General features: G+C 45.5%; 59 protein-coding genes, 2 tRNA genes and 2 rRNA genes. 1 reads left to right on the forward strand and 62 read right to left on the reverse strand.

The annotated features are described in order from the left end of the window. The 48 genes from HWY38_RS00005 to metG form a co-directional block, all read right to left on the reverse strand. A 16S ribosomal RNA gene (locus HWY38_RS00005) occupies window positions 1–157 on the reverse strand; the annotation flags it as partial. A gap of 328 nt (window positions 158–485) precedes the next feature. Further along, on the reverse strand, window positions 486–1,985 hold the full coding sequence (gene lysS, locus HWY38_RS00010) for a lysine--tRNA ligase (RefSeq protein WP_014416740.1): 1,500 nt from the start codon (window positions 1,983–1,985) through the stop codon (window positions 486–488). Window positions 1,986–2,074: 89 nt separating this feature from the next. Then, window positions 2,075–3,076 carry a tRNA dihydrouridine synthase DusB gene (gene dusB, locus HWY38_RS00015; RefSeq protein WP_007409948.1) on the reverse strand — a complete coding sequence of 334 codons (1,002 nt, stop codon included), beginning with the start codon at window positions 3,074–3,076 and terminating at the stop codon, window positions 2,075–2,077. A 24-nt stretch (window positions 3,077–3,100) separates the two neighbouring features. Then, complete coding sequence (locus tag HWY38_RS00020; protein ID WP_003150668.1) at window positions 3,101–3,310, reverse strand: helix-turn-helix domain-containing protein; 210 nt, start codon at window positions 3,308–3,310, stop codon at window positions 3,101–3,103. Next, entirely contained in the window at window positions 3,262–3,765 is a 504-nt protein-coding gene (gene folK / locus HWY38_RS00025; protein ID WP_224181020.1) for a 2-amino-4-hydroxy-6-hydroxymethyldihydropteridine diphosphokinase, read from the reverse strand. Before folK ends, HWY38_RS00020 begins: the two co-directional genes overlap by 49 nt. Further along, window positions 3,762–4,124 (reverse strand): dihydroneopterin aldolase, encoded by a 363-nt coding sequence (gene folB, locus HWY38_RS00030; RefSeq protein ID WP_224181021.1) that lies wholly within the window; start codon window positions 4,122–4,124, stop codon window positions 3,762–3,764. Before folB ends, folK begins: the two co-directional genes overlap by 4 nt. Continuing rightward, a complete protein-coding gene (gene folP / locus HWY38_RS00035; RefSeq protein WP_224181022.1) occupies window positions 4,117–4,974 on the reverse strand; it encodes a dihydropteroate synthase in 858 nt (285 codons plus the stop codon). The genes folB and folP overlap by 8 nt, the downstream gene beginning before the upstream one ends. After that, window positions 4,955–5,839, reverse strand: coding sequence for an aminodeoxychorismate lyase (gene pabC, locus HWY38_RS00040; RefSeq protein WP_224181023.1), 885 nt, complete (start codon window positions 5,837–5,839; stop codon window positions 4,955–4,957). Before pabC ends, folP begins: the two co-directional genes overlap by 20 nt. Continuing rightward, a complete protein-coding gene (gene pabA / locus HWY38_RS00045) occupies window positions 5,836–6,423 on the reverse strand; it encodes an aminodeoxychorismate/anthranilate synthase component II (protein WP_007409944.1) in 588 nt (195 codons plus the stop codon). The genes pabC and pabA overlap by 4 nt, the downstream gene beginning before the upstream one ends. A 6-nt stretch (window positions 6,424–6,429) precedes the next feature. After that, a complete protein-coding gene (gene pabB / locus HWY38_RS00050) occupies window positions 6,430–7,848 on the reverse strand; it encodes an aminodeoxychorismate synthase, component I (protein ID WP_224181035.1) in 1,419 nt (472 codons plus the stop codon). 167 nt (window positions 7,849–8,015) lie between these two features. After that, on the reverse strand, window positions 8,016–8,942 hold the full coding sequence (gene cysK, locus HWY38_RS00055; protein ID WP_007615206.1) for a cysteine synthase A: 927 nt from the start codon (window positions 8,940–8,942) through the stop codon (window positions 8,016–8,018). Window positions 8,943–9,017: 75 nt separating this feature from the next. Next, window positions 9,018–9,908, reverse strand: a complete 891-nt coding sequence (locus HWY38_RS00060) for a peptidyl-prolyl cis-trans isomerase (RefSeq protein ID WP_038463567.1) — start codon at window positions 9,906–9,908, stop codon at window positions 9,018–9,020. 45 nt (window positions 9,909–9,953) lie between these two features. Then, window positions 9,954–10,829, reverse strand: a complete 876-nt coding sequence (gene hslO / locus HWY38_RS00065; protein WP_004264606.1) for an Hsp33 family molecular chaperone HslO — start codon at window positions 10,827–10,829, stop codon at window positions 9,954–9,956. A 10-nt stretch (window positions 10,830–10,839) separates the two neighbouring features. Continuing rightward, entirely contained in the window at window positions 10,840–11,616 is a 777-nt protein-coding gene (locus tag HWY38_RS00070; RefSeq protein WP_044803028.1) for a type III pantothenate kinase, read from the reverse strand. A 148-nt stretch (window positions 11,617–11,764) separates the two neighbouring features. Then, window positions 11,765–13,684: an ATP-dependent zinc metalloprotease FtsH gene (gene ftsH / locus HWY38_RS00075; protein ID WP_007615201.1), complete on the reverse strand. Its 1,920-nt coding sequence runs from the start codon at window positions 13,682–13,684 to the stop codon at window positions 11,765–11,767. A gap of 97 nt (window positions 13,685–13,781) precedes the next feature. Further along, complete coding sequence (gene hpt, locus HWY38_RS00080; protein WP_004264611.1) at window positions 13,782–14,321, reverse strand: hypoxanthine phosphoribosyltransferase; 540 nt, start codon at window positions 14,319–14,321, stop codon at window positions 13,782–13,784. Continuing rightward, on the reverse strand, window positions 14,318–15,736 hold the full coding sequence (gene tilS / locus HWY38_RS00085; RefSeq protein WP_224181024.1) for a tRNA lysidine(34) synthetase TilS: 1,419 nt from the start codon (window positions 15,734–15,736) through the stop codon (window positions 14,318–14,320). Before tilS ends, hpt begins: the two co-directional genes overlap by 4 nt. Before the next feature lie 104 nt (window positions 15,737–15,840). Further along, window positions 15,841–16,842 carry a protein kinase domain-containing protein gene (locus HWY38_RS00090; RefSeq protein ID WP_224181025.1) on the reverse strand — a complete coding sequence of 334 codons (1,002 nt, stop codon included), beginning with the start codon at window positions 16,840–16,842 and terminating at the stop codon, window positions 15,841–15,843. After that, window positions 16,808–17,545, reverse strand: a complete 738-nt coding sequence (locus HWY38_RS00095) for a VWA domain-containing protein (RefSeq protein ID WP_004264624.1) — start codon at window positions 17,543–17,545, stop codon at window positions 16,808–16,810. The genes HWY38_RS00090 and HWY38_RS00095 overlap by 35 nt, the downstream gene beginning before the upstream one ends. A 67-nt stretch (window positions 17,546–17,612) precedes the next feature. Then, window positions 17,613–20,102, reverse strand: a complete 2,490-nt coding sequence (gene spoIIE, locus HWY38_RS00100) for a stage II sporulation protein E (RefSeq protein ID WP_007409936.1) — start codon at window positions 20,100–20,102, stop codon at window positions 17,613–17,615. Window positions 20,103–20,311: 209 nt separating this feature from the next. Beyond that, window positions 20,312–20,383 (reverse strand) — tRNA-Glu (locus HWY38_RS00105). Window positions 20,384–20,392: 9 nt separating this feature from the next. After that, window positions 20,393–20,469: transfer RNA gene (locus HWY38_RS00110), tRNA-Met, on the reverse strand. Window positions 20,470–20,626: 157 nt separating this feature from the next. Continuing rightward, window positions 20,627–21,013: a S1 domain-containing RNA-binding protein gene (locus HWY38_RS00115; protein WP_004264630.1), complete on the reverse strand. Its 387-nt coding sequence runs from the start codon at window positions 21,011–21,013 to the stop codon at window positions 20,627–20,629. A gap of 80 nt (window positions 21,014–21,093) precedes the next feature. Beyond that, the gene (gene divIC, locus HWY38_RS00120; RefSeq protein ID WP_014416730.1) at window positions 21,094–21,471 is read right to left on the reverse strand and encodes a cell division protein DivIC; all 378 of its coding nucleotides are present in this window, start codon (window positions 21,469–21,471) and stop codon (window positions 21,094–21,096) included. A 17-nt stretch (window positions 21,472–21,488) separates the two neighbouring features. Continuing rightward, a complete protein-coding gene (gene yabQ, locus HWY38_RS00125) occupies window positions 21,489–22,124 on the reverse strand; it encodes a spore cortex biosynthesis protein YabQ (RefSeq protein WP_224181026.1) in 636 nt (211 codons plus the stop codon). Further along, window positions 22,121–22,423, reverse strand: a complete 303-nt coding sequence (yabP, locus tag HWY38_RS00130) for a sporulation protein YabP (protein ID WP_004264638.1) — start codon at window positions 22,421–22,423, stop codon at window positions 22,121–22,123. Before yabP ends, yabQ begins: the two co-directional genes overlap by 4 nt. A 78-nt stretch (window positions 22,424–22,501) precedes the next feature. After that, on the reverse strand, window positions 22,502–22,762 hold the full coding sequence (locus HWY38_RS00135; RefSeq protein WP_007409934.1) for an RNA-binding S4 domain-containing protein: 261 nt from the start codon (window positions 22,760–22,762) through the stop codon (window positions 22,502–22,504). A gap of 1 nt (window position 22,763) precedes the next feature. Continuing rightward, a complete protein-coding gene (mazG, locus tag HWY38_RS00140; protein WP_224181027.1) occupies window positions 22,764–24,239 on the reverse strand; it encodes a nucleoside triphosphate pyrophosphohydrolase in 1,476 nt (491 codons plus the stop codon). After that, window positions 24,229–25,809 (reverse strand): polysaccharide biosynthesis protein, encoded by a 1,581-nt coding sequence (locus tag HWY38_RS00145; RefSeq protein ID WP_224181028.1) that lies wholly within the window; start codon window positions 25,807–25,809, stop codon window positions 24,229–24,231. The genes mazG and HWY38_RS00145 overlap by 11 nt, the downstream gene beginning before the upstream one ends. Window positions 25,810–25,977: 168 nt before the next feature. Beyond that, the gene (spoVT, locus tag HWY38_RS00150) at window positions 25,978–26,514 is read right to left on the reverse strand and encodes a stage V sporulation protein T (protein WP_004264646.1); all 537 of its coding nucleotides are present in this window, start codon (window positions 26,512–26,514) and stop codon (window positions 25,978–25,980) included. A 136-nt stretch (window positions 26,515–26,650) separates the two neighbouring features. Further along, a complete protein-coding gene (gene mfd, locus HWY38_RS00155; RefSeq protein WP_224181029.1) occupies window positions 26,651–30,184 on the reverse strand; it encodes a transcription-repair coupling factor in 3,534 nt (1,177 codons plus the stop codon). Window positions 30,185–30,253: 69 nt separating this feature from the next. Then, window positions 30,254–30,484: an anti-sigma-F factor Fin family protein gene (locus tag HWY38_RS00160; protein WP_004264650.1), complete on the reverse strand. Its 231-nt coding sequence runs from the start codon at window positions 30,482–30,484 to the stop codon at window positions 30,254–30,256. 61 nt (window positions 30,485–30,545) lie between these two features. After that, window positions 30,546–31,112 carry an aminoacyl-tRNA hydrolase gene (gene pth, locus HWY38_RS00165; RefSeq protein WP_004264652.1) on the reverse strand — a complete coding sequence of 189 codons (567 nt, stop codon included), beginning with the start codon at window positions 31,110–31,112 and terminating at the stop codon, window positions 30,546–30,548. A gap of 84 nt (window positions 31,113–31,196) precedes the next feature. After that, window positions 31,197–31,805 carry a 50S ribosomal protein L25/general stress protein Ctc gene (locus HWY38_RS00170; RefSeq protein ID WP_224181030.1) on the reverse strand — a complete coding sequence of 203 codons (609 nt, stop codon included), beginning with the start codon at window positions 31,803–31,805 and terminating at the stop codon, window positions 31,197–31,199. A gap of 84 nt (window positions 31,806–31,889) precedes the next feature. Next, entirely contained in the window at window positions 31,890–32,843 is a 954-nt protein-coding gene (locus HWY38_RS00175) for a ribose-phosphate diphosphokinase (protein WP_004264656.1), read from the reverse strand. Window positions 32,844–32,864: 21 nt separating this feature from the next. Next, on the reverse strand, window positions 32,865–34,235 hold the full coding sequence (gene glmU, locus HWY38_RS00180) for a bifunctional UDP-N-acetylglucosamine diphosphorylase/glucosamine-1-phosphate N-acetyltransferase GlmU (protein WP_004264658.1): 1,371 nt from the start codon (window positions 34,233–34,235) through the stop codon (window positions 32,865–32,867). A gap of 191 nt (window positions 34,236–34,426) precedes the next feature. After that, complete coding sequence (spoVG, locus tag HWY38_RS00185) at window positions 34,427–34,720, reverse strand: septation regulator SpoVG (protein WP_004264660.1); 294 nt, start codon at window positions 34,718–34,720, stop codon at window positions 34,427–34,429. Window positions 34,721–34,915: 195 nt separating this feature from the next. Then, window positions 34,916–35,296 (reverse strand): 2-iminobutanoate/2-iminopropanoate deaminase, encoded by a 381-nt coding sequence (ridA, locus tag HWY38_RS00190; protein ID WP_004264663.1) that lies wholly within the window; start codon window positions 35,294–35,296, stop codon window positions 34,916–34,918. Then, the gene (gene purR, locus HWY38_RS00195) at window positions 35,293–36,150 is read right to left on the reverse strand and encodes a pur operon repressor (protein WP_004264666.1); all 858 of its coding nucleotides are present in this window, start codon (window positions 36,148–36,150) and stop codon (window positions 35,293–35,295) included. The genes ridA and purR overlap by 4 nt, the downstream gene beginning before the upstream one ends. 55 nt (window positions 36,151–36,205) lie before the next feature. Continuing rightward, complete coding sequence (ispE, locus tag HWY38_RS00200) at window positions 36,206–37,075, reverse strand: 4-(cytidine 5'-diphospho)-2-C-methyl-D-erythritol kinase (RefSeq protein ID WP_007409927.1); 870 nt, start codon at window positions 37,073–37,075, stop codon at window positions 36,206–36,208. Between the two features lie 143 nt (window positions 37,076–37,218). After that, window positions 37,219–37,407: a small, acid-soluble spore protein, alpha/beta type gene (locus tag HWY38_RS00205; RefSeq protein ID WP_011996172.1), complete on the reverse strand. Its 189-nt coding sequence runs from the start codon at window positions 37,405–37,407 to the stop codon at window positions 37,219–37,221. 162 nt (window positions 37,408–37,569) lie between these two features. After that, window positions 37,570–37,830, reverse strand: coding sequence for a biofilm formation stimulator Veg (gene veg, locus HWY38_RS00210; RefSeq protein WP_003218330.1), 261 nt, complete (start codon window positions 37,828–37,830; stop codon window positions 37,570–37,572). 211 nt (window positions 37,831–38,041) lie between these two features. Then, window positions 38,042–38,917: a sporulation peptidase YabG gene (yabG, locus tag HWY38_RS00215; protein WP_004264691.1), complete on the reverse strand. Its 876-nt coding sequence runs from the start codon at window positions 38,915–38,917 to the stop codon at window positions 38,042–38,044. Between the two features lie 169 nt (window positions 38,918–39,086). Next, on the reverse strand, window positions 39,087–39,968 hold the full coding sequence (gene rsmA / locus HWY38_RS00220; RefSeq protein ID WP_004264694.1) for a 16S rRNA (adenine(1518)-N(6)/adenine(1519)-N(6))-dimethyltransferase RsmA: 882 nt from the start codon (window positions 39,966–39,968) through the stop codon (window positions 39,087–39,089). Then, window positions 39,958–40,521 (reverse strand): ribonuclease M5, encoded by a 564-nt coding sequence (rnmV, locus tag HWY38_RS00225; protein WP_004264696.1) that lies wholly within the window; start codon window positions 40,519–40,521, stop codon window positions 39,958–39,960. The genes rsmA and rnmV overlap by 11 nt, the downstream gene beginning before the upstream one ends. 134 nt (window positions 40,522–40,655) lie before the next feature. Further along, window positions 40,656–41,981, reverse strand: a complete 1,326-nt coding sequence (locus tag HWY38_RS00230) for a G5 and 3D domain-containing protein (protein WP_224181031.1) — start codon at window positions 41,979–41,981, stop codon at window positions 40,656–40,658. A gap of 134 nt (window positions 41,982–42,115) precedes the next feature. Continuing rightward, entirely contained in the window at window positions 42,116–42,883 is a 768-nt protein-coding gene (locus tag HWY38_RS00235) for a TatD family hydrolase (protein WP_029326250.1), read from the reverse strand. A gap of 76 nt (window positions 42,884–42,959) precedes the next feature. Continuing rightward, window positions 42,960–44,951, reverse strand: coding sequence for a methionine--tRNA ligase (gene metG, locus HWY38_RS00240; RefSeq protein WP_224181032.1), 1,992 nt, complete (start codon window positions 44,949–44,951; stop codon window positions 42,960–42,962). Window positions 44,952–45,434: 483 nt separating this feature from the next. Between metG and abrB the strand changes: the two genes are divergently transcribed. Continuing rightward, the gene (gene abrB, locus HWY38_RS00245) at window positions 45,435–45,725 is read left to right on the forward strand and encodes a transition state genes transcriptional regulator AbrB (protein ID WP_169510469.1); all 291 of its coding nucleotides are present in this window, start codon (window positions 45,435–45,437) and stop codon (window positions 45,723–45,725) included. A 49-nt stretch (window positions 45,726–45,774) separates the two neighbouring features. On the opposite strand, the gene rsmI is transcribed toward abrB, so the two are convergent. From rsmI to rrf, 14 genes are all read right to left on the reverse strand, one after another. After that, window positions 45,775–46,656 (reverse strand): 16S rRNA (cytidine(1402)-2'-O)-methyltransferase, encoded by an 882-nt coding sequence (gene rsmI, locus HWY38_RS00250; RefSeq protein ID WP_044803038.1) that lies wholly within the window; start codon window positions 46,654–46,656, stop codon window positions 45,775–45,777. Continuing rightward, window positions 46,631–46,930: a GIY-YIG nuclease family protein gene (locus HWY38_RS00255; protein ID WP_038456669.1), complete on the reverse strand. Its 300-nt coding sequence runs from the start codon at window positions 46,928–46,930 to the stop codon at window positions 46,631–46,633. The genes rsmI and HWY38_RS00255 overlap by 26 nt, the downstream gene beginning before the upstream one ends. After that, complete coding sequence (locus tag HWY38_RS00260) at window positions 46,917–47,660, reverse strand: tRNA1(Val) (adenine(37)-N6)-methyltransferase (RefSeq protein ID WP_224181033.1); 744 nt, start codon at window positions 47,658–47,660, stop codon at window positions 46,917–46,919. Before HWY38_RS00260 ends, HWY38_RS00255 begins: the two co-directional genes overlap by 14 nt. Before the next feature lie 60 nt (window positions 47,661–47,720). After that, window positions 47,721–48,080 (reverse strand): replication initiation-control protein YabA, encoded by a 360-nt coding sequence (gene yabA / locus HWY38_RS00265; protein WP_004264720.1) that lies wholly within the window; start codon window positions 48,078–48,080, stop codon window positions 47,721–47,723. Between the two features lie 14 nt (window positions 48,081–48,094). Further along, on the reverse strand, window positions 48,095–48,922 hold the full coding sequence (gene ricT / locus HWY38_RS00270; protein ID WP_004264723.1) for a competence/sporulation regulator complex protein RicT: 828 nt from the start codon (window positions 48,920–48,922) through the stop codon (window positions 48,095–48,097). Between the two features lie 2 nt (window positions 48,923–48,924). Next, complete coding sequence (gene holB, locus HWY38_RS00275) at window positions 48,925–49,914, reverse strand: DNA polymerase III subunit delta' (RefSeq protein ID WP_031379324.1); 990 nt, start codon at window positions 49,912–49,914, stop codon at window positions 48,925–48,927. A gap of 11 nt (window positions 49,915–49,925) precedes the next feature. Next, window positions 49,926–50,366 (reverse strand): YaaR family protein, encoded by a 441-nt coding sequence (locus HWY38_RS00280; RefSeq protein WP_004264730.1) that lies wholly within the window; start codon window positions 50,364–50,366, stop codon window positions 49,926–49,928. Window positions 50,367–50,378: 12 nt separating this feature from the next. Beyond that, window positions 50,379–50,708: a cyclic di-AMP receptor DarA gene (gene darA / locus HWY38_RS00285; protein ID WP_004264734.1), complete on the reverse strand. Its 330-nt coding sequence runs from the start codon at window positions 50,706–50,708 to the stop codon at window positions 50,379–50,381. 70 nt (window positions 50,709–50,778) lie between these two features. Beyond that, window positions 50,779–51,417 carry a dTMP kinase gene (gene tmk, locus HWY38_RS00290; protein ID WP_004264737.1) on the reverse strand — a complete coding sequence of 213 codons (639 nt, stop codon included), beginning with the start codon at window positions 51,415–51,417 and terminating at the stop codon, window positions 50,779–50,781. Then, entirely contained in the window at window positions 51,414–52,847 is a 1,434-nt protein-coding gene (locus tag HWY38_RS00295) for an aminotransferase class I/II-fold pyridoxal phosphate-dependent enzyme (RefSeq protein WP_004264741.1), read from the reverse strand. The genes tmk and HWY38_RS00295 overlap by 4 nt, the downstream gene beginning before the upstream one ends. A 77-nt stretch (window positions 52,848–52,924) precedes the next feature. Beyond that, window positions 52,925–54,043: a toxic anion resistance protein gene (locus tag HWY38_RS00300; protein ID WP_043866769.1), complete on the reverse strand. Its 1,119-nt coding sequence runs from the start codon at window positions 54,041–54,043 to the stop codon at window positions 52,925–52,927. 15 nt (window positions 54,044–54,058) lie between these two features. Continuing rightward, window positions 54,059–54,673 carry a 5-bromo-4-chloroindolyl phosphate hydrolysis family protein gene (locus HWY38_RS00305; RefSeq protein ID WP_224181034.1) on the reverse strand — a complete coding sequence of 205 codons (615 nt, stop codon included), beginning with the start codon at window positions 54,671–54,673 and terminating at the stop codon, window positions 54,059–54,061. A 148-nt stretch (window positions 54,674–54,821) separates the two neighbouring features. After that, window positions 54,822–55,016, reverse strand: coding sequence for a sigma factor G inhibitor Gin (locus HWY38_RS00310; RefSeq protein WP_007409914.1), 195 nt, complete (start codon window positions 55,014–55,016; stop codon window positions 54,822–54,824). A gap of 173 nt (window positions 55,017–55,189) precedes the next feature. Next, window positions 55,190–55,280: ribosomal RNA gene (gene rrf, locus HWY38_RS00315) — 5S ribosomal RNA — on the reverse strand; the annotation flags it as partial.

Below are 55,280 nucleotides of genomic sequence, written 5' to 3' on the forward strand. Positions count from 1 at the left end.
TCCCGGAGTTATCCCAGTCTTACAGGCAGGTTACCCACGTGTTACTCACCCGTCCGCCGCTAACATCAGGGAGCAAGCTCCCATCTGTCCGCTCAACTTGCATGTATTAGGCACGCCGCCAGCGTTCGTCCTGAGCCAGGATCAAACTCTCCGATAAAGTAGCTTGACTGACTACGCACATCGCTGTGCGATTTATTTAAAACTTTGAATTAACAGGTACGTTTTGTCTTGTTTAGTTTTCAAAGATCATTTTGTCTTTCGTTCAAGCGACTTTATTATTATATCTTATCAATCTCTTGAAGTCAACAACTTTTTAAATTTCTTTTTTCGTCAGCGCCTTGTTTAGCGGCAACGAATAATAATATACCACCTCGCAAATAATAGTGCAATAGTTTTTTTAAAAGAAAATCAAAAAAGTTTTACGAGCGGCTTGTTTCTAAAAAAGCGCCGTACTGCGATAAGCAGAAACGGCGCCTTCCCTTATATTAGCGTTGTCTCATTTGAGGGAATAATAAAACGTCTCTGATAGACGGAGCATTTGTTAACAGCATGACAAGGCGGTCGATACCGATACCCAATCCCCCGGTCGGCGGCATGCCGTATTCAAGAGCTTCAACGAAGTCTTCATCCATCATATGCGCTTCATCGTTTCCTTCTTCTCTTTCTTTTAATTGCGCTTCAAAGCGTTCCCTCTGGTCAATAGGGTCATTCAGCTCCGTAAACGCATTAGCGTGCTCACGGCCGACGATAAACAGCTCAAAACGGTCTGTAAAGCGAGGGTCCTCCGGATTTTTCTTAGCAAGAGGAGAAATCTCTACAGGGTGGCCGTAAATAAATGTAGGCTGAATGAGTGTTTCTTCAATTTTTTGTTCGAAGAATTCATTGATGATATGACCCACCGTCATTGAGTTTGTGATCTCGATACCATGCTCTTTTGCATGACCGCGCGCTTCTTCAACAGTCATCTCATTCCAGAAATCTACACCTGTCGCTTCTTTGACCGCATCTACCATATGGAGTCGTTTCCATTCAGGTTTCAGATCAATCTGCTCTTCGCCGTACTGAATTGTGGTGCTTCCAAGCACTTCCTGCGCAATATGTGCTACGAGGTTTTCCGTAAGGCTCATAATATCTTTATAATCGGCGTACGCTTCATACAGCTCGATCATCGTGAATTCAGGGTTATGGCGTGTAGAAACACCTTCATTACGGAACACACGGCCGATTTCGTAGACTTTTTCCAATCCGCCGACAATCAGGCGTTTCAGGTGCAGTTCAATCGCAATACGCATATAAAGAGGCATATCGAGCGCGTTATGGTGCGTGATGAACGGGCGTGCAGACGCTCCTCCCGGTATGCTGTGCATCGTAGGTGTTTCAACTTCTAAGTATCCATGGTCATCTAAGTATCTTCTCATCGCTTGGATGATTTTGCTGCGTGTGATAAACGTTTGTTTGCTGTCAGGGTTTACGATGAGATCGAGATAGCGCTGGCGGTAACGCTGTTCAACGTCTTTTAACCCATGATATTTATCAGGAAGAGGACGCAGTGCTTTTGTCAGCAGTTCAAAAGATGTCGCTTTGACAGAAAGCTCGCCTACGTTTGTTTTGAAAACTTTCCCCGTGATGCCGATAACGTCTCCGAGGTCTGAAGATTTAAAGATTTCATATTGTTCTTCGCCGACACTGTCTTTTCTTACGTAAATTTGAATTTGACCTTCTAAGTCCTGCAGATGCGCAAAGCCGGCTTTCCCTTTTCCGCGCTTTGTCATCATACGGCCTGCAATGGTCACTTCGATCGCTTTTTCTTCCAGTTCTTCTTTAGAAAGCTCCTGGTAGGCGTCAATGATCTGTTGAGATTGATGCGTTCTCTCGAAACGTTCGCCGAAAGGGTCAATGCCGTTTTCTCTCAGCTGGTTCATTTTATCTCGTCTGACTTGCAGCTGGTCGTTCAATTCCTCATGATTTTGCTCTTCTTGACTCATTGGTATCACTCCGTTACATTTTGTTTTCACGAAAAAGCAGAAAAACTGCCAGCGGTAAGCTGGCAGTGAGCAGCAATAGAGGGTGTATATTAACCTACTTTTGCATCTTGAAGCTCTTTTGCCTCTGCTTCGGCGGTAAATGCATCTAAAAGCTGCACAACTTCTTCACGCGTCTCACATTGGTTAATTTCGTTGCGTACATTCGCATTGCCTCTGACACCTTTCAGGTACCAGGCAGCGTGTTTTCTCATTTCTCTGACTGCCACATTTTCGCCTTTTAACTTAATCAGGCGATCTAAGTGCAGTTTGCATACCGACATTTTTTCACGAACTTTCGGTTCGTCTTTCAACTCACCGGTTTCAAGGTAGTGCACCGTACGGTAAATCATCCACGGGTTGCCGAGTGCGGCCCGGCCGATCATGACGCCGTCAACTCCTGTTTCCTCAAGCATGCGTTTCGCGTCCTGAGGCGTTTTGACATCACCGTTTCCGATGACGGGAATGGAGACGGATTGCTTCACTTCTTTAATGATATCCCAGTTCGCAGTGCCTTCATACATTTGCACTCTTGTGCGGCCATGCAGGGCAACGGCTTTTCCGCCGGCACGTTCAACGGCTTGGGCGTTTTTCACCGCATAGATGTGCTCTTCATCCCAACCCATTCTCATCTTCACTGTAACCGGCTTATCAACAGCATCTACTACTGCGGATACCATTTCATAAATCTTATCAGGATCGAGAAGCCATTTGGCGCCCGCATCACATTTTGTAATCTTGGGTACGGGACAACCCATGTTAATATCAATAATATCAGCAGTTGTGTTTTGATCTACAAACTTCGCCGCTTCCACAAGAGTTTCCTTTTTCCCTCCAAAAATCTGAAGGCTGAGCGGTTTTTCACGTTCATCAATGTAAAGCATCCCCATTGTTCTTGCGTTGTTGTAAAGAATCGCTTTGTCACTGACCATTTCAGCGCATACCAATCCGGCTCCGAATTCCTTTACAGTCAATCTGAACGCTGAGTTGCAGACACCGGCCATAGGGGCAAGCACGACCCGGTTTTTCAATTGAATATCACCGATTTTAAACATTTTTCCCCTCCTTTCATTATTTGTCTATTTTTCAGGCGGGGCCAATTCGTCCGCACTTATATTTAAAACATCTGCCGCATCTTGAATGATGGCATCTGACGGCAATCGGTTTCCGCGTTCAATTTCACCGACAATAGAAACTGATATACCTAATGCTTTTGCAAATCCTTCTTGAGTATAACCTTTCAGCTTTCTGAATGCACGAATTCGCCTACCCCAGATTTCTGCTTCCATACTCTTACACCTTCTTGGTTTGTTTCAGCGCTTATCGTGATATGATCCGCCTGCGGACATATTTCTTTTAACGGCGCAAGGACAAATAAGCGCTCATACATTCTCGGATGCGGAACAATCAGCCGCTCTGTTTCAATATTTTCACGATTATACAGCAAAATGTCAAGGTCTGCCGTCCGCGGTCCCCAGCGAATCTCTCTCGTTCTGCCTAATTCAGCTTCAATGCTCTGCGTTACGTCAAGAAGTTCAAAAGGAGATAAAGCCGTTTTCACTTCAACCGCCATATTGAGAAACTGATCTTGATCCTCATAGCCGACGGGATCTGTTTCATATATGGAGGACACCTTTGACACCGTCACGCTATGATGACGGCTGAGCATGGCCACTGCCTGGCGCAAATAATGTTCACGGTCGCCCATATTGGAGCCGAGGCCGATATATGCCGTATTGTTCATGATTTCTTTCTCGTCATTTCTATGGCTACTGATTTATAATGGCCGGGAATCGGCGGGTCAGGCTTAACAACCTTTACCGTACATTGCTGCACCGGCTCAAATTTCTCAAGGACGTTGTCTGCGATCCGTTCCGCAAGGGTCTCGACCAAATTAACAGGCTCGCCCTCAACGATGCCGCGGCAGACACTGTACAATTCCGCATAGTTAATGGTATAAGAAAGGTCATCCGTTTTTCCCGCTTTGCTCAAATCCAGTTCAGCAGTCAGGTCTACTTTGAAGCGCTGGCCGAGTTTGTTTTCTTCTTCGAACACGCCGTGATATCCGTAAAACTCCATACCTTCTACATATACTTTATCCATAATGTGCGCCTCCTTTGTTCAACATAGCATCCATCATCTTAGTCATTCTTGCGATCTCTTTGACATCGTGCACCCTCACAATGTCGCAGCCTTTTTGGACGCCAAGGCATACTGTCGCTCCCGTTCCCTCAGCACGTTCTTCAGGGGGAAGGTCAAGCACACGGCCGATGAACCTTTTTCTCGATGTCGCCAGGAGCAGCGGATAACCTAACCCGCTGAACACCTCCAGCTTGTTCATGACAGCCAGATTGTCCTCATAGTTTTTTGCAAAGCCGATCCCCGGATCCAGAATCATGTTTTCATCTGTGACGCCGGCTTCTGCGGCAATTTTTACGCTTTCCATCAAGTCTGCAAGCATATCAGGAATAAGATCGTTGTAGTTTCTTTCCATGCGATTATGCATTAAGATAATCGGAACCCCGTGTGCGGCGGCTACTGACGCCATGTCAGGGTCACCTTTCGCCCCCCAGATGTCATTAAGGATAGAGGCTCCCGCTTTGACCGCTTCGTCTGCCACGGACGCTTTGTACGTATCGATTGAAAGCGGAATGTCCAGCTCGCTTGTAATCCGTTCTATGACGGGGATGACTCGTGACATTTCCTCATCAGCCGACACGAGTGATGCGCCGGGCCTTGTCGATTCACCGCCGATATCTATGATATGCGCCCCTTCTTCAGCCATCTTCGCCGCATGCAGAAGCGCCCTTTCCGTACTGTCGTATTTGCCGCCGTCAGAGAAGGAGTCTGGCGTTACATTTAATATCCCCATAACGAGCGTCTTCTCTTTATAGGACAGAGCGCCTTTTTTTGTATGAATCAGTTTAAGCTGTTCAATTGTTTGCTGCGCCACTTTGTTCCCCCTCCTGTACATTCATTTTGTTTATTTCCTGCTGATACTGCTTACGGAGCAATTGCACCGTTTTTCCGCTCACTCCGGGCAGCGGAACTTCCTCTATTTTAGAAAACGGGATGATTTCAAGCACGGAGTTTGTCAACCATGCTTCATCCGCTTCAAGCATTGATTGAAAACGGAATCGGCCTTCGGTGACTTCTGTCCCCTGCCGTTTCAATTCATCAATGACAAACTGTCTTGTTACACCATCGAGAATTCCCGTATCCAAGGATGGCGTAAAGACCTTGTCTCCTTTTCGCCAAAACACGTTGGAGACAATGCCTTCCGCGACATCTCCTTCTCCGGTCAGGAAAATGCCTTCAAGATTGGGATCATTCCCGATCTCCCGTTTAGCATACATGTTGTTTAAATAGTGATGGGATTTTAACCGGAAATATCCTTCAGGCGTATTTCTCCTGATAGAGAGAAGCCTGCCTTCTTTTTGAACAGGCAGAGTTTCCGGATTGAGCCGGTTGACGAAACAAAGGACGGTCGGCTTTTCATAAGTCTGCGCGGCAAACCCTTTATCGCTGACGCCTGCCGAGATGTTAAGCCGGACACGCGCGCTGCCGTCCTTGATGTCATTGAGGAGCAACAGTCTCCGAAGCATATCAAGCAGCTCCTGTTTGTTCACCTCATATGCAATCTGCAGATCCCGAAGCGCCTTGTTGAGCCTGGCGACATGCGCATCCGGTAGAAACGGCCGGCCGCTGTAAAGCCTGAACGTCTCGAACGCGCCGATCCCGTACAGATAACCATGGTCAAAAGGAGAAAGCGCCGCTTCTTTCTCCTCTATATATTGACCATTCAAATATATAATCACACCGTCACTTCCTTTTTGCGGTGTGTCTCTATAAAGTTTCTGAGCATCTCTTTGCCGAAGGAGGTCATGATGGATTCCGGATGGAACTGAACACCTTCAACAGGAAGCTCATTATGGCGGATTGCCATAATTTCTCCTTCTTTGGTTTGAGCGGATACCGTAAAACAATCCGGCAGCGTGTCCGCTTTGACAATAAGTGAATGATACCGGGTGGCGACCAGCGGATTTTGCAGGCCTTTAAAAATCGTCTGTCCGTCATGCATAACTTCTGACGTTTTGCCGTGCATGAGCCGCTCTGCTCTGACGACATCGCCGCCGAATACTTGCGCAATCGACTGATGCCCGAGACATACGCCGAAAATAGGAATACTGCCGGCAAAATGTTTGATGGCTTCGAGGCTGATCCCCGCTTCATCAGGACTGCACGGCCCCGGTGAAATCATTAAGAAGTCCGGACCCAGCTCTTCAATCTGCTCAATCGTAATCTCGTCATTTCGTCTGACGATCAGTTCCTCCCCGAGCTCACCCAAATATTGAACCAAGTTGTACGTAAATGAATCATAATTGTCAATCATTAAAATCATCTCTGCTCACCTCGTCTGATTTTTTGTCTCTTCTTCGCTCAGCTCTAACGCCTTTTTCATCGCAAAAGCTTTTTTGAACGATTCCTTGTATTCATGCTTCGGAACCGAATCAATAACCACTCCTGCTCCGGACTGCATAAAAGCATGTCCGCCGGCTGCATAGATCGTCCGGATCACAATGTTAAACTGCAAATCTCCGTTGAATCCGAACCAGCCTATAGATCCAGTATAAAGCCCCCGTCTTGTCGGCTCAAGCTCTTCTATAATTTCCATCGTTCTCACTTTGGGCGCTCCCGTGATGGTGCCCCCCGGGAACACCGCATGAATAATGTCTGTCGCGTCATATCCGTCCTGCAGCTCTCCCTGTACGTTTGACACGATATGCATGACGTGGGAATACTTTTCGATCGCCATAAACTCGTTAACCCGCACGGAGCCGTAGCGCGATACGCGCCCGAGGTCATTACGCTCAAGATCAACAAGCATGACGTGTTCCGCACGTTCTTTTTCGTTGTGAATTAATTCATCAGCCAAAGCCTTGTCTTCAGCATCGTCTTTTCCTCTTGAACGCGTACCCGCGATCGGTCTCGTTTCAAGCTTCTTCCCCTTCTTTGTCACCAATAGCTCCGGCGACCCGCATATCACTTGAAACCCCGGTGTCTCGAGATAGGCCATGTAAGGAGACGGATTGACGTTTCGCAAGTGTTTATACACCTCATACGGATGAACGGATAAAGACTGAGACTGCCTGATGGACAAATTAACCTGGAACACATCCCCGCTCGCGATATATTGTTTAATTTGTTCTACAGCCTGTGAAAATCCTTCCTCGGTGAACGGTGCGGCGTACGATCCGTCCCCATTCCGATTCAGCGGTGAAAAAGGCTCGTCCGCCGTTTGGAGGGAACACCACATGTCCTCTAAGCCGGACAGCTTTTCTTCCGCAAGATCCGCTTCCGCTTCAGTATGGGTAATGAGCCATAACGCCTCTTCCTCATGGTCATAAACGGCCACATCATCAAAAACAAGAAAGTAAATATCAGGTGTTTCCAGATCATCTAACGACAGCATCTTAAAATTCTCAATATATCGGGCATAGTCGTAACTGATAAAACCAATCGCACCGCCCTGAAAGTCCGGAAACTCAACGTTTGTTTCCGTTCCGAGCGTTCCAAACCATTCATGAAAGGCCCGCAGCGGGTCACCTTCTTTAAACAGTGTTTCTCCCTCATGCTTGATCGTTGTAATTCCGTCTTTCCCTCTGACGGACGCAATCGGATCTAGACCGGCTATACTGAATCTTCCCCCTCTCGCGCTTTCGAGCAGAACATGCCGTTTTCTCGATTTCGAAAGGTTTTCATATCGCTGTAAAAATGCTTGTTTCGTAAAAGGTATTTTTCTTCCTGCCGGTCTGCGTTGTGCCATCATATCAATCCTCTGCTTCGTTTTACTGTAGTTTTATTTTAAAGCAATCACACTGGTGAAAAAAGTGAATTTCACTTCCAACCATAAAATTCGAAACGTTTTTTGGATTTTCGATACTTCAGGCACAAAAAAACTCCCGGATACAGCCGGGAGCCGTGTGTATGTCTCTATTCAAACTGATAAAGCGGTGTGCTTAAGTAACGTTCTCCGTTACTAGGGATGATCGCAAGCACTTTCTTGCCTTTCCCCAGTTTTTTCGCGATTTCCAGTGCCGCGTAAATGGCCGCTCCGGAAGAAATGCCGCCGAGAATCCCTTCTTCTTTTGCCGTTTTACGGGCATATTCAAATGCATCCTCATTTTTGACGGGAATGATTTGATCATAGATATCCGTATTCAATGTTTCAGGGACAAATCCCGCTCCGATACCCTGAATTTTATGCGGGCCCGGTTTTCCGCCGGAAAGAACCGGAGAATCCGCCGGCTCTACCGCATAGATTTTGATGGATGGATATGCTTCTTTCAGCACTTCGCCCGCTCCCGTGATGGTTCCGCCGGTACCGATTCCGGCCACGAACGCATCAAGCTGGTCGTCACCAAACTGTTCTACGATTTCTTTCCCCGTCGTTTGGCGGTGAATTTCCGGGTTTGCCGCATTGTTGAATTGCTGAGGCACAAAGTATCCGTGTTCCTCCGCAAGTTCTTCCGCCTTTTTAATGGCGCCCTTCATTCCTTCTGCGCCGGGAGTCAGCACAAGCTCCGCTCCGTATGCGCGCAGCAGGTTGCGTCGCTCCATACTCATTGTATCAGGCATAACGAGAATGGCTCTGAGACCTTTAGCCGCTGCCACCATTGCAAGACCGATCCCTGTATTTCCGCTTGTCGGTTCAATGATTGTGTCGCCGGCTTTTAATTTTCCTTCTTTTTCAGCCGCTTCAATCATCGCAACTCCGATCCGGTCTTTTACGCTGCTGCCCGGATTCATGTATTCAAGCTTCAGATATACATCTGCACTGTTTTCATCCGTCAGGCGATTCAATTTTACAATAGGAGTATTTCCGATTAGTTCAGTAATAGAATTTGCAATACGCACCATGTTGGACACCTCAATTTCCGACTAAATTTATTGGTATTATAAATATAAGTTATCAATTTCAAAATTTTTTGTCAATCATTTAGTTCTTTTTTCCCCGTAGAACCAAGAGACCCCCGCCTCTTTCCACAGCGTTTTGACTGTCGCCTTGTCACCTAATTGATCCATCGCGATCTGGCGTCTGATTTGGCTCTTCACTTCATTGTATGAGAAAGTTCTCGCTTTAAGCTTTTCTTTCAGCTGAATGACGGCGTATCCTGAAGAAACTTTAATCGGTTCAGCGGACCATTCATCTTCTTTAAGATTTTTAGCTTCTGTGATATATGCCTGCGGGATATTTTCCTGGTTTTCTGTCACAAAGCCGAGGTCTCCGCCATACTGTGACGTGTATCTGTCCGTGGAACGCTCAGCGGCGACGGCTTCAAAGCTGGACCCGCCTTTCAAATCAGCAAGCACCCTGTCCGCCTCATCTTTGTTTTTGACGACGATGTGCCGGATTCTGTAGGAATCATCGAAATGGTACAATTCTTTATTTTTATTATAAAATGATTGCATTTCCTTATCCGATATATCGATGTCCTTCGTCAGCAGTTCTTCAAGAAGAATGTTGTAGCGGATCTGGTCTCTCCATTCTTTTTCGGTAATATGGCTGTCTTCATAAAATGAATTATTCACCGCTTTGATTAAAAGAAACTCCCGCTCCAATTCGCTGTTTGAAACTGTGAGTTTATTCTTTTTCGCAAGCTCTTTCACTACTTGTGCATTAATCATGTCTTCCAGCGTTGATTTTCCGTACTCGTCTTCCATCTTTTTCATCCAGTCTTGCCGTGTGATATGTTTATCACCGATTGTCGCGATGGATTCTTCAGATGACCCCGCGGCTTGGGATTTTGTTAATTTATACGCCACTGTCACACTGCATACTAACAGCGCCGCTACAATAATCGTCAAAAGTGTTCTCGATTTCAAAATCTACCCCATCCCTTTTATAAAATAGAACAACCCGCTAAAGAGCTAGCGGGTTGTTTCGTCACGAAGCTCTTCCAGTTCTTCTTTTGTAAATAAATATTTCTCATTACAAAAATGGCAAACCGCTTCGGCTTTTCCGTCTTCTTCTATCATATCTTGTATTTCTTTTTTGCCTAGTCCTAAAATGGCCGTTTCGAATCGATCTTTTGAACAAGAACAGTGAAATTTGACCGGCATTGTTTCGAGAACGTCCGGTTTTTGACCCAGAACTTCTTCTAAGATTTCTTCCGGTGTCAGGCCTTTTTGAATCAATTTTGAAATCGGTTCGATTTGAGATAATTGCTTTTCAATTGTTGAAATGGTTTCTTCATCAGTCCCCGGAAGAAGCTGAATGATGAACCCGCCCGCAGCGAGAATGGTGTTATCAGGATTTACTAGAACACCTACGCCGACAGATGAAGGGACTTGTTCAGAAGAAACAAGGTAATACGTGAAGTCGTCACCGAGTTCACCCGAGACAATCTCTACTTGTCCCGTAAAATAATCACGCAAGCCCAAATCTTTTACGACACTGAGTGTTCCGTCAGTTCCGACCGCCCGTCTGACATCCAGTTTCCCTTGTTCATTGAGATCAAAATGAACGTGCGGGTTTGATACGTATGCTCTTACCTCACCCTTTGCGTTCGCATCTGCGACAATGGCTCCGATCGGGCCGCCGCCTTCTATTTTGACTGTCAGCTTATCTTCACCCTTAAGCATCGCTCCGAGCATCAGAGAAGCTGTCATCGTCCGGCCGATTGCGGCTGATGCCGTCGGCCACGTGTCATGCCTTCTTTGCGCTTCATTAACCATATCTGTCGTTCTGGCTGCATAAGCCCGCACTTTACCGTCATATGCAATTGCTTTAATTAAATAATCCATCGTTTACCTCCTATACGTGACCCACGCGATTTCGCTCATAAATGATTTCCAGCCCTTTCAGAGTGAGAAACGGGTCAACAATATCAATACAGTCTGATTCGTTTGCGATTAATGACGCAAGCCCGCCTGTCGCAATGACTTTCGGTTCCTGTGTTGCCTGCCATTTCATCCGCTTCACTATACCTTCAACTTGTCCGACATAGCCGAAAAGGATGCCGGACTGCATGGCGCTTACCGTGTTTTTGCCGATGATATTGTCCGGACGGGCAATTTCAATTCTCGGAAGCTTCGCCGCACGTGAGTACAGCGCTTCCGTTGAAATCGTAATGCCGGGGGCAATCGCGCCGCCCATGTATTGTTTGTTTTCATCAATGTAGCAATACGTCGTTGCCGTTCCGAAATCAACAACAATTAAGGGGCCGCCATACTGCTGGATCGCCGCAACGGCATTGACGATCCTGTCAGCTCCCACTTCTTTCGGATTGTCATACTTTATATTTAAACCTGTTTTCATTCCCGGGCCGACAACTTGCGGCTCGATGTGAAAGTATTTTATGCACATTCTTTCTAAAGAGAACATAATCGGCGGCACCACGGAGGAGATGATAATCCCTTCAATCTGTTCAAACATGAGTCCGGAATGTTCAAATAAGGAACGAAGCAGCATGCCGAATTCGTCTTCTGTTTTGTGCCTGCTCGTTTCTATGCGCCAATGATATTCTAATTCCCCATCATGATATACACCAATCACGGTGTTGGTGTTCCCCACATCTATAACCAGTAACAACCTCTATCACCACTTTTGAATAGTTTCTAATCATAACATTTTCAACATTCTACAATACCATACACGATCTGCGGCTCTTTTGTAAACAAAACGGAACCAGTAAAAAAACCGCCGGTATACGCCGGCGGTTTTCATATCAGAAAGCGAACTATTCTTTCGGCTCGTCTTTCTTTTCGTCTTCTGTTTTAGACAGGATGTTTACTTTCACATCGTCTTTTTGAAGATGGTCATCTGAGAAATTGCGCTCAGGGAGTTTTCCGTGATCCACAAGATGCTTGATTTGTTCCGCATCTAATGTTTCCACATCAAGCAATGTCTGAGCAATCAATTCAAGCTTATCGCGATTTTCAGTCAGGATGGTTTTCGCACGCTCATAACATTCTTTAATGATGCGCTGAATTTCCTGATCGATTTCGTAAGCGATCTGATCACTGTAGTTTTGCTCGTTGTTGAAATCCCGGCCCAGGAATACTTGACCGCCTTGAGATTGACCGAACTGAAGCGGTCCGAGTTTTTCTGACATACCGAACTCTGTCACCATTCTTCTGGCAATGCTCGTTGCCCGCTGGAAGTCATTGTGAGCCCCCGTGCTGACTTCGCCGAAGATAATTTCCTCGGCAACCCGTCCGCCCAGAAGACCGACAATTTTATCGAGAAGTTCAGGTTTTGTCTGGAAGTAACGGTCTTCTCTCGGAAGCATGACCGCGTATCCGCCCGCCTGCCCCCTCGGAACGATCGTTACTTTATGAACCATATCGGCTTCATCCAGCACAAGTCCGATAACGGTGTGACCGCCCTCGTGGTACGCCACGATATTGCGTTCTTTTTTCGATATGACGCGGCTCTTCTTCGCAGGACCCGCAATGACACGGTCCGTCGCTTCATCAATGTCGCGCATATCAATTTTCTTCTTGTTTTGACGGGCAGCAACGAGTGCCGCTTCGTTAAGAAGGTTTTCTAAATCGGCGCCTGAGAAACCGGGTGTTCTTGAAGCGATCGCTTTTAAGTTCACCGTTTCATCAAGCGGTTTGTTTCTCGCATGGACCTGTAATACGGCTTCACGGCCGATGACATCCGGACGGTCTACCGTAATCTGACGGTCAAAACGTCCCGGACGAAGCAATGCAGGGTCGAGAATGTCCGCACGGTTTGTCGCAGCGATAATAATGATTCCTTCATTCGCACTGAAACCGTCCATCTCAACAAGCAGCTGGTTCAGCGTCTGTTCGCGTTCATCATGCCCGCCGCCAAGACCTGCGCCGCGCTGACGTCCCACCGCATCGATCTCATCAATGAAGATCAGACAAGGCGCATTCTTTTTCGCATTTTCGAATAAATCACGCACACGGGAAGCACCGACACCGACAAACATTTCAACGAAGTCAGATCCGCTGATGCTGAAGAAAGGAACGCCCGCTTCACCGGCTGAGGCTCTCGCAAGCAATGTCTTACCGGTTCCCGGAGGTCCGACCAGCAGCACGCCTTTAGGGATTCTGGCGCCAAGCTCGGCGAATTTGCGAGGATCTTTCAGAAACTCAACAACCTCAACAAGCTCCTGCTTCTCCTCATCCGCGCCGGCTACATCTTTAAACTTCACGCGTTTCTTTTCTTCCGTATACAGCTTCGCTTTGCTCTTTCCGAAGTTCATGACACGGCTGCCGCCGCCCTGAGCCTGATTGAGCAGGAAGAAAAACAGAATAAAGATGATGACAAACGGAATGATCGTCGTTAAGAACGTCACCCACCCGCTTGTTTCCTGTGCGGGATCAACTTTTACGTCCGTCTTTTTAATTGCATCAAATATCTGGTCTGCTCCTTTTCCTTCAGGAACATGTGTTAAAAAGTACTGGTCTTTGTCGTATTTTTTCAGCTGTCCTTTTACCTCATAAACACCTCTGACAGGCTGAACCGATACGCTATCAACTTTCCCCTCATCGAGGTTCTTGATAAACGTACTGTACGACATATTTTCTGTTTTCGGGTTTGAAGTCTGGAAGTAACTCACAACCCCGATTACTACTAATAAAATAAGTAAATAAAAAATGGTATTACGGAAGACCCGATTCATTCCTTACCTCCTCCCACAGTAAGCACAACTATGTTCAATAGTACCATAGAAAATCATTCCAATACAACCGATAACCATCTCGGAAGCAGGCAGCCGATCAGCTTTCATAAATCGCCGGTTTTAATACTCCGATGTAAGGCAGATTGCGATAGCGTTCGGCATAATCAAGTCCGTAACCCACAACAAACGCGTCAGGAACTTCAAAGCCTACGAAGTCTGCTTTAATGTCCGCTTTTCTTCCGCTTGGTTTATCCAACAGGGTAACAATCTTAATTGATTTCGCTTTACGATATCGGAAGAGTTCTACGAGATAGCTCAAGGTTAACCCACTGTCGATAATATCTTCAATGATTAAGATGTCCCGGCCTTCTACAGATGTATCCAAATCTTTGATGATTTTGACTTCTCCGGAAGAAACCGTGGAATTTCCGTAGCTTGATACATCCATGAAGTCCATTTCCAAATATGTATCAATATGCTTTATAAGATCAGCCATAAAAGGAAGCGCTCCCTTTAACACACCGATTGCCAACGGAAACGTGTCGCTGTACTCGCTTGTTAATTGTTCTCCAAGCTGTTTTACTTTCTGCTGGATCTCATCTTCTGAGATCAGCACTTTTTCGATATCCTGTTTCATGTTAATGCTTGCCCCCTACACTTTTCATGCTGTCTATATTGTAATACAATGCGGTCACTGTTTGAAATCACAAGATCGTCAAAGATGGATTTTTTCAAGCCAGGCAGCCAGATAATTTCACCGCTCGCATCCGTTACAATCGGCCATTCGTCCCGATCCCGCAGAGGCAGTTTATGATCAATAAATATATCTTTCACCTTTTTCGAGCCATTCATCCCTTTAAGTTTGATCCGGTCGCCGATTTTTCTCGTCCGGATTGTTAAAGGAAATTGCACCTTGTTTCTGCTTGTCATAAAAACAGCATTCCCATTTTTGATATGAGGGTCAGCCTGATCGGCCACCTCTATCATAAAGCCGTTGGGGAGAACAGCAGTCTCGCCTTCCGCTCCTTGCAGCTGCAGCTCAAAGGGAACTTTTTCACATTGCCATTGTTCAAATGTAAACAAACATGTCTGATATGATTTGACCACCTTCAGCCCTTTCGGAAAATCAAGCACTCCCGAGGCGCTTCCATTTTCCGCCCATTCGAGAAACTGCTGTATGTGGCGGGCGGAAAACGACGATGGAACGTTTTCATAAAGATAGTTTAATATTAGTTGAACTCCTCTTCTTTGTAAAGGTATCGGAAGGGCAAGCAATTGAGAGGAATTGACTTCAACCGATGTGTCAGACTTGCTTGTAATAACCTTATTCATTCGTTCTTTCGTTAATGACTGCAGGTATTGTTCGTCTTCTGTCAGTGCTTCACTCACCTTTTGAAACATTTTATGAACGTCAGGTGATTCTTGTTTTAAAAAAGGAAGCACGGTCTTTCTGAATCTGTTTCTTGTATAATCGTCTTTTGCATTGCTCTCATCCGTTCTGTAGCTGAGCCCTTCTTGACGGCAGTATTCAAGGATTTCATCCTTTGCCGCATAGAGGAAAGGCCTGATCAGCCAGCCGGATGCAAATTCGCGGACGGGCTGCATTCCCGCAAGCCCTGCCCCGAGCGTACCTTTCGCAAGCCTCATGAGCATTGTCTCAACCTGGTCATCGCCGTGATGAGCCAGCGCCAAAAACTTCGCTTGGTGTTTCGCCATCAGATCTTCGAAAAACTGATATCTGCAATCACGCGCGGCAGCCTGCTTGTTCAGCCTATTCTTCTTTGCGTATGCAGAAACATCAACCTGTACCGTTTCGCAGAGAATGTGTTCCGCTTCGCAATATGACTGCACAAACTTCATATCTTCTTCAGATTCAGGACCCCTGAACTGATGGTCGACATGCGCCGCTATGATAACGGAGGAATGCCCGAAGTGCTTATTCAGCATACTGAGAAGCGCCATTGAATCAGGGCCTCCGGAGACCCCGGCAATAATCGTTTCCCCCTCCGCCTGAAGATGATATGTTTTGAAAAAATCTTCCACGCTTTTCACAATGTCCCCCTCACAATGAGCAGGTTTTTTAAAGATATACATATCCTATCACTTTCATTCCCTCCAAGCAAAGAAGAAGCATGAGCGCAGGCGTCCGGCCGGCATTAGATGAGAAAAAAGACGATGTAAGCGAAATAAAGGGCGAGAACGCTGATTAAAATAAGTGTTGTTTCAAACAAACCATTGTGCTTTGCGGGTTTTTGTTTAGGTTTATACCGCGTTTGAGATACAGTGCCCTGCCGCGGTTTTGATTGCGGCGGCTTAGGCTTGGCGGCGGCTTTCCTTTTGCTCCCGGCGCTCTGCCCCGCCGTCAGGATGTCATGCTTCATGACTTCCGCAGACGGATATTGGCCGTTTAAAGCAGAAAACAGAACCTTCTTATACTTATTCAGAAACGGGTGGCCTTCAATGATAGAACGAAGCTGTTCTTTCGGCTGTCCTGACTTTTTGCACTCTTTCTTCTGGACACAGTGGATCATGATCATCGCGACAGCAAACAGGTCATAGGATGGTTCTGCTTTTCTTGTTCCATACCCCCAATAGCCCCTGTCGTAAAACTCCGTATACTCTTTAATCGCGCGGCCCTGTTTTGTCGTTCCCCCTACATCAATGCAGCGAATGGCAGCCGGTGGTCCGGTTACAATGAGATTGTCCGGTTTGAGGTCGCCAAAAACCCATCCCTGCTGATGAAGGACTGACAGGCTGGAAAGAAGCTGCACCATCAGCACCGGAATCCACTCCGCTCCCTTACTGCTGATATATTGCGGAAGAAGCGGCCCTTCTATGTACTCCATCACGTAAAAAGAGACATTTTTATTCAGCTGCGGAATAAACGCGTCGTCCGCATCAAAAAAAGAAGGCCCCATCGTTTGCGACCGGGCCTTTGAAAAGGATTTTAAGACATTCACTTCAGAGGTAACAGACATGCTGTCGCTGCTTATTTTCAAAGCGACCTGTCCGCCTGATGCTTCTGCCAGATATACAATACCGTTAGCCCCTTTTCCAAGCTGTTTGAGCAATCTGTAAGATTTGCCGTTCCATTTGCCCTGAATTGCCGTCCCCGGTGCCAGACTACATGCCAAACTCGTTAAAGCGTCGTTCATCATCTGCCAACATGCTCCTTCTTGAGCGGATTCTCTCAAACTGCTGCGTCGCTTCCCGGATAGCGGGGCCCGTGGGGGTGATACCGCCGGTCGACAGCTTCGCAAAGAGTGCAGAAAGGGATTCAAGCTTCGGCGTCCAATTCAGTACAAGCTCAACTTCCTGGCTTTTCCCGGGAAATATACACATGGCAAATTCATTTTGCCCGGCCCGGGAATTTAAACTGATGGAAAGATCGATCAGCGCTTCTTTCACCGTCGGCAGTTTCGGCGCCATACTCGCACTCGTATCAACCAGCACAAGCACTTGCAGATGAACCGTTTCGCCGAGTTCATCAACCACTTCCATCACTTCGCCGCGTTTTTCAGGAGAAAGCTCTTCCATTTCAACGTTTTTCCCTAAGATTTGTTTAAGCTCTTGATTGACGACACCTTGCAGCGTCTGGGTCATTGCTTTTTTCGTCACCATTTGAACCGTCTGAGACAATTGTGACGCATACACAACTTGATGGACGCCGCCTCCGGCCATGGCGATGCCTTCAACTTCCTTCATTGCCTCTTGGTCAATCGCGTTTTCTTCCATAATTCCTATAACATTCACCGTAATCCCCTGCTCCTTGGCGAAAGCCGCCATTGCGATCGGGTCTTCACCATGATTGGAGCAGCCATCTGTAATCAGCAGAACTTGATTTAAATGTCCCTTATTCACATACATTCCTCCCGGTGATACGATTAGTCCCATCTTCGCCAGAAGGAAAGTGATTTATACGAAAGGATTAAGAAATCTCCTTTTTATTTTGGAAAACCGCCGGCACCGGGATGGAAGCCCATTTCGGCGTGTTGTGATCAATCCGGACAACAACCACCGTCATATCGTCTTCGATTTGGCCGGAACGCGTTCTGATGACCTCTTCCATTAATATATCAGCGATTTCCTGCGGATCTTCGGTTTTCAGCCCTTTCATTTTCCGCTTCATCCACAGGTCGTGGTTTTCAACGTGCTTCGGCCCTTCAAAAATACCGTCACTCATCATGACGAGCAGATCTCCCGCTTTTAACTGTTCACTTACAACCTCCACATCAAATTCATTGATGATGCCGATCGGCAGATTGCTGGCCTGCACTTTCATGACTTGATCTCCCCGCTTGATAAAACTCGGCGTTGAGCCGACCTTCAAGAATTTGCAGCTTGCGTCCTGAAGATCAATGATAGAAAGATCGAGAGTTGAGTAGATTTCGTCTGTCGTCCGTAAAGACAGAATACTGTTGATCGTTTTGATCGCTATTTTTTCATCAATACCTGATTCGAGAATTTTTTCGAGCAGCTTAATCGTTTCATTGCTCTCATAATGGGCCCTCGCCCCATTGCCCATGCCGTCACTGATCGCGGCCGCATACTTTCTCGCCCCCAGTTCCATCATGCTGTAGCTGTCTCCGGAGACAAGGCCGCCGCCTTTTGCCGCATGAGCCGCGCCTGTCGATACCCGGTACGACTTGGTCGAACCGAACGCGACATGGCTGTAGCCATTCGGATGAGTCGAGTGCTGTTCGCTTTTGACAAGTATCTGCTCCTCAAGAATGTCAGACAGCATCGGGGCGATAATTTTCTCACTCTCGCCGTGTCCTCCGCTGAACGGGATTGTCATTTCGATATCAATATTGCCCTGCTCCAAGCTGTATATCTCGACATGCTGAATCTCGATTCCGAAATGCTGAAGCGCCTCTATCATTTGTTCTTCCTGAATAAAATGCTGCTCCCTCTCCCGTTTTATTTCCCGAGAAAAGTCCGCCATGACCTCAGAAACTCCCAACAGCTGCTCGGCAACAAGCCTTCTGCTGTCCTGAACTTTTCTCTTCAGTGTCAGATGGGCGTGATGGTGGGCAAGTTCGTCCTCAATCAGCTCTTCCACCTGTCTGGATTTGGAACAGTGCTGTTGAAACTCCTTTTTTAATCTGCGGTTTGAGGCATACTGTTTTTCTTCTGTTTCATGCATAACTTGTTTCATTAAGTCATATGTTTTATCAAAGTTTTGAACCCAGCATTTGCTTTTCTTATAGCAGGATTGGCAGGAATGCTCGGTGATTTTGCTTAAAAAGAGATCCACTTCCCCTTCTTCCGCCTGCTCATCGGAAGACGTCTGATGAAAGGTGGCGAAGCTCTCCGACAAGGCATGAAACACATTGGAGAACTGGTCTACTTTCTGGGCGGTGACATCTCTGATTTTCCTCGCGTACTGCTGCTGTTCCTGACTGTGCTCAGCAGTGCCCGGTATGTATCGCGCCACCTTTTTCGTAATCGATTGGGGCGTAATCAAAAACAAAACAACGGCAATCAATGATTCATAAAGAGTGGTCATTAATCCGGCAGACCCCTCTCCATATAATGAAATCAGCAGTGAGCCGATCACTAATCCGACTGCGGCTCCGGCTTTCTTTCCTTCTTTCAGCAGCCCGCCAAGAAGCCCGGAAAACGCAAGCAGACTCATTTGATAGAGATTCCCGATATTCGCAAGCCCGAGGATCAGTCCGGTCACAACACCGACCGTACAGCCGATGCTTGCCCCGCCGACAAAGGAAAAACTCAGCACGACATAGCGGGCCAGGATATGCTCAGCCTGCATTCCCTGAAATGAAACACCGGCAAGCCCGGTTAAAACGGATGCGATCAAAATCATAAAACAGATGATTTCTTCTATTTTTAACGATTGCTTCACTTTTTTGATCGTGAAGATCGGCAGGCTTTGCAAAAAGATCAGCGTCAAAATAAAGGCCAGGCCCGCCTCGACAACAGCCATCACATAATCATAGGTGGTAAAAGCGCCGCTTTCAAAATAAACAAATCCGATTCTCGCGGCAGCCATAGAGAAAAACACCACGATCGGCAGCATCTTCACCCGGTCCTGCACGATATATGTACCGATTTTTGAAAATAGAGTGAAGACGGCCAAAGCTGTGAGAATCAATAAAGAGTGTTTCGGCGAAATGGTTAAAGCGCCCGCAAGTAAAGACAGACAAGCATAGAAGGCTTTATCTCTTCTGATCAAAAGCATCGCTCCGAAAAACGGCAGCGCAAACGGAAGAACCTCAGATAATATGAAAGCCCGTCCAAGTAAAAAACCGATCACGACATAAATGAAACCCTTATAGAAAAAAAGTGAATGCGCTTGATGGACTGTAAGCTTTGCCGCCTTTTCAAAAAACGATTGCAGTTTTTCCAGAGCTTGTCCCGCCATCGGCCCGTTCACTCTTCTTTCCGCTTTTTCCATTGCTCTCATCCCCCACCTGTTTTATTCGTTGCTTGTCATTATAAATGAAAGCCCAGATAGGATTTTGTCAAAAGAAGGTAACAATTCCAAAGAACTCTTCGACGCTTTCTCCCTTGTTCCCCTTTCCTTTCGTATTTCCTCCGACATTTCTCAAAAAGTTGTCTAAATATGAAAAAACCGGCTTCTGCAACAGAAGCCGATTCGCTTGATGACCCGTACGGGATTCGAACCCGTGTTACCGCCGTGAAAGGGCGGTGTCTTAACCGCTTGACCAACGGGCCATATATATATGGTAGCGGCGGAGGGGATCGAACCCCCGACCTCACGGGTATGAACCGTACGCTCTAGCCAGCTGAGCTACACCGCCATATAGGTGCTTATAAGCACAAGTTATATAATACAAAGGTTTCTTCATTCCGTCAACAGGAACTTTAAAGTTTTAATTTTCTGACTATACGGACACATACAAAAAAAGCACCCGCTGGGATAGACGGATGCTCCATGTATTTATAGAAAGCAGCAAGTTATCCTCTTCTTGCTCCGCGCCCTCCACGTTTTGATTCCGTGTTTCGTTTTAAAGATGATAAGCGGTCTTCGCTATCTTTAAGAAACTTGTTCATTTTCTGTTCAAAAGATTCTTTCGGACGGAAATCATTTCTAGGTCTGGCTTGCGGACGGTCTTTAGCTTTTTTAATTGATAAACCAATTTTCCCGTCTTTTTCAACGTTGATGACTTTCACTTCAACTTGATCGCCGACTTTTAAATGCTCGTTAATGTCTTTTACATAATTATCGGCTACCTCACTGATATGAACGAGACCGGTTGAGCCTCCAGGCAATTCAACAAATGCTCCGAAATTTGTAATACCTGTTATTTTCCCTTGCAACTTGCTGCCAACTTCAATCGACATAAAAAAAGTGCTCCTCCTTAGGCTTATAAAAAGATCGTTTGTTTAATTATACCTAAATAAAAATTTAAGTGTCAACAAGGCTACTTGCTCTTCTTCTCTACATTGAAGAGAATCTCACCATTTCCTGACATAAACAAGTCTCTTCTGGCAAGCTCTGTGACGTAATCCTCATCCTTTAATTTGGAAATTTCATCTTTTAAATCAGCCTGTTTCGCGTTCAATTTTTTCACTTGTTTTTCCAGCTGAGCTTTCTTTTCTTCGTTTGCGCTAAGGGAAGAGGTCTGTGACCAAAGAGAACCCGCTAAGACAATAGCCGTCAACAACACAAGGGCGCCGAATACGATCAACCGTCTGAAAAGCCCTTTCCGCCTTCTTTTCATAAGCTGGGATTGCCGTTCAACCTGCTCTTTATAGTCGTTTTGAATTTCAGTTATTGTACGTTCTCTAGATAGATTCAAACCAGACGGTCCTCCTTTCACCTTTTCAAAATACGTATCATGGTCAATCTGATTGTTATGATTAGTTTCTTGCTCTTTTGTAAAAATCCTGCACTTTTTTGAAAATATCGTTTGAAAGTAAGACGCCACTTTTCAGGAAGAAGTTTCAATAATTGTTTCAACAGGAAAAACAGCGGATACAGCAAAAACGTTACGATCTTAAAAAGACACTTCGCAAAAAAGGCACTCACCCGATAGGAGTATAAAGAAACAACCGTGATCAGCCCGATGAGCAGCTTAAAGAGCAGAAGCACCGGACGGAACAGCACGTGCTGAATGAGCTTTTTTGCTAATTGGTAAAGAGACACCGCAAGATGAATGGCAAATTTCAGTATTTTTATATACATTCGTTTAAACAGGCTTTGGTACGTCGCAATACCCAGTAAGACAGCCAAGAAAATGTATACCCTGAGTTCTCCTTCATTCACGTTGAGCAGCACATAGAAAAACAGCAGACCTTGTACAATCCAAAAGAGAATGTCATGAATGAATAACAGCCATCTGGCCGTTTTGGCGCGGCTGACAAACAGCCTGTATGTATCAAGCGACGCTCCGAGCCAGGCGCCCATACCGGTCATTGCCAGCATCGTATAAAATTGGGTGGTCAGCGTCATTTAAACAACTTGCTAAAAAACCCTTTAGCTTTATCCCCTTGCTGCTCGTCTAAATATACAAGGTCAAACACCCTGCCTTTTATAGATACAATCCCTTTTTCCACATCAAGATTTTTCATCTGCAGGTTCTCGCCTCTGACGGAAAGCATTCCCATAACCGTTTCCAGCAAAAACTCTTCGTTGTCAAAACTTTCTACATGCTTGACGCCCGAAATGTCTAAATGCTTTCTCCCTTTCATCGTTACATCATGCTGTTCCGGAACAGAAGAAGAACCTTTTTGCTCATAATATGAATTCATCTATTCAGCCCCCATATCCTCGATACTTTTAGCATTATTACTGCATTGTATGAGGCGGGAGCCTTGTTTAGAACAAGCCTATTCGCCGAGTTTTTCTTCCTTGACGATTGTATACATGCCCGCGGCTTCTTCTTTTTTCGTTGTTTCTTTCAATTCGTTTACCTTCACGGTGACAAGCTTCTGGCCGAAGCGGACCGTCAGTTCATCACCGGCTTTTACGTCTGAGCTGGCTTTCGCCTGATTCCCGTTAACGGTGATTCTCCCTTGATCGGCGACCTCTTTCGCCAATGTGCGGCGTTTAATTAATCTGGATACTTTTAAAAATTTATCAAGTCTCATATCAGAATCTCCTCTCCATTTCTTTTGCTTCATCCCACAATTTGTCCATTTCCTCAAGTGACATTGCGGTCAATTCAAGTCCCTTTGCTGCCGCTTCTTTCTCAATATAAGCAAAGCGTCTGCGGAATTTGTCATTTGTCATGGCGAGCGCTTCCTCAGGCTCAATTTTATAGTATCGGCCGATATTGACCAATGCAAATAAAACATCGCCGAATTCAGCTTTTAAGCTGATTTCATCTGCTGATTCGGCGGAAGCCTCTGCAGAAAATTCCTTCAGCTCTTCATTTACTTTATCCCATATATCCTGAACGTCATCCCAGTCAAAGCCGGTTTTCGCGGCTTTTTTCTGAAGCTTGGCCGCTTTTGCAAGAGAAGGCAGTGTTTTCGGCACGGCATCCAGCAATGAAGAGGATGTTGTTTGCTTTTCCGCCTTTTTGATTTCTTCCCAGTTGGCGACGACATCATGTTCATCCTGAACCTTAACATCCTTAAACACATGCGGGTGCCGTCTGACCATCTTCGCACTGATGTATCTGATGACATCATCAATTGAGAAATACCCCTCGTCTTCTCCGATCTGGGCGTGCAGCATAACCTGAAGCATGACGTCCCCGAGTTCTTCTATCATGTGATCCGTGTCCTCTTCGTCAATGGCCTCAAGCAGTTCGTAGCATTCCTCAATCATATATTTCTTTAATGACTGGTGTGTCTGCTTTTGATCCCACGGACAGCCGTTCGGCCCGCGAAGCTCGCGAATAATACTTCGGAATGCAGAAAATTCCTGGTAAAGGAGTTCTTCTTTTTTAATCGGCGGAACATACACGCTTGTTAAGTTATTTATTTCTACATTGCGGTCAAGTTCAAACAAAGGCACCTTGGTTATCTTTTCTCCTTTGCTTCCGGCTGCCGTGACGATGACCACTTCATAGTCGTCAGGCAGTTTCTCCATAAGCGTCAGCTTCACCTCAGAGGCCGTCATTTGGTCATAAACCTGGCAAATGATCAGGTGATGGCGGAGTTCGAGCTCATCCGGCGTCATTGTTTGCGCATCCGTAAATTGAAACCCTTCAATCGGATCAATTCGCAATGCATTAAAAGTGGCATCTAAAAAGCTTTGCCCTCCGGCAGTATGAACAGCTACCTGTTGTTCTTCCCGGCGTTCAAATAACAGCTGAACGGTTTTCTCAGCGACAAACGGATGCCCGGGCACAGCGTAGACGACATCCTCTTGCTTCGCTTTTTCAAACAGAATGTCCGCGATCTCTTCATAGACCGCTTCAAACTGATCATGTTTTTCATAAATATCATCAAAATACCGCATGTCCGCTTCCGTCTCTTGCTCTAATTCCGGAATCAAAGGGTGGTCTTTCGTTCTTATATATAAATGCTTCGCCTGAGTCAGCAGCTTATGTACGCCCACTGTCAACTGATCCATGTCTCCGGCGCCAAGGCCGACGACCGTAATGTTACCTGCCATGTTTTTCTCTCCTCTTTTTCAATTTGCTTAAAGCACTGCCCAAAGGAAGGCCGCTCAGCTCTTCGTCCGTGAAAATCTTCATTCTTATCATACAATAAATAAACAATAGCCCTCCGATGACTGACGCAGACAGACTCTCACATACAGCTCCGGCTCTGCTGACAGGAACAAATAACTGCCATAGCTTCATATATACGAGCAGAAAGAAGACCATCAGCAGACTGCACCAGCACAGACGGGCAATCACGCCTCCGATATTCGTCAGCCAGCCCTTCGACCAAATTCTCCGGAGATTCAGGCACGCAACTGCGGCAAATGCCAAGACGGTCGCCAGTGCCGCTCCTGTAATACCCCAGCCGGGGACCAGCCAAACATTCAGCACCCATTTCAGCGCCCCTCCCGCCAAAACGGATACGGCGGGGAAAACGGTATGCCCCGCTCCTTGCAGAATCGCGGCTGCCGTAAGCGCAATTGAGGCAAAAAAGATAGATAAGCTGAATATTTGTAAGGTCTGCGTCCCCTCACTGTTTTGGAAAAGCATGATATTCACCGGCTCTAAAATGCAAAAAAGCCCGGCTGATGCACCGATCCCTACCGCAAGGCAGAGCTTGACGGCTGATGTTGCTTTCTCTTTTATGATAAACGGCTTATTCTCATGCACCGCTTTTGAAATTGAAGGGACCAATGACGCGGCGATACTGACGGCAAACACGGTTCCCAGCTGAAGGAGCGGCTGTCCGCGGTCATATATGCCTTTCAGCCGTTTCGCGGCATGGCTCTCCGTCCCATCTGAAAGCAGTGAATATAAGTTTAAGGCGTCTACAAGCTGAATCAAAAGCATGAGTACACTGCTGATACAGATGGTGACTGAATAAAGCAGCAGCTTTTTTACAATGACGGCCGTTTCGATATGTCCGCCGTCTTTCTTGGTTTCTTCCCGCTTATACCAGAAAACAGCCAATACACAAAGGGCCGCCAAGCTTCCGGCAATTGATCCCGAGGCCGCCCCCGCACCAGCCGCGTATATTGAACGGCCGCTTTTCAAAAGCCAGAAGGATAAACCAAGAAGCACCGCCACGCGAAGAAGCTGTTCCGTAATCTGGGATAAGGCTGACGGCATCATATCATGCACGCCTTGGAAATACCCCCTGAAAACCGCCGTAAACGGAAACAGTATAAAAGCGAACGCCGCGACCCTTATCAGCATCACAAGGCGGACGTCACCCATAAAACCGGCCAACGGCGCCGCGCCGGCATACATGAGCGCAAACAGAACAAGTCCGGCCGCCGTGACATAAAGGGCGGAAATTTTCATTATTTTTTGTTTATGATCGCTATAATCGTTCATTAATTTTGAGATGATTACCGGAAAACCGGATGTTGACAGCATGACCGCGATCCCTAAAAACGGATACACCTGCTGATAAATGTAAAATCCGACGTCACCGACAATATTCTGAAAAGGAACCCTGTACACGGCGCTTAATATCTTCGTCACGATACCCGCAACGACGAGCACAAAAGCACCTTTCCATGCCGATTGCCGATTGGCGCCAACTGAATCGTTCATCCAAAAGCTCCTTCCAGCCGCTAGAAAATTACGTCTATAAAACGAGCTTATTATATCACAATCCTAACGGCCGAACCGATAGAGAGCACATATGAATATGAAAAAGAACAGCACTTGTATAAGAGCTGTTCTTTCTCCGTTTTCTTATTTCAATAATGGTAATAAGACCTACTGCTCCATTTGTCTCGCCAAAAAACTGGCTGCCGTTTCTACTGCTTTATGTTCTACTTCTCCAAGTGCCTGTTCCTTGGAAAAGATGACCACGGCGCCGATAGGATCGCCATTTGCCACGATCGGAGCTATTGTATAGGAGCTCATATCTTCATCAATGTCATTAACAAGCTGCGCGGACTTCACGTCGTTTTCTACCACAGAGCTGCGCTGATCCATCGTTTTTTCGAGCAAATCGCTGATGGCTTTGTTCAGAAATTCTTTTTTCGAACTGCCTGAAACGGCAATATACGCGTCACGGTCGCAAATCAAGACGGAATGGCCGAGACTGTCATACAATGCATCTGCATATTCTTTCGCAAAATCGCCAAGCTCACTGATAGGAGAATATTTTTTCAATATAACTTCTCCGTCGCGGTCAACGAATATTTCAAGCGGGTCTCCTTCCCTGATCCGCAGTGTTCTCCGAATTTCTTTAGGGATGACGACCCGTCCTAGATCATCAATACGACGTACGATACCTGTAGCTTTCATCTCTCTGGTGCCTCTCTTTCATGTGATGATATTTAAGGGAAAGTACTAAAGCTCTTTACTTTATGTAGCTTCCGCCACTCGCTTGAAATTAGTATCCGTCACATCAAATGTAATATACACCAGAGAGTAACAATTTTTATGAAGACGCGATTGTTTCTTTCTTCACACCCTGAAGGCCTTTCAGCATGCCGAGCACGGTCTCCAGCCACTCTTCCGTTTTGCGGCCTTTCGTCTGTACTGAGATTTTCAGCTTTTTCCCTTCCATTCCCAGTCCGATCTGCCGGCCGTATTTATTGCCGAGTTCGAACAATTTCTGGCCGTCAATCTGTGCGCTGGCCTCTTCAGAAATGGTAAATCTGATCGCGTCTTTATCCTGCTTGATGAGTTCGACGCGTTCATATTTTCCGTATACCTTCATCTCAGCAACCGTAAACAGCCATTCAACCTCTTTAGGATAGCTGCCGAACCTGTCAATGATTTCATCTTGAAGCTCATTTTTCTCCTCAATTGTGGCGATTGACCTGAAGCGTTTGTACATGTCGATTTTTTGCTTGCCGTCTTGTATATAGTTTTCAGGAATATACGCGTCCAGCTCGATATCGATTTCTGTCTCAAACTGTTCGCTTTTCGGAATATCGCCTTTCCGCTCTTCAATCGCTTCCTTGAGCATTTGCGAGTACAGGTCAAAACCGACTGAGTCGATAAAGCCGTGCTGCTGGGCGCCGAGAAGGTTCCCCGCTCCCCTGATCGTCAAGTCACGCATGGCGATTTTAAAGCCTGACCCCAGCTCGGTAAATTCTTTAATCGCCTGCAGCCGTTTTTCCGCTACCTCAGTGAGCACTTTGTCTCTGCGGTACGTAAAATACGCGTAAGCGACGCGGTTGGAACGGCCGACCCGTCCTCTCAGCTGATACAGCTGAGACAGCCCCATTTTGTCTCCGTCGAACACAATCAAGGTATTCACATTTGGTATATCTACGCCTGTCTCAATAATAGTCGTGCTGACAAGGACGTCTGATTCCCCTTCCAGAAAATTGAGCATGACGCTTTCCAATTCATTTTCGGTCATTTTTCCGTGGGCATATGCCACTTTCGCATCGGGAACAAGCATGGAAATTTCATCAGCCTTCCGCTCGATGTCATCCACGCGGTTGTACAAGAAATATACCTGTCCTCCGCGCGCCAGTTCTCTTTCGATGGCTTCCCGCACAAGCGCGCCGTTGTATTCCACGACATATGTCTGAACAGGGAAACGGTTTTCCGGCGGCGTTTCAATAACAGATAAGTCCCGCACACCGAGCATGGACATATGAAGCGTACGCGGTATCGGCGTCGCTGTAAGAGTCAGCACATCGACATTAGCTTTGATCTGTTTGATTTTTTCCTTATGCGTTACGCCAAAGCGCTGCTCTTCATCAATGATGAGCAAGCCGAGATCTTTATAGACGACGTCTTTAGATAACAGCCTGTGGGTTCCGATTACGATGTCTACCGTTCCGTTTTTCAGGCCTTTAATCGTTTCATTGGATTCTTTTCTCGTTCTGAATCGGCTGAGAAGACCGATGTTAATCGGATAGTCCTGGAAACGCTCCATAATGGTTTCATAATGCTGCTGCGCGAGTATTGTCGTCGGCACAAGAAGCGCGACCTGCTTTCCGTCGGCGATCGCTTTAAAGGCCGCTCGGATGGCTACCTCCGTCTTCCCGTAACCGACATCACCGCAAAGCAAACGGTCCATCGGGCGCTCTCTTTCCATATCCTTTTTAATCTCCTGAATGGAACGGAGCTGGTCCTCTGTTTCCTGATAAGGGAAAGCAGATTCGAACTGCCGCTGCATTTCATGATCCGGCGAGAACGCATAGCCCTTGCTTGCTTCCCGTTCCGCATAAAGCTTAATCAGATCATCGGCAATATCCTGAACGGAGTTTTCAACTTTTTTCTTCACCCGTTTCCATTCACTGCCGCCCAGTTTATAAAGCTTCGGTTCTTTTCCTTCAGAGCCGACGTACTTCTGCACCTGGTCGATTTGTTCTACAGGGACGTACAGCTTATCGCTGCCCTGATAATGAATGTTGAGGTAATCTTTATGAATGCCTTTAATTTCTAATGTTTCGATCCCCAAATACTTACCGATCCCGTGGTTGACGTGGACGACATAGTCACCGACCTGAAGCTCGGAATAGCTTTTGATCCGTTCGGCATTTGTCAGCTTCTGCTTTCTCGGCTTTTTCTTAATTCGGTTTTTGAACAGCTCTTCCTCCGTAATGACGGCCAGCTTCATCAGCGGCAGTTCAAAACCGGATTGCAGCTCGCCTTCCATGACATAGACCTGTCCTTGCACAAGCGCTTTGGAGCTGTCCGTTTTTGCGGCTTCAATTTCGTAATCAGCCAGCACGGATGCCAATCTGTCGGTTCTGTCCTTATTTGCGCCTAAAAAGACGACGGTGAAGTTTGATTTCTTAAAGCGCTCCATTTCACCTGCGAGCACATTCATCTGCCCGTGAAAACTCTGTATCTGCCTGCTTGTCACATTCACGATATTCTGGGGGCTTGTATGCTGGACATGACGCAAAAATAATGAATAATAAATAGCCGGGCGCCGCTTTTCGCTCATAAGCTCCTGAAAGCTGAAGGATAAATGAATGTCATGCAGAATTTTCCCTTCCTCGAGCAGACTTGTCGTAAATTCAGCCTCTTCTTTTTGCAGCTGATCCTCCATTTCATGAATGCGGCTGACCTCGTCTAACAGTAACAACGTGTCTGCCGGTGTATAATCTAGCAAACTAGCAGGTTTTTCGTAAAAGTACGAGAGATACTTCACAAGTTCCTGATCAGTCTGTCCCGTTGATAACCGTTCTTTATCATGTGAGATATTGATATGAAGCATTTCCTTTTGTTTGTCCTGCTTCAGCTTTTTCAGACTGTCGGCAAGCCCTTTATCGAGCCTTTCCATTGCCCGGGCTTTTTCTTCCGCCCTGATGATCAATTCCTTCGCCGGTCCGATCGCCACATGTTTGAGCGTCTCAATTGATCTCTGGTCATCAGAATTGAAGCTTCTGATGGAATCGACCTCCGTATCAAACAGTTCAATTCGCACCGGATGCTCCGACGTCAGCGGATAAATGTCGATAATTCCGCCGCGAATACTGAATTCACCGGGTGCAGAAACCATATCGGAACGCTCATACCCCACCTCTACAAGGCGAGCGGACAGCTGATCCGGTTCTATTTCGTCTCCGAGTGAAATGACGAGCTGGCTGCTTTTCCACAGCTCCTTCGGCGGAAGCATTCTTCTCACTGCCGCAACGGGCGCCACAACGACCGGCGCTTCTCCGTTTGTTAATCTATTAATGACATCAAGCCGCTGAGCGCGCAGTTCAGGGCTCGCTACCGCAATTTCTGAAGAAATCAATTCATTCACGGGGTATAAAAAAACAGATTGATCCCCGAGAAGCGCCGTCAGATCTTCCGTCACTTTTTGGGCCTGATATAAATTATGGGTGATAAAGAAAATCGGCCTTTTCGTTTCCTGTGCAAGGGCGGAGGTAAAAACAGAACGCGCGGAACCTGACAGACCCGCAAGCAGCTGTTCCTTCAGTCCCTCATGTAAACCGTTGACAATGGATTTAAAATCATCGCTTTCTTTAATAAAGGTTTGAATATTGTCCATATGGGCCCTCCTCTCTATTTTCTGCAAGAACAGAAAAACGCTTTGGTCTAGAATCTACACCAAAGCTTCTTATTGAATAAATGTGTTGTGTTCATGGTAGTGCGGATTGCGCTCCAGCGCCTCTTGGCAGTCTTCACAAATTGTAAGAACATGGACATCTCCATTGTCTTTATATGAAATCATATCGTTTCTTTCCTCATTTGTTAAGTGCTGAAATCCAAGTGACTGTGTCGGCACCGTCGAATATTCCAGGCTCCCTACCTTAAAGCCGCAGTGGCGGCAGAAATAATGCAAAGCCATACGTTGGACCTCCTGATGTGAAAAAATCATTTTTCCCTAGTATGGTCTCCCATTATTTATCTTATACATTTGCATTAAATTCGTTCATGACTTCTAAAAATGGTTTCGTTAAGGAAGCTTCGCAGGCTTTTACGGTTTTTGAGACGGCATCATTGATATGCGGCGCTTCTTCCTTCGTAAAAGCTCCCAGTACATAGTCAACGACTTTCATTCCGTTGACGGGGCGGCCGATTCCGATTCTGACCCGGTCAAATTCAGGGGTTCCGAGGTGCTGTATAAGCGATTTAATTCCGTTATGTCCGCCTGCGCTCCCCTTCGTCCGAAGTCTGATTTTTCCCGTCGGAAGATCAAGGTCATCGTATATGACTTTCAGATCTTCATGATCGGCATCATAATAATCCAGTAGCGGCCGCAAACATTCCCCTGATAAATTCATATATGTAAGCGGTTTAACAAGTAGAACTTTTTTTCCGGAAACAAACCCCATTCCGTAAAGTCCGTTGAATTTCGTTTTATTCAGTTCAATATTCCATTCTTTAGAAAGCTCGTCAATGGCCATAAAGCCGACATTATGTCTCGTGTTCTCGTAGGTTTTCCCGGGGTTACCGAGACCGGCAATCACAAGCATCGTAAATCCTCCCTCAACATCGCTGTAATTCTTCTCATTCTAGCACAAAAGACGTAACCTCGGGCGGGTTACGTCTTAAAGCGCTTATTGATTTTCTCCTTCGGGCTCTTCCCCAGGAGACGGTTCTGCATCTTCTTCGAATGCTTCCTGCTTAGGAGGAAGGATGGAAGCCACGACTTCTTCCGGATCGTTTGTAAATGTATAATTGCCCTCAGCAGTCAGATCTGCGATGGTCAGCACATCATTCATCTCAAGTCCTGAAATATCAACATTGATTGTCTGAGGGATGTCCTTCGGCTTAGCCTTGATCGAAAGCTCATGCAGCGGCTGCTGGATGACGCCTCCGTCTTTGACTCCCTTCGCCTCTCCCGTCAGCTGAATCGGCACCTCGGCCTCCAGCTCCTCACTCATATTCACGACTTGAAAATCGGCGTGCGTCAATTCGTTTTTGAGCGGGTCTGTCTGAAGATCCGTCACCATAACTGATTGCTGATTTCCGTTGACATCAATTGTGATAATCGTATTTTTTCCTTCGTCCCGCAATGTTTTAAGCAATTCGACACTGTCTAAAGAGACAGGCGTATTCGTTGTTTCTTTACCGTATATAATCCCTGGAACATGTCCTGAATGACGGATTTTCCGAAGCGTCGAACGTTTAAAATCTGTTCTTTCATTTGCTTTTAAAGTTGCCATATTCAGCACCATCCTAATTATCGTTTTATCGTCCTATTAGAACAATACCCACAATAACTGGGATTTAAACCTTAAAGTTTCGGTTTAGCTGAATAAATAGCTGACAGATTGTTTCTCGTGAACGCGGATAATCGCTTCAGCCAGAAGCGGTCCGACAGAAAGCTGCTTAAAGCGGTCGATTTTTTTCTCATCAGGAAGCTTAATGCTGTTCGTTACAACAAGCTCCTTGATTTTAGAGTTATTGATCCGCTCAACGGCAGGGCCTGACAGTACAGGGTGCGTACAGCATGCATACACTTCTGCAGCTCCGTTTTCAACCAGCGCGTTAGCGGCAAGTGTGATTGTGCCGGCCGTATCAATAATATCATCGATCAGAATCGCTGTTTTTCCTTCCACGTTACCGACGATGTTCATCACTTCTACCTCATTCGGTCTAGGACGGCGTTTGTCGATAATCGCGATCGGCGCTTTCAGACGGTCCGCAAGTTTGCGGGCGCGCGTCACACCGCCGTGGTCAGGAGAAACAATGACGATATCTTTCAAGTCTTTACCTTCAAAGTAATGGCCTAAAATCGGAACACCCATTAAGTGGTCAATCGGAATATCAAAGAAACCTTGAATTTGCGGCGCGTGTAAATCAAGCGCGATCACGCGTGTCGCACCCGCTGTTTCAAGCAGGTTTGCAAAAAGTTTTGCCGTAATCGGTTCACGTGATCTTGCTTTTCTGTCCTGGCGCGCATAACCGTAGTACGGAATGACAATGTTGATTGTTTTCGCGGAAGCGCGCTTTAAAGCGTCAACCATAATCAGCAATTCCATAATGTGCTCATTAACCGGCGCACTTGTAGACTGAATGATATAGCAATCACAGCCGCGAATACTTTCTTCTATGTTGATCTGGACCTCTCCGTCACTGAATCTTGTAACAGAGCACTTTCCTAATTGAACCCCTACATTATCCGCGATTTCTTTTGCAAGTTCTGGATTTGAATTCAAAGAAAAAATCTTTAAATTCTTATCTCCGTATTCGTTAGACATGGTAAACCTCCGATTTTAGGATTATTTTTTATGAATATTTTTCACATAATCTTCTTTATTTACTTGTCTTGCTCTGGCAATGGCAAGCGCTTCGCCCGGCACATCTTCAGTTACGGTTGAACCCGCAGCGACGTACGCGCCTTCTCCTACTGTAACAGGAGCGACCAGATTGGAGTTGCAGCCAATAAAGGCGCCGTCTTCAATTTTGGTTAAATACTTTTTCTTCCCATCATAATTGACCGTGATGGAGCCGCAGCCCAGATTCACATCCGTGCCCACTTCGGCATCACCGATATAGCTTAAATGAGATGCTTTGCTTCGGTCGCCGAATTGTGTTTTCTTGATTTCAACAAAGTTTCCGATCTTCACTTCATTGCCGATTGCGGAATCGGGTCTGATGTGAGCAAAAGGACCGATATTTACATCATTCCCAACTTTACTGCGATTGACAACGGATTGTTTAATCACAGTGCGGCTGCCGATTGAGCTGTCCTCTATCTCAGTGTGAGGGCCGATGACACATTCATCGCCGATTTCAGCTTGTCCCTTTAACACAGTTCCGGGATAAATAACTGTATCTTGTCCGATACGTGCGTCAGGTGAGATGTACGTATTCATCGGATCGATTAAAGTGACTCCGTTCTGCATATGCCGTTTGTTAATACGCTCTTTCATATACATTTCAGCCTGAGAAAGAGCGACTCTATCATTCACTCCGAGCGTCTCTTGGAAGTTACCAGTCTGGTAAGCGGCAACAGTTTCGCCTTCGTCTTTGAGGATTTCGATCACATCCGGCAGATAATACTCGCCTTGGGCATTTTCATTCGAAACCTGTTCGATGACACGAAAAAGAGCCTCGTTATCAAAACAGTACGTTCCCGTGTTAATTTCTTTCACAAGACGTTCTTGCTCCGAAGCATCCTTGTGCTCCACGATTTTTTGAACGGCGCCGTCTTCACTGCGGATGATTCTTCCGTATCCGGCGGGATCGTCGGCAACGGCCGTTAACACCGTGGCTTTTGCACCTTTGTCTGTATGTTCATTCAGCATGGCTTCCATCGTCTCCGCCGTCAGAAGCGGTGTATCGCCGCAAATAACGATCGTGACACCCTTTTCTCCGTGAAGAAATGGTTTTGCCTGTTTGACCGCATGAGCCGTACCGAGCTGTTCTGCTTGGAGAGCGTAATCGCTTTTCTGTCCGAGCTGCTTCTTCACATCTTCGGCGCCGTGTCCTACGATGGTGACAAGCTTCGCTAAAGATAATTTCAGAGCTTCGTCTGCGACGTGCTCTACCATAGGCTTTCCGCATACCGGATGAAGGACCTTGTAAAGCTTCGATTTCATTCTCGTTCCTTTTCCGGCAGCTAAAATCACTGCAAACCGCTTATCCATTTAATGGCCTCCAATATCCCTTTTATCCATAGAAAAATATATCCTAAATAGCTGTTGATTTCAAGAAGACATCAAAAAGTGCAAGAATTTTCTATGTAATCGCTTTATTACTGAAAAATCAGATTTAAAAAAGGACTGCCGGAAAAGGCCTTGTGTCAGCCTTTATCAGCAGTCCTTACATTTTGTTATGTTTAAGAAGCCCCGGCTTCTTCATATTCTAATGCTTCAGAATCACCCAAACGATGATACTCATTTAAAACAGCATCCTGGATCTTGCCCCGCGTGCTGGAATTAATAGGATGAGCAATATCGCGGAATTCTCCATCAGGGGTGCGTTTACTCGGCATCGCAACGAAAAGACCATTGTTTCCATCAATCACACGAATATCATGTACGACAAATTCGTGATCCAGCGTGATGGATGCAATCGCTCTCATGCGACCATCGGTATTCACGCGGCGTAATCTTACGTCAGTAACTTCCACAGTAGTTCACCACCTTTTCCCTATATAAAAGCATTAGTCTAACAATTCCACGATTCTTTTTAAATTCCTGCACGTTTCAAAAAGTTTTTTTGAAAATATAGGATATACATACACAATTAGGTGATAAACCATATTTGGGGATCATATACTGCATAAAAAAAGTGATCCCGGAGACCGGAACCACTTTTCTGAGATTTAAGATTTCACCAGCGCAATGACTTCAATTTCCACGAGAGCGTCTTTCGGCAGTCTCGCCACTTCCACACAAGACCTTGCCGGCTTATGTACATCAAAGTATTGTCCGTACACTTCATTCACTTCCGCAAACTGCTCCATATCAGCAATAAACACCGTTGCTTTTACAACCGTCTCGAGAGAAGCGCCCGCTTCTTTCAGCACAGCTTTTAAATTGCTGAACACCTGATGCGTTTGTTCTGTGATATCACCGTTTACCATTTCTCCTTCAGCAGTAAGAGGAATCTGGCCTGAGCTGTAAAACATGTTGTTTACAATGATTCCCTGTGAATATGGCCCGATCGCTGCCGGCGCGTGTTTTGTATGGATTGCTTTTGTCATTTTTCTGTCTCCCCATTCTTTAAATGCTGTTCTTTAAAAAATCGCAGAAAATTGCCGTTTTGAATCTCAATCGTTTTGTCTTTCATATTGATGGTTGAAAGCGTGAGCAGTGACATGTATTCATCGACAAGCCGTTCATTCACTCCCTCGGCTTCAACCAAGACACCTATTCCCGCAACGTTTGCATTAAACTCATCAAGCAAACTGATCATGCCGTTAATGGTGCCGCCGGCTTTCATAAAGTCGTCAATAATCAAAACGTTCGAACCCGTAGCCAAACTTCTTTTCGCAAGCGACATCGTTTGAATGCGGTTAGATGACCCTGATACATAATTGATGCTCACCGTGGAACCTTCCGTCACTTTATTGTCCTTTCGCACGATGACAACCGGAACGTTCAGATAACTGGCCGCTGCGTAAGCAAGAGGGATTCCTTTTGTCGCAACGGTCATCACCACATCAATCTCCCGCTCCGCAAAAACGGAAGCAAAAAGCCTGCCTACATGAGAGAGGACAGAGGGTTTTCCTAAGATATCCGTTAAATATACATAACCGCCCGGAAGGATACGCTCAGGATTTACTAAAGACTGTCCCAGCTCCTGTATAAACGCTTCTGCTTCAGCCTGTTTCACTTTCGGAATGTATTTGACGCCTCCGGCAGCTCCCGGCACTGTAAGCAGCGTCCCAATGCCTTGCTGTTCAAAGGTCTGTTTAATAATCGTTAAATCTTCACTGATTGATGACTTTGCTGATTGATACCGTTCTGAGAAAAATGTTAACGGTATTAATTCATGCGGATGGGTTAACAAATAATTTGTTAAGTCCACCAATCTGCCGCTGCGACGAAACTTCATGAACTTACCCCCAAAATCCGAATAATTTAAAAATAATATAACTTAACATACGGATTTAATCAAGAGCATTCTGTTCGCCGATCATCCGCACCGCGTACACTTGATCACAGAAACCTCTTAACCCGTTATAAATCCGCTGCACCTTCGACTCGTATTGAACCAAACCGAATACAGTCGGTCCGCTTCCGCTCATTAACACCGCATCAGCGCCGAAGCGTTTCATTTGATTTTTAATCATCGCCACCTCGGGATGGAGGCTGAGCGTAACCGACTCCAATACGTTTCCTAATTGTCCGCATACCTTTTGGAAGCTTTTTTCTTCAATCGCGTCAATCATCGCCTGCACATCAGGATGCCGAACCTGCTGTAAGTTCAGCCGGCGGTACACTTCGGCAGTCGATACCCCGATCGTCGGTTTGGCGAGCACGACCCAGCAATGAGGCGGAGCACTGATGTGCCTGATCTTCTCACCGCGTCCGGTTGCCAGGGCAGTGCCTCCGTATACACAGAAGGACACGTCTGAACCGATTTCAGCTCCAAGCTCTGCAAGCTCTTCGACAGAAAGCTTTAAATCCCAAAGCCTGTTCAGCCCTCTGAGCGTAGCTGCCGCATCGCTGCTTCCGCCGGCAAGCCCTGCCGCTACAGGGATCACCTTTGTAATCATAATCGAAACGCCTTTTTTAACTTGAAACCGTTCTTTAAGCAGTTTGGCTGCCTGATAAGCCAGATTCCTTTGATCATCCGGAACAAAGCGATTATGCGACGCCACTCTGATAACGTTTTCGGGCAGTTCTGTCAGTTCAATCCGATCTGCCAAATCAATTGTCGTCATGATCATCTCCACTTCGTGATAACCATCCGGGCGTTTACTCGTCACATCGAGGGACAGATTGATTTTGGCCGGCGCTTTTTCTAAAATACGCATAGCTTTCACCTACTTCTCCATCTAAACATAAGTATGAACATTGTATCACATTTGGAGACCCGGAGGTACTTATCCGAAATTGACGCCGGTTTTGACAGCCGATAGAAAAAACCGGGGAACGGATTGTCCCCCGGGCCACTGCATTATCGGTTATTTTGGTTCTGAGCCGCCATCTGCTGTTCGGCAATCTCGATCGCGCGCTTTACCATATTCCCGGCGTCACGCGCCCGAATGCCTCCCCAGCCCTCGTTTTTCACCGTATCGTAAAAACCAAGGTCCTTCGCCAGCTCATATTTGAACTCATCTGACATAACTCCACGACGTCTGCCCAAACGAAACAACCCCTTTTATAGAATTGATCACCATTCGTGCACGCCACGATAAAACATGTGACACCTATAGCTTCCGTTTAATCGGCTGAAACTTTCGAGGGAATAATTAGAAGAGCTTTAGAAGGCAAAACAAAAAGCAGTAAACAAAAGGTTCACTGCCCATTAAAATGCTACTGAGCTTGCCGCATCGTCATTGAATGTCAATTCAACAGTCTCAGTCAGAATATCAGCATAACTGTATGAAACTCTTTCAAACGAATTCTCGTCTTGATCTAGTTGTATCACAAAAACAGAAGGGTACGTCTCAGCTAAAATGCCCGAACGCTCAATCGTTTTTCGGCGGCCGCCGTTTGCTTTTAACGTAAGCCGTTTACCTAAATTCCCATCAAGCGATCTTTTTATATCGGACAACGTCTTCGCCATTGCATCCACCTCACTACATTTATTGTACAACAAGAGCCCAATTTTGTCAAATAAAATTTAAATTATATCAACGTTAATAAGTCATTGTCAACAAAATTATTTTGACAAAATTCTATTGATTTCTGCGTTATTTTTCACAAGTTCCGGAAATTTATGTATCAATATGTAAAATAATTAACCCGCATAGCGAAATATATGCGGGTTTTATCACTCATCCATTTGATTTATACGGCATACCGACACGCAGCACACCCTTCGTTTCAATTCCTCCCAGCCCTTTCTCTCTCGTCAGCGTATTTCTCAGAACATCCCATACATTGATCCGCTCCATAAACGGAGTGAAGCTGATTTTCGCGACAATATATACCGGGTCAAGCGCATGAATATTGACGCGTGACGGCGAACTTGCGAAATTCGCGCCCGCTCTGATTAAAGACTCAAAATGAGATTGGCACGCCCCCGCGAATATGACCAGCTGATCCAAATGAGGGACTTTACGCCTCGCTCTCTGAACGGTTTCGACAAAGTGTTTGGAATGCCTGTAGGCGCTTAAATCGTTCACGCCTCCCTTATGCTTGGAATATGCATCATGGCCGGTGATGACTAAAATATCCGGCCTGTATTTATCAAGCAGCTCGTCAATTGACGCCGGCATTTTTTTCTCATGGCAATGAATTCCGTATACCGGCACACCGATTTTTTCATAAAAGTTCAGGCACTTTTTCAAATAGGCCTCATCGCCGTCCAGATGCAATACCTTTCCGGGCATATGAAAGTAGTGCTCCTGATGCTGATATTGATTTGTCGCGTAATACTCCTGTTTTTCCCGAAGCAGCTTATAATCCTGGCGGAGCAGCTCGAGAGATTCATTCATCCTGCTTTCATCTCTTTTCTTTCTCATGGCCTGTTCGTCTTTTCTGACAGGCTCCAAATCAGAAAAATCAGCATCCGCAATCAATCTGACTTCGTCACCATGCAGGATGGCAATTGAATTTCCGTTGCTTGTTTGCTCTATACCGATAATGCGAAATAAAACATCCATTTGATAGGATTTCCTGGCTACCATATCTCCTATTTGAAATTGCACGTTACCCACTCCACAAATAGACTAAGCCTCATCATGAAAGAAGTCTTGGCAAAACCTCTTTCCGCTGCGGCGCTTGATGTTTCAAGCTTTTCTTGCAGTTGAATGAATAAGGTTCTCCTCTAGCCTATGTAGCGGCAGTCCAAGTGGTGACGCAAAACAAAAAGCCCTCTTAGAAAAGGGCTTTATGCAATCCGTTGGACAAGAGCGCAAATTCTTCTATGGACAGGGATTCACCGCGCCGCTTTCCATCAATATTCGTTTCTTGAAGAACTTCTTCAATTTGAGCTTTTTTCTCTTTTCCGCCCGGAAGATTGTTCACAAGGTTGTTCAGCAAGGTTTTCCGGCGCTGTGCGAAGCTTGCTTTAATCAGCTGGAAGAAAAACGGTTCATTATCGACGTCAACCGCCGGGCCGTCACGAAGCAAGAGACGGATGACGGCGGAATCGACATTAGGCTGAGGCACAAACACCGTTTTCGGTACGGTCATGACGGTTTTGGCCTCCGTATAGAACTGAACCGCAATGGAAAGCGATCCGTACTCCTTAGAGGAAGGATCAGCGGCCATCCGCTCAGCGACCTCTTTTTGCAGCATTACGACAATTCCTTTTAACGGAAGATGTTCTTCCAAAAGCTTCATGATGATCGGCGTCGTCACATAATATGGGAGATTCGCCGTCACCATAATTTCATCACAATCCTGAAACTGCTCTTCAATGACGGATTTGACGTCTGCTTTCAGCACATCTTGATGAATAATCGTTACATTGTCATACGGAGACAGCGTATCATTGAGAATGGGCAGCAGACGCTGATCAATTTCAAACGCGACGACCTTTTTCGCCCGTTTGGCAAGCTGCTCTGTCAGCGCGCCGATTCCGGGTCCGATTTCAATGACTCCGGTCCGATCCGTAATTTCCGCATGGTCCACAATTCTGTCCAATATATTTGTATCAATTAAGAAATTCTGTCCCAGACTCTTTTTAAAAGAGAAACCGTACTTTTTCAGAATTTCCTTCGTTCTGATAGGTGTCGCGATATCTTTATTGTTCATCCTGTTCCTCCTGCCTCATAGCATCGAGCGCATCAATAAAATCACTTCTTTTGATTTGAAACATTTGCAGCCGTTTTTGAAGCTGCTTGCCGTTTGTATAGCCGATCTTCAGCAGGTCGCCCAATCGTTCGCGCCGTCTTTTGGCAGCCGGTCCGCCGATCAGACCGGCCTGTATGACATCTTCAGCTGAAATTTCACTCGGCTTTGCCTCCATCTCTTCATGCACATTTTCCAGACATGCTCTGATGCTTTCAATGGATGCGTGCTCAACGCCAATGCCGCGCTTGTTTTTCGGTTTGGCAAGATGTTTGGGCAGAAATGCGTGTTTACAGCCGGGTACTGCTTCAGAAATGGTTTTCCGGATCTTCTCCCCCGGAAAATCCGGGTCCGTCAGCACGATGACCCCTCTCGTTTCCTGCGCCAGCCGAATCTGCCTGATGACTTCGTCTCCGATTGCGGAACCGTTTGTCTCGATCGTATCCGCATCAACGGCAAGTTTTATGCGCGCAGTGTCATCGCGTCCCTCGACTACTATAATTTCTTTAATTTTCATTACTTCCTCCAAAAAAACTTTTTATATCCAAAACGAAACCTTTGCTTGCATGTCACGTCTAATATACTGAAAATACACTTTACCTATTATAACGAAAAAAACAGAGGGCGCAAAACCCTCTGAATGAATCGGAATTAATTTAAGATTTTTATTTTGACCTGTTTCTTTCCCCAGCGGTAAGCTGAAGATTTTTCAGGGAAAAAGACATCAATCCGTCTTCCTTTAATGGCTGAGCCTGTATCAGCGGCCACGGCATCCCCGTATCCGTCTACGTGGACTCTTGTGCCGAGCGGGATGACGCTTGGGTCTACCGCAATGACTTTGGCATTCGGATTGCTTGTCAGGTTAACGCCTGTAGCCGTTTGGCCGGAACAGCCGCTGCAGCTTGCGGTATAAGCCGTGGAAGACACGGTAATCACTTTACCGGAAGATCCGGTTTCGCCCGAAGATGCCTTCACAGGTGCACTGAGCTGCTCAATCTTGGGACTGTGCCGCTTTGTGCCGACCGCAATGATCTGATCTTTGCTTTTTTCAGATGTTTCTTCTTTGACAAGCTTTCTTGATACTTCTTTTCCATTTTCTTTGACAACATGAAAATGCTTTTTAAGTTTGCCTTCTTTTCCTTTTTGAACGATCTTTTCTTTCCCGCTGTCGAGAGACGCATCTTCTTTCTCTTTCACTTGATACGCTATTTTTTCCTCAACTACATCGGTGACTTTTTCGATACGAGTGATTTGTATACCGGCCTGTTTTTTTGTGAGCTTTTCGTGTAATGCCGGTTTTACTTTATCTTCGTCTTTCATGTCCATCTTATGCTGCGTTAAAAAGTCAGCGACCGTAGTCGAAGTCGTCCATATTTTCTTTTTCTTTCCCGCATCATTTACAGTAACCTGAAAAGCCGGGTCGACCGTGACTTTCATGCCGTTTGTCACTTTCGTATCTGCTGCTGGATCTATTTTATCGTGCTGATTCACAGGTGTATGCTGTTCGTTCAGAAATGCGCCGACTGTTTTTGCCGTTGACCATAAAGTCTTTTCTTCTCCGCCTCTTGTCACACGGATCTGCTTTGCAGCTTCATACACGACATTCATGTTGTCTGCCAATGCTGTCTGCTTAGACGGGGTAATCCGGTCTTCATTTCTCGTCTCTATATGTAAATCTTCCAGAAGTTCCCCAACCGTTTTTGCATGAGTGCGTATTTGCTTTTTCTTGCCGTTGATGGAAACAGAAACTGATTGTTTTGAGAGCTCATGTGCCCCGTATGCAGTCCCGGTTCCGCCCAGCAGAATAATAGCTGCAATAAGAATAACCTTGCTTTTACCAAGCTTTACGGAAAACAGTTTTTTCATTTTTTGTGTGATGAAAAACGCCTCCTTCTCCTCGGAGAGATTATATAGAGTATCTAAAATGCTGTCAACCCTCCCATCTCGAAGATGAAAAACCTTCAGCGTATCCCTCATTATGCAAAAACAAAGCAAAAAAAGGAAGAGAGACATATCGACAACCTATCTTATGAGGAGAAGGAAGCTTGTAGAACCGTTTTACATATCCACTGAATCGGACAAGCTTTTACACGTTATGACAGCGCATTCTGTCAGTTCATGCGGAAAAGTCTTTTTGCGTTTTCGGTTGTAATTGAGGCAATTTCCTCATACGTCAGTCCTTTTAATTCGGCGAGCTGTTCAGCAACATATTTTACGTAGCTCGGCTCATTCCGTTTGCCGCGGAAAGGATGCGGTGTCAGGAAAGGGCAGTCCGTTTCAATCAGCAAACGGTCATTCGGAATTTCCTTTGCTACTTCTTTTGGTTTCTTCGCATTTTTGAAGGTAACCGGTCCGCCGAATGAAATATAGAAATTCATATCCATACACTGCCGCGCAACCTCCGCGCTCCCCGTAAAGCAGTGCATAATGCCGCCGACTTCTTCCGCCCCCTCTTCTTTCAAAATCGTGACAACATCTTCCGTTGCATCACGATTATGAATGATAATTGGAAGGTTCACTTCTTTGGCGAGAGCGATTTGTTTCCGGAATACTTCTTTTTGAACGTCTTTTGGTGATTTATCCCAGTGGTAATCAAGGCCCATCTCTCCGATTGCCACGACTTTTTCGTGAGAGGACAGTTCCTTAATCCATGATAAATCTTCCTCTGTCATGTCAATTGCGTCTACCGGATGCCAGCCGATCGCAGCGTATATAAAGTCATATTCCTCAATCAGCTCCATCGCACGCGTGATAGTGGGTTTGTCGAATCCGACAACGACGATCCGTTCAACTTCTTCAGCCTTTGCACGCGCAATGACTTCCTCTAAGTCTGTGTCAAATTGCTCGGCATTTAAATGCGCATGTGTATCAAAAAGCATCATAAAAACTCCTTTCTTGTTGAAAAACAAAAGGTGTTCGACGGAATGTTACACGTGAAACACCTTTTGCATCTATTTATTTAATTCGAGTGCCTTTCGGTAATGACTGGTCGACAGCTACAACTTTGAGAACGCCGTCTGATTCTCCCGCCAGTATCATTCCTTGAGAAAGCTCGCCTCTCAGTTTTACCGGTTTTAGATTCGTTACACAAATGATCTTCATTCCCACAAGCTGATCCGGCGTGTAATGCTTTGCGATACCTGATACAACTTGGCGCTGTTCAAAGCCCAGATCAATTTGTAATTTCAGCAGCCGATCTGCTTTTTTCACCGGCTCTGCGGACAAGACCTCTGCGACGCGAAGTTCTGTATCCATAAATTGATCAAACGTAATTTCAGGAAGACGCTCTGCTTCTTGCGGCTCTTCCGCCTTTTCTTCTTTAGCAGGAGCAGTTCCTTGCATTTTTTGCTTGATGTAAGCTACTTCTTCTTCAGCTTCAAGACGAGGGAAAAGCGGTTCCCCTTTTTTCACTTTCGCGTTCTTCAATTGGCCGAATGTCTGAATACTGTCCCAAGCTTTTAGAGACTGATCCTCAACTCCGAGCTGGGCAAACATTTTTTCAGGTGTTTGCGTCAAGAAAGGCTGGAGCAATACGGCTGAGATACGTAAAGATTCAGCTAAATGATACATGACAGAACGTAATTCTTTTTGTTTTTCCTGATCTTTAGCAAGCACCCACGGAGCAGTTTCATCAATATATTTGTTCGTACGGCTGATTAATTGCCATAGCGTTGATAAAGCGACTGAAAACTCCATGTTTTCCATTGCCTTTTCATAAGCTTTAACCGTTTCACCGGCTACAGAAGAAAGCTCTGAATCAAAATCGGTCACATTTCCTTCATATGAACCAATCTCGCCGTCAAAATATTTTTGGATCATTGCGACTGTACGATTCAGAAGGTTTCCTAAGTCGTTCGCCAAGTCATAATTAATCCGTTCTACGAAACCTTCCGGCGTAAAGACACCGTCTGAACCGAACGGTACTTCGCGAAGCAGGTAATAGCGAAGTTCATCCAAGCCGTAGCGTTCAATTAACGTTACCGGATCAACGACATTTCCTTTTGATTTCGACATTTTTCCGTCTTTCATCAATAACCAGCCATGCGCGAATACTTGCTTAGGCAGCGGGAGATCAAGCGCCATCAGCATAATCGGCCAGTAAATGGTATGAAAACGGACAATCTCTTTACCGACAAGGTGGACGTCAGCCGGCCAGTACTTTTTGTAAAGCTCATCATTTTCCGTATCGTAACCGAGCGCTGTAATATAGTTGAACAGTGCGTCAATCCATACATACACGACATGCTTCGGATTTCCCGGCACTTTTACGCCCCAGTCGAACGTCGTTCTGGAAACGGCCAAATCTTCAAGCCCCGGTTTAATGAAGTTGTTAATCATTTCATTTTTGCGTGATTCAGGCTGGATGAAAGAAGGATTTTCCTCATAAAACTTCAGCAGGCGGTCTGCGTATTTGCTCATGCGGAAGAAGTATGACTCCTCTTTGATTAATTCGACCGGGTGGCCGCTGTCCGGGCTTTTTCCGCCGACAACCTCACCCTTCTCATTTCTTTCCACATCCACCAGCTGTGTTTCCGTATAGAATGTTTCATCAGGGATGCTGTACCAGCCCTCATACTCATCCAGGTAAATGTCACCATTGTCAAGAAGTTTTTGAAACACTTTCTCGATAATTTCTTTGTGCCGGCTTTCCGTCGTCCGGATGAAATCATCGTGAGAAATGTCGAGCTGCTTCCATAGTTTTTGGATTTCAGCAACTGCACGATCCACATAAGCTTGAGGCGTGATATTCTCTTCCTCCGCTTTCTGCTGGATTTTCTGTCCGTGCTCATCCGTTCCGGTTAAGTAGCGTACGTCAAATCCTTTTAATCTTTTGTAACGCGCCATCGCATCGCCGGCCACGGTAGTATAAGCATGGCCGATATGTAATTTTCCGCTCGGATAATATATCGGGGTTGTAATATAAAAAGTATTATTGTCTTGCGGCATGTTGCAACCTCCCATTCAGAATGTCGAAAAGCTCACGCCCAAAGGACGAGAGCGGTTTTATTTGATATACAATATTGATATTTGTCCTCTATCTATGATACCATCTTAGCCTTTAAGATCAAGGATATATACGTACTGCGCGTAAAAGAGTAAATAAAATTAAAAATTTTTATTGAAATTAAAAAAAGTCTTAACATGTCGAAATTTGTCGTATATAATCTACTAATATAAAACATCTTGGTTCGAAAGTCTTGATTTAAAAGGATTTTCAGTAGGATAATAGGTTCGAAAAAGCAGTCAAAAAGCCTGTTATTTCAGGATTTCCAAGGCTTTACTTACTATAAGAACTAATTCTTACAATCAATAGTAAACAAAAAGATTGACGATTATTGGAAACCTTGTTATGCTAGGAATGTAAGGAATTTTGTCGAATAATGACGAAGAAAAATATAAACTACAAAATAATTATCTCTCGGGAGGAGACTGTTAATGAAATCTACTGGTATCGTACGTAAAGTTGATGAACTTGGACGCGTAGTTATCCCTATCGAACTTCGCCGTACACTGGGCATCGCAGAAAAAGACGCTCTTGAAATTTATGTTGATGATGAAAAAATCATCCTTAAAAAATATAAACCAAACATGACTTGCCAAGTAACTGGTGAAGTTTCTGATGATAACCTTAAACTTGCCGGCGGCAAATTGGTACTCAGCAAAGAAGGCGCTGAGCAAATCATCTCTGAAATTCAAAACCAGCTTCAAAACCAAAAATAAGCTATTTCATACAAAAACCGTTCTTGTTACGATACAAGAACGGTTTTTTTTATGATTGAATGTGATAAGCGTCATAAATCTCGCGTTTCGGAACGCCCCGATCTACCGCTGTTTGTTTTATGGCCTGTTTGGAAGATGCTCCTTCGTTTATGTAATGCTCCACATGCTCTTTCTCAGAAAGCTCCGTCCACCAAGGCTTTTCCTCTTCATCCGGTTCAGCGGTTTGATTTCCTTCGACAACGAGACAGAACTCACCGCGGATTTGATCTTCATTTGCCCATTCAATCACCTCGGCGATGGTTCCTCTGATGAATTCCTCATACTTTTTCGTTAATTCTCTCGTGACGGCGATGGTTCGATTACCCAAAACGTCATGCATTGCTGTTAATGTTTCTTTTAATCTGTGCGGCGCTTCGTAAAATATCATCGTTTCCTGCCGTTTTTTCAGGAGTTCGAGTTCTTTCTTCTTTTCTTTTTTCTGTCTGTTTAAAAATCCGTAGAAAAAAAACGGCTGCGGGGTGATGCCTGATGCGGTCAGCGCGGTTAATGCCGCATTAGCACCCGGAAGCGGAACGACATATCCGCCGATTTGGGTGAAATCTCTCACAATCTCAGCCCCCGGGTCGGAAATTGTCGGCATGCCGGCATCACTGACCAAAGCCACATTCTTTCCGCTTTTCAGCCATTCAATGATTTTATGGCCGCTGCTTTCTTTATTATGTTCATGATAGCTGATGAGAGATGTTTCTATATCATAAACATGGCACAGCTTTTTTGTCTGTCTCGTATCTTCGGCAGCTATGACATCGGCCGATTTCAGCGTCTCTACTGCACGAAAGGTCATGTCCTCCAAATTGCCGATCGGTGTAGGAACAAGGTACAGGGTTCCCATTTCAGATTTTCCGTTAAAACTCATCTGGCGTCTTAACATATACAGCCTCCTTGCTGCGTCGTTTTTCTTCTATATATTGCTCTTTTTTCTTTCGGGTCAGCTGTTTAAAACGGTATTCCGCCTGCATCGCTTCCCGTTTTGTTTCAAATGATTCCGCATGGCATAACAAAACCGGCCTCCGCGCTCTTGTGTACTTCGCGCCCTTTCCCTCATTGTGGGTTTTCAGCCGTTTTTGCAGATCATTTGTATAACCGGCATACAGACTGTTGTCATTGCACAGCAGCACATAAAAGAAATGACTATTTGTCTCCATATAAAATCGTGCGGATCTCTTTCGTATATTCATTTTGTTCATTGTATACAAACAGCGGGGGAAGAATTTTGAGATCAGGGCGGCCGCCTTTAATTCCTTCAACCAAAATGGTATTCGCTTCTTTACCTTGTTTCGGATAAATAAACTGAACCCGTTTCGGTTCTATTCGGTACGCTTTCATTAATTCAAAGATTTCCAAAAGCCTCCCCGGCCGATGAACGAGAGCCGCTTTTCCGCCTTGCTTCAGCAGTTTGCTGCTGACGGAAATCACATCTTCAAGCGTGCAAAGAATTTCGTGCCTTGCGATTCTGAGATGCTCGTTCAGGTTCTGCTCCGCCTCTTTCGGTGTTTTAAAATAAGGCGGATTGCAGGTGACAACATCATATTTATTATGTCCGAGTCTTTCCGGCATATTTTTCAGATCATCATGAATGAGACTGATCTGACCGCCCAGCCCGTTGTATTCCACGCTTCGGAGCGCCATATCATACAAGCGTTCCTGAATTTCAACCCCGGTGATATCGGCTTTTGACCTTGTGCTGAGCAAAAGCGGCACAATGCCGTTCCCCGTGCATAAATCAACGATGTTCCCCTTTTGAATCGGAACGTATGCAAACTTAGACAGCAGCACGGCATCTAATGAAAAAGCGAAAACCGTCGGACTCTGTACTATTTTCATTTCCTCTGCTAATAAGTAATCCAATCTTTCATCATCACGTAATGAAACCATAATCTTATTCCTTTCGGCACTCTTTGAAAAAGGCTTCCGACATCAGCGGAAGCCTTTTCCTTATTTTTTATTTAAGAAGGACAGACAAAAAAGGCAATCTCCCTTGCGGACGCTCCCATAATGAACGTTGCAAATATGAAAGCCTTCTTGATACAGCCGGGCCAGATTGTCGTACCCTTCTCCTATATCACTCTGCTCTGCCTTCTGTGTTTTTGTTTCTTTCTGATCGGCTTTGAATTTCTCAATTTGCTCTGTCGTGTCATCAAGCCGCTTACGCAAATGCTTATTTTCAAGCTGAAGATGATGATTCTCTTCAATCATTTCGCCGATATGCTGCTTTAAGTCACCCAGCTGACGGTACAGCGAACCGATTTGTTCCTCCAGGTTTATGACAGTATCAAATAACTCTTTTTTATCCAAGGTTCCACACCTCGTTAATCTGTGGTTTGTGCGGATACGACGCCCTCTTCCAAGAGCTCTTCCCAAGTATATTCTATCACTTTTTCACGATTCTTCAGTTCCACCTGAAGCACCCGTTCCAGAATATTAAGACCGACAACCTTTGCGGGGCCGTTTGCCGTCGTAATCATTTCGCCTAAATCCGGCAGCTGTTCTTTTGCCGTCTCATACTCATCATTTTCGTACTTCAAACAGCACATCAAACGGCCGCACAGACCGGAAATCTTCGTTGGGTTCAACGATAAATTTTGATCCTTCGCCATTTTGATGGACACCGGTTCAAAATCACCGAGGAACGTGGAGCAGCAAAGCATTCTCCCGCAGGGCCCGATACCGCCGAGCATTTTCGCCTCGTCCCTCACCCCGATTTGGCGCAATTCGATTCTCGTTTTAAAGATAGAAGCCAAGTCTTTGACCAATTCCCTGAAATCAACCCGTCCGTCTGCTGTAAAGTAAAAAATGACTTTATTGCGGTCAAACGTAAACTCAACATCAACCAGCTTCATATCTAAGCCGTGGTCAGCCACTTTTTTCTGACAGACTTCAAAAGCGGACAGGGCCTCCTGTTTGTTTTCTTCTACAATGAGAAGATCGCGTTCATCAGCAACGCGTATGACCTTTCGAAGCGGAAGCACAACATCATGCTCGTCCACTTGTTTATTTGCGATGACAACCTGCCCGTATTCGACACCTCTTACGGTTTCAACAATGACGCAGCTGTCTTGTTCTATATCAAATCCGTTCGGATCAAAATAATAAATTTTCCCCGCTTTTTTAAAGCGGACGCCTATTACGTTGTACAAGCTTATCCCTCCTGCAACGTTAACACCAAGTGCTCCATTAATCCCTGCACATTCACATTGGAATGAAGCCGTTTTTTTGCTTCTAAAACAGCGAGAATTTGGTTCGTAACGCTTTGTTGTGTAAATTGCAGCGCATGCTGTTTTATTGATTGGAATAAGTCTTGATAAATCAGTTTATCTTCATTTCCAATTTGGATGGATAATACATCACGGTATATCAATAAGAGCATATCAAGACCCATTTCTTGATGGGTTTTTTCTTTGAAAAAGGGCACCCACTGATCCTGAATGAAGAAAAAGGCATGTCCTTTCCGCTGATGTAAGACTTCATACAATTTTATCACTTTCGCTCTGGACTCTGCAAACTCATCATTTCGACTTAATTCGACTGCTTCCGCAATATTATTTGTCATATTTGCTAAGAGCCGGGCCATGTGAGGGCTCACTTCCTGTTCAATCAGCCTTTCTTCTATGGCTTTCGGCTGAAGCGGCTGGAACGGAAGAACCTGACATCTCGAAACGATGGTATCCAGTATTCGGTGGAGCTGCTCAGTAATAAGAATTGCGATGGTGTCTTGACTCGGCTCCTCTAAAAATTTCAGCAGACTGTTTGCCGCATTTGTCGTCATTTGATCCGCATGGGATATAATGTACAGCTTTTTATGCGATTCCAGTCCTGTTTTGGAAAACTCTTCCTGAAGCGATTGGATCTGAGCCTTTTTAATGGATAATCCGTCGGGCTGAACCACATGCAGGTCGGGATGGTTTCCGGATTCAATACGCTTACAGTTCCGGCATTCCCCGCAAGGCTCAGTCCCGCCTTCAAGGCAAAAAAAGCTTTTTGCGAGAAGCAGTGCGGCATCCAATTTGCCCGTACCTTTTTTGCCTTCAAACAGATAGGCGTGAGAAAGCCTTTTCTTTTCAATACTGTTATGCAAAAGCCGCATTACTCTGGGCTGCTGCCCGGTCATTTCCTTCCATGATATTGCCATTGTATCACTCTCTATGTGTAAAGGTTAATCAATAAACCTTTTATTTCTCCGATTCGATCCAGCAAATCAATTGCCGGTTTTTCCTGATCTAACATTTCTTCCGTCAGCTGAAGCAGTTTTTCATCTATTTCTTTCACAAGCCCCAGAGTCCGGCTGCTGCCGTACAGGTCAAAGCTTTTCTCCGTCTCATGCGATAATCCGCTGTCTACGGCCTCTTTTACAAAACGTTTTACCAATCCTTTGAATTTCGCTAAGTCTTTGAAGTTTCTCGACTTCGTCAGCCTTTTCCCGAACGTTTCTATATCCGTTAAGAACCTGCTCAGCTGATCAAATTTCAGCTTGCTGCTTTGGCTGTCCATTGAACTTTTAAATGTTCCGGAAAGCTCTGCCGCTTTATAAGCAGGCTGCTGCTTTTTCTCAATAAATGTACGTAAGTCAGAATTTATTTTCACGTCGTCAAATCCTTAAAATTGATGAAATTCATCGACCGGGAGGACAAAGACCGTCGCTCCGCCGACTTCCACTTCGACGGGATATGGAACGTAGGAATCCGCATTCCCGCCCATCGGGGATACCGGGGCAATCATCTGATCACGTTTACAGCCATTCTCTTTAATAAGGCTGAGCGCTTTATCGACACGGATATCTTCCACCCCGATCATAAACGTCGTATTGCCTGATTTAAGGAATCCGCCTGTTGTCGCAAGCTTCGTCACCCTGAAGTTGTGGTCGGTTAATACTTTCAAAAGCCTGTTGCTGTCCTGATCCTGCACCACTGCCACTATTAGTTTCATTCTCTAGGCCCCCTTTAGGTTGGAAAGAACATTGTCGTTACATTCATTATAGCAACTTATGAGAAACAGGTCACAACTGAATTTTTTTCAATGCTTCATTTATCACTTGAAGTGCGTCCTGAATGACGAGTTCCTTCTTTTTCGATGCGTCGATTGTATGGAATCTTTCCGGAAAACGCTGCATAACCTTTTGGTATCCTTCCCGTACTTTCGTGTGAAAGTGCAGAGCCTCAAGATCGAGACGATTCTTTTCTCTTGAATCATTCGACGTAATCCGTTTCAACCCTTCTTCAGGCTCAATAGAAAAATAGATGGTGACATCAGGCATCGTATCGCCGATTGCAAACTGGTTGATAGAAAGAACTTCATCAATGCCGAGCCCTCTCGCATAGCCTTGATAAGCCAGCGAACTGTCGATGAAACGATCACACAGCACAATGCGCCCTTCTTTCAATGCAGGCTGCACCTTTTCGGTTAAATGCTGTCTTCTCGCCGCGGCGTAAAGCAGCGCCTCCGTTTTTGCATCCATCAGTGTATTGTTTTTATTTAAGATCACTTCTCTGATCTGTTCCGCAATGTCGATGCCGCCCGGTTCTCTTGTCGCTGTCACCGGGAGCCCCTCTGCCGACAGAATCTCTTTCAGTTCCTGAAGCACAGTCGTTTTCCCTGCACCTTCAGGACCTTCAAATGTTATAAATAAACCGCTCATGATTTCTCCTCTTCTATATAGACAAGTAATTGTTCCCCGTTTAACAAGCCTTGAATATGCGCGTCCATGCCGATTAAACGGGAAAGCTTCTGTACGATCTCTTCTGTTATCCGTTCGCCGTCCATGATCAGCGGAATTCCCGGCGGATAAGGAATAATGTTCCCCGCATGCAAGCGCCCGGCCGCCTTATTTATATCTGCAGGCTCTTTTGTAAACTTCCGCATCTCATTTTGCGGATATTCAAGTGTCGAAATGGACGGAAATGTCCAATTCACGGCATCCGGCAATTTATCGGGCGGTGTATTCTCCAGTTTCTGCTGTATGTTTCTTACGGCTGCCTGTTCTATCATCCGCCGGCCGCCTATCGACAGTACGAGCAATACTTGGTACTCGTCAGCCAGCTCGGCAACAATGCCCTCACTCTCCAAAATGCGTTGTAATGAATAGCCGGAATGTCCGAGCTTTGACCGAAGTATTAATTTTAACGGGTCCGCCCGCAGCCCATATCCGGAAGGCTCGATTATTTCAATAGAAGAAATTGATGCGAACCTTCGTTTGATTTTCTCAATGTGCTCCATATGGACGGGAAGTGTCCCTTTTTCAGCAATATCCTGCACATAAGCACGCGCCGTATCTAAAGATGCCATAATCGGGTATGACGGGCTGCTGCTTTGCAAACTGCTTACATAATAAGTTAATCGATCTCTGTCAATTCGGGTGCTGTTTAAATGAAAGTAAGATCCCATCGTCATAGCCGGAAGCGTTTTGTGAGCCGATTGAACAACGGCGTCCGCCCCCATAGCCAATGATGAAGGCGGGAAAGGCTGCCCTAACACAAAGTGAGCTCCATGAGCCTCATCCACCAGCACAGGAACACCGTATGAATGGGCTTTTTTAACTGCCGCAGTCAAATCGGCGGCGTGTCCGTAATAAGTCGGATTGGTCAAAACAAGTCCTTTCGCGTTCGGATATGACGCCAGCGCTTTTTCGATGACTGAAAGGGATACATGTGCCGGCACATGCATGTTTTCATCGATTTCCGGCGCCAAATAAACCGGCTTGGCTCCGGCCAATGTCACCGCATGGAAAACAGACTTGTGACAATTACGCTGGATCAGAATGGGTTCACCCGGTTCACAAACAGCTAAAATCATCGCCAGATTGCCGGCGGTCGTTCCGTTGACGAGAAAGAAGCTTTCCTGAGAGCCATACAATCTGCTCACCAAATCCTGCGCTTCCTTAATGACCCCTGTCGGGTGATGTAAGTCATCAAGACCCGTGATCTCAGTCATATCAATAGATAAAAGAGATTGATATACAGATTTCGCTTCATCAAAAAAGACATCTCCATTGTGATGTCCCGGAACATGAAAAGAATACGTATTTCGGTGCGCATGCTTCATCAGCGCTGTATATAAAGGTGTGTCCATTTTTAAACAAATCCTTTGCCTGTCTTTCTTATTATATCGTGCCTGCGAGCCAACTTAAAGCTAAGACTTTTTGCCATCTAGCCGTTATCCCGGCCGGAACTCATATCAAGCAGCTTCTTTTTTAAATCGCCTTCCATGATAACAAGCTCCTCCTCGGCACGCCTGCGTTTCATCCTGCCTTCTTCTTGAATAGACATGATTTCTTCAAGTGTGCTGACTAAGCTTTCCTGCACTTTTTTGAGGGTGTCTGCCTCAACAAGTCCGCGCTCATTGGCTTTGGCCGTCTCGACTGTGCTTGTTTTCAGAAGTTCGGCGTTTTTCAGCAGCAATTGATTTGTCGTATCCGCCGCCTTCTGCTGCACATCTGCCGCACTCCGCTGCCTCATAAGCGTCAGCGCGATGGCGACTTGATTCTTCCATAAAGGAATAGCCGTAACAATGGAGGACTGAATTTTCTCTGCCAGTGCCTGATTCGTGTTTTGAATCAGACGGATTTGCGGCGCACTCTGAAGCGTAATCTGCCTGCTCAGCAGCAGATCATGCACCCTCTTATCCAGACGGTCGGCAAACTGGCGAAGATCATTCACTTCCTGCGCGGCCATTTGATTGTGTTCTCGTAATTCGGCTTTTCTTGCCGCTTCGGGAATAAGCTTTGTTTTCAGCTCATCTAATTTTAATTCACCCGCTGCTATATACATAGTTAAATCAGAAAAGTATTGTTTATTTTGGGCGTACAGCTGATCTAACCATTTATTGTCACTCAACAGCACATTTTTAGAATGTTCCAGCCTTCTGCTGATACGGTCAATCTGCACACTTGTCTTTTGATATTTCGAAAGCACTTCCTGCACAGATCCGGATACCCTTTTAAACAGCCGGGCGAAAAACCCTTTGTTCTTTACCTGCAGATCATCGGGGTTTACCTGGTCAAGCTTCAGCATCAGATCAGCCAATATTTGTCCCATCTCTCCTGCATCTTTTCTTTGCACGTGCTCTATCATCGTGTGGGAAAATTCCAGAAGATTCGCCTGCGCCTGTGAACCAAACAGAACAATGCTTTGCATGTTCCCAGGGTCCAGTTTTTCAGCGAGCTGAAGTGCCGCTTCTCTTTTTTCTTCCGGCAGCGTATCTGCAAGCTTTAGATGAGTCTGGTCATTTTGGGCGCCTATGCTGTCATCGGAACGGTCTTTGGCCATTTCCTTCTTCCTTTCTTATTTTCTCAGTGAATGCTTTGCCATATCTAATTCAAAGTGCAGGTCGTCGATGTCCTCCTTCATCAGTTCATGAAGATCCTCTTCCAGCCTTCTGGAAAGATCCGCCAGAGTCATCCTCGTCTCACTCAAGGACATTGATAAATCTTTATTTTTTCGCGGCTGTGATGAGAGCAAAGCATACTTTTCCGTCAGTTCCACAACAGAATCAAGCGTTTGATAATAGAAACGCTCTGCCTGATAAAAACGCTTCGGCTCCTGCTTTGTGAGCAGATATATTCGTCGGGTTATCCGCAGTATCTCTGCATTCTGCTTCAGCATTTGTATACTTTTCGAGCGGAAAAGCGCCCTGCGTAATCGGATGATTTTACCCTTTGCTTCCTCGAGATTTTCCTTGATATAAGCATATTCTTTTCTTGTCAGCCGGTGTTTTTTTAAAAAGAGACGCTTCGCATTCCACAAGCCGGACGCACTGACTGCGGCTCCGCCGGCTGCCCCGTATAAAAGCGAATACAGAAAAGGCTGATGCCCTATCGTAAAGAAGGTTATCCCCGCTAATACAAAAACTGTGCTGCCGCAAAGCGTCCATTTCATATATTGAATAAACGGTTTCATACTTGATCGACTCCTATTTATTCACTTTTATCAGTATTATCTATTACATTCCATGTCTAAACAAGTTCCTCTTCTTATCGTATCAGTTCTTTAATAAAAAGTGTAAAAACTCCTCTGATTTCAGGCAAAAAAAAGACCCTTTTCAGGGTTAAGAATATAACGTCGGTGTATGAAGGCTTTTCAGTTTACGAACGAAAAATTCATAATTTGGATCAGAGGTCGGAGTGGAAACTACTTTCTTCTCACACTCTAAACATATAAATTTCGTATAAATATGGATTCCCCTGCTTTTTTTGGTTTCACACACAATACATGTCTCTTCATGGCTGGACGTTTCATTCATTTTGCCCACCTCCGTATGAATAGCCTTCCCTTAAGCTGTTGATTGTATACACAATTTGGACCTTTTTGAAGTTTGCAATTAGTATATGGGCGTTTCCGTATTTCGGTGTTTGTTTTGTTTTTATTCAAAAACAAAAAAGGCAACTCATCATGAGCTGCCTTTACCATAATATAGCTTGGCGGCGTCCTACTCTCACAGGGGGAAACCCCCGACTACCATCGGCGCTGAAGAGCTTAACTTCCGTGTTCGGCATGGGAACGGGTG

The organism is Bacillus sp. KS1 (assembly GCF_020075515.1).
GTDB classification, from domain to species: domain Bacteria; phylum Bacillota; class Bacilli; order Bacillales; family Bacillaceae; genus Bacillus; species Bacillus velezensis.

What these genes read in the sequence shown, in the direction of transcription:
- HWY38_RS00145 (WP_224181028.1), bottom strand. Translation starts at nt 25,809, where the DNA reads ATGAACGATTCAGTTGGCGCCAATCGGCAATCGGCATGGAAAGGTGCT.
- HWY38_RS00090 (WP_224181025.1), bottom strand. Translation starts at nt 16,842, where the DNA reads ATGATGAACGACGCTTTAACGAGTTTGGCATGTAGTCTGGCACCGGGG.
- pabA (WP_007409944.1), bottom strand. Translation starts at nt 6,423, where the DNA reads ATGATTTTAATGATTGACAATTATGATTCATTTACGTACAACTTGGTT.
- cysK (WP_007615206.1), bottom strand. Translation starts at nt 8,942, where the DNA reads ATGGTGCGTATTGCAAATTCTATTACTGAACTAATCGGAAATACTCCT.
- veg (WP_003218330.1), bottom strand. Translation starts at nt 37,830, where the DNA reads ATGGCGAAGACGTTGTCCGATATAAAAAGATCGCTTGATGGGAATTTA.
- rsmA (WP_004264694.1), bottom strand. Translation starts at nt 39,968, where the DNA reads ATGAACAATAAAGATATCGCGACACCTATCAGAACGAAGGAAATTCTG.
- yabP (WP_004264638.1), bottom strand. Translation starts at nt 22,423, where the DNA reads ATGAATTCATATTATGAGCAAAAAGGTTCTTCTTCTGTTCCGGAACAG.
- spoIIE (WP_007409936.1), bottom strand. Translation starts at nt 20,102, where the DNA reads ATGGAAAAAGCGGAAAGAAGAGTGAACGGGCCGATGGCGGGACAAGCT.
- HWY38_RS00235 (WP_029326250.1), bottom strand. Translation starts at nt 42,883, where the DNA reads ATGCTTTTTGATACACATGCGCATTTAAATGCCGAGCAATTTGACACA.
- rnmV (WP_004264696.1), bottom strand. Translation starts at nt 40,521, where the DNA reads ATGAAAATTAAAGAAATTATAGTAGTCGAGGGACGCGATGACACTGCG.
- HWY38_RS00170 (WP_224181030.1), bottom strand. Translation starts at nt 31,805, where the DNA reads ATGGCAACTTTAAAAGCAAATGAAAGAACAGATTTTAAACGTTCGACG.
- mazG (WP_224181027.1), bottom strand. Translation starts at nt 24,239, where the DNA reads ATGGCAGGTAACATTACGGTCGTCGGCCTTGGCGCCGGAGACATGGAT.
- spoVT (WP_004264646.1), bottom strand. Translation starts at nt 26,514, where the DNA reads ATGAAAGCTACAGGTATCGTACGTCGTATTGATGATCTAGGACGGGTC.
- ftsH (WP_007615201.1), bottom strand. Translation starts at nt 13,684, where the DNA reads ATGAATCGGGTCTTCCGTAATACCATTTTTTATTTACTTATTTTATTA.
- HWY38_RS00160 (WP_004264650.1), bottom strand. Translation starts at nt 30,484, where the DNA reads ATGGCTTTGCATTATTTCTGCCGCCACTGCGGCTTTAAGGTAGGGAGC.
- HWY38_RS00295 (WP_004264741.1), bottom strand. Translation starts at nt 52,847, where the DNA reads ATGGACACACCTTTATATACAGCGCTGATGAAGCATGCGCACCGAAAT.
- ridA (WP_004264663.1), bottom strand. Translation starts at nt 35,296, where the DNA reads ATGACAAAAGCAATCCATACAAAACACGCGCCGGCAGCGATCGGGCCA.
- metG (WP_224181032.1), bottom strand. Translation starts at nt 44,951, where the DNA reads ATGCCGCAAGACAATAATACTTTTTATATTACAACCCCGATATATTAT.
- yabQ (WP_224181026.1), bottom strand. Translation starts at nt 22,124, where the DNA reads ATGACGCTGACCACCCAATTTTATACGATGCTGGCAATGACCGGTATG.
- hpt (WP_004264611.1), bottom strand. Translation starts at nt 14,321, where the DNA reads ATGAAACAGGATATCGAAAAAGTGCTGATCTCAGAAGATGAGATCCAG.
- pabB (WP_224181035.1), bottom strand. Translation starts at nt 7,848, where the DNA reads ATGGCACAACGCAGACCGGCAGGAAGAAAAATACCTTTTACGAAACAA.
- HWY38_RS00115 (WP_004264630.1), bottom strand. Translation starts at nt 21,013, where the DNA reads ATGTCGATTGAAGTTGGCAGCAAGTTGCAAGGGAAAATAACAGGTATT.
- purR (WP_004264666.1), bottom strand. Translation starts at nt 36,150, where the DNA reads ATGAAGTTTCGTCGCAGCGGCAGATTGGTGGACTTAACAAATTATTTG.
- HWY38_RS00300 (WP_043866769.1), bottom strand. Translation starts at nt 54,043, where the DNA reads ATGGCCAAAGACCGTTCCGATGACAGCATAGGCGCCCAAAATGACCAG.
- hslO (WP_004264606.1), bottom strand. Translation starts at nt 10,829, where the DNA reads ATGGATTATTTAATTAAAGCAATTGCATATGACGGTAAAGTGCGGGCT.
- tmk (WP_004264737.1), bottom strand. Translation starts at nt 51,417, where the DNA reads ATGAGCGGTTTATTTATAACATTTGAAGGTCCTGAAGGTGCAGGGAAA.
- HWY38_RS00175 (WP_004264656.1), bottom strand. Translation starts at nt 32,843, where the DNA reads ATGTCTAACGAATACGGAGATAAGAATTTAAAGATTTTTTCTTTGAAT.
- glmU (WP_004264658.1), bottom strand. Translation starts at nt 34,235, where the DNA reads ATGGATAAGCGGTTTGCAGTGATTTTAGCTGCCGGAAAAGGAACGAGA.
- HWY38_RS00260 (WP_224181033.1), bottom strand. Translation starts at nt 47,660, where the DNA reads ATGGTTTCATTACGTGATGATGAAAGATTGGATTACTTATTAGCAGAG.
- dusB (WP_007409948.1), bottom strand. Translation starts at nt 3,076, where the DNA reads ATGTTTAAAATCGGTGATATTCAATTGAAAAACCGGGTCGTGCTTGCC.
- HWY38_RS00230 (WP_224181031.1), bottom strand. Translation starts at nt 41,981, where the DNA reads ATGAGGGATACGCTGAAGGTTTTTCATCTTCGAGATGGGAGGGTTGAC.
- pth (WP_004264652.1), bottom strand. Translation starts at nt 31,112, where the DNA reads ATGCTTGTGATTGCCGGTCTCGGTAACCCCGGGAAAACCTACGAGAAC.
- darA (WP_004264734.1), bottom strand. Translation starts at nt 50,708, where the DNA reads ATGAAACTAATAGTGGCAGTGGTGCAGGATCAGGACAGCAACAGGCTT.
- HWY38_RS00310 (WP_007409914.1), bottom strand. Translation starts at nt 55,016, where the DNA reads ATGAATGAAACGTCCAGCCATGAAGAGACATGTATTGTGTGTGAAACC.
- holB (WP_031379324.1), bottom strand. Translation starts at nt 49,914, where the DNA reads ATGGCAATATCATGGAAGGAAATGACCGGGCAGCAGCCCAGAGTAATG.
- folK (WP_224181020.1), bottom strand. Translation starts at nt 3,765, where the DNA reads ATGAACAATACGGCATATATCGGCCTCGGCTCCAATATGGGCGACCGT.
- folB (WP_224181021.1), bottom strand. Translation starts at nt 4,124, where the DNA reads ATGGATAAAGTATATGTAGAAGGTATGGAGTTTTACGGATATCACGGC.
- HWY38_RS00305 (WP_224181034.1), bottom strand. Translation starts at nt 54,673, where the DNA reads ATGAAACCGTTTATTCAATATATGAAATGGACGCTTTGCGGCAGCACA.
- ispE (WP_007409927.1), bottom strand. Translation starts at nt 37,075, where the DNA reads ATGCGTATTTTAGAAAAAGCGCCGGCCAAAATCAATCTGTCCCTCGAT.
- lysS (WP_014416740.1), bottom strand. Translation starts at nt 1,985, where the DNA reads ATGAGTCAAGAAGAGCAAAATCATGAGGAATTGAACGACCAGCTGCAA.
- mfd (WP_224181029.1), bottom strand. Translation starts at nt 30,184, where the DNA reads ATGGACAATATTCAAACCTTTATTAAAGAAAGCGATGATTTTAAATCC.
- HWY38_RS00255 (WP_038456669.1), bottom strand. Translation starts at nt 46,930, where the DNA reads ATGGAGACAAATAGTCATTTCTTTTATGTGCTGCTGTGCAATGACAAC.
- HWY38_RS00020 (WP_003150668.1), bottom strand. Translation starts at nt 3,310, where the DNA reads ATGGAAGCAGAAATCTGGGGTAGGCGAATTCGTGCATTCAGAAAGCTG.
- rsmI (WP_044803038.1), bottom strand. Translation starts at nt 46,656, where the DNA reads ATGTTAAGACGCCAGATGAGTTTTAACGGAAAATCTGAAATGGGAACC.
- HWY38_RS00135 (WP_007409934.1), bottom strand. Translation starts at nt 22,762, where the DNA reads ATGAGACTTGATAAATTTTTAAAAGTATCCAGATTAATTAAACGCCGC.